At 72.7% G+C, this 55,780-nt stretch carries 47 protein-coding genes and 6 pseudogenes (2 of these 53 only partly in view); 29 read left to right on the top strand and 24 right to left on the bottom strand.

All coding sequences use genetic code 11. The features are described from left to right. The 6 genes and pseudogenes from ACFY9E_RS39245 to ACFY9E_RS39270 form a co-directional block, all read left to right on the top strand. On the top strand, positions 1–1,633 hold the 3' portion of the coding sequence (locus ACFY9E_RS39245; protein ID WP_390993289.1) for an AMP-binding protein. It extends 125 nt beyond the left edge of the window; 1,633 of the gene's 1,758 nt are visible here — the last part of the coding sequence; its start codon lies beyond the left edge, outside the window; the stop codon is at positions 1,631–1,633. Then, positions 1,630–5,598: an acyltransferase domain-containing protein gene (locus ACFY9E_RS39250; protein ID WP_390993291.1), complete on the top strand. Its 3,969-nt coding sequence runs from the start codon at positions 1,630–1,632 to the stop codon at positions 5,596–5,598. Before ACFY9E_RS39245 ends, ACFY9E_RS39250 begins: the two co-directional genes overlap by 4 nt. Positions 5,599–5,620: 22 nt before the next feature. After that, a complete protein-coding gene (locus ACFY9E_RS39255; RefSeq protein ID WP_390993293.1) occupies positions 5,621–6,574 on the top strand; it encodes an alpha/beta hydrolase-fold protein in 954 nt (317 codons plus the stop codon). Positions 6,575–6,696: 122 nt separating this feature from the next. After that, a complete protein-coding gene (locus tag ACFY9E_RS39260) occupies positions 6,697–7,917 on the top strand; it encodes a helix-turn-helix domain-containing protein (RefSeq protein ID WP_390993295.1) in 1,221 nt (406 codons plus the stop codon). A gap of 151 nt (positions 7,918–8,068) precedes the next feature. Next, positions 8,069–8,710: a cutinase family protein gene (locus tag ACFY9E_RS39265; RefSeq protein ID WP_390993297.1), complete on the top strand. Its 642-nt coding sequence runs from the start codon at positions 8,069–8,071 to the stop codon at positions 8,708–8,710. A gap of 190 nt (positions 8,711–8,900) precedes the next feature. After that, positions 8,901–9,202, top strand: a pseudogene (locus ACFY9E_RS39270) (IS630 family transposase); the annotation flags it as partial. 7 nt (positions 9,203–9,209) lie between these two features. On the opposite strand, the gene ACFY9E_RS39275 reads toward ACFY9E_RS39270, so the two are convergent. After that, the gene (locus tag ACFY9E_RS39275; protein ID WP_390993299.1) at positions 9,210–10,931 is read right to left on the bottom strand and encodes a hypothetical protein; all 1,722 of its coding nucleotides are present in this window, start codon (positions 10,929–10,931) and stop codon (positions 9,210–9,212) included. 183 nt (positions 10,932–11,114) lie between these two features. Here ACFY9E_RS39275 and ACFY9E_RS39280 point away from each other — a divergent pair, with 183 nt between their 5' ends. Beyond that, a complete protein-coding gene (locus tag ACFY9E_RS39280) occupies positions 11,115–11,345 on the top strand; it encodes a hypothetical protein (RefSeq protein WP_390993300.1) in 231 nt (76 codons plus the stop codon). Between the two features lie 146 nt (positions 11,346–11,491). Here ACFY9E_RS39280 and ACFY9E_RS39285 read toward each other — a convergent pair. Continuing rightward, positions 11,492–11,710 (bottom strand): annotated as a pseudogene (locus ACFY9E_RS39285) (aldo/keto reductase); the annotation flags it as partial. Positions 11,711–11,793: 83 nt separating this feature from the next. Further along, positions 11,794–12,399, bottom strand: a pseudogene (locus tag ACFY9E_RS39290) (aldo/keto reductase); the annotation flags it as partial. On the opposite strand from ACFY9E_RS39290, the gene ACFY9E_RS39295 reads away from it, so the two are divergent. The 3 genes and pseudogenes from ACFY9E_RS39295 to ACFY9E_RS39305 form a co-directional block, all read left to right on the top strand. Then, positions 12,398–12,808: a VOC family protein gene (locus ACFY9E_RS39295; RefSeq protein ID WP_390993302.1), complete on the top strand. Its 411-nt coding sequence runs from the start codon at positions 12,398–12,400 to the stop codon at positions 12,806–12,808. The pseudogene ACFY9E_RS39290 and the gene ACFY9E_RS39295 overlap by 2 nt on opposite strands. A gap of 209 nt (positions 12,809–13,017) precedes the next feature. Further along, a pseudogene (locus tag ACFY9E_RS39300) lies at positions 13,018–13,338 on the top strand (substrate-binding domain-containing protein); the annotation flags it as partial. A gap of 143 nt (positions 13,339–13,481) precedes the next feature. Next, positions 13,482–14,259, top strand: a pseudogene (locus tag ACFY9E_RS39305) (sugar phosphate isomerase/epimerase family protein); the annotation flags it as partial. Here ACFY9E_RS39305 and helR read toward each other — a convergent pair. Beyond that, positions 14,205–16,364 carry an RNA polymerase recycling motor ATPase HelR gene (gene helR, locus ACFY9E_RS39310; protein ID WP_390993304.1) on the bottom strand — a complete coding sequence of 720 codons (2,160 nt, stop codon included), beginning with the start codon at positions 16,362–16,364 and terminating at the stop codon, positions 14,205–14,207. The pseudogene ACFY9E_RS39305 and the gene helR sit on opposite strands and share 55 nt — an antisense overlap. A gap of 191 nt (positions 16,365–16,555) precedes the next feature. On the opposite strand from helR, the gene ACFY9E_RS39315 reads away from it, so the two are divergent. Beyond that, the gene (locus tag ACFY9E_RS39315; protein ID WP_390993306.1) at positions 16,556–17,488 is read left to right on the top strand and encodes a Gfo/Idh/MocA family oxidoreductase; all 933 of its coding nucleotides are present in this window, start codon (positions 16,556–16,558) and stop codon (positions 17,486–17,488) included. Here the strand turns inward: ACFY9E_RS39315 and ACFY9E_RS39320 are convergent. Continuing rightward, on the bottom strand, positions 17,466–18,356 hold the full coding sequence (locus ACFY9E_RS39320; protein ID WP_390993308.1) for a GNAT family N-acetyltransferase: 891 nt from the start codon (positions 18,354–18,356) through the stop codon (positions 17,466–17,468). The two genes, ACFY9E_RS39315 and ACFY9E_RS39320, sit on opposite strands and share 23 nt — an antisense overlap. A 260-nt stretch (positions 18,357–18,616) precedes the next feature. On the opposite strand from ACFY9E_RS39320, the pseudogene ACFY9E_RS39325 reads away from it, so the two are divergent. Then, positions 18,617–18,994 (top strand): annotated as a pseudogene (locus tag ACFY9E_RS39325) (beta-1,3-glucanase family protein); the annotation flags it as partial. Between the two features lie 71 nt (positions 18,995–19,065). Beyond that, positions 19,066–20,175, top strand: a complete 1,110-nt coding sequence (locus ACFY9E_RS39330; protein ID WP_390993310.1) for a SpoIIE family protein phosphatase — start codon at positions 19,066–19,068, stop codon at positions 20,173–20,175. Positions 20,176–20,202: 27 nt separating this feature from the next. Here the strand turns inward: ACFY9E_RS39330 and ACFY9E_RS39335 are convergent, their stop codons facing one another. Beyond that, a complete protein-coding gene (locus ACFY9E_RS39335; RefSeq protein ID WP_390993312.1) occupies positions 20,203–20,439 on the bottom strand; it encodes a chaplin family protein in 237 nt (78 codons plus the stop codon). Between the two features lie 219 nt (positions 20,440–20,658). On the opposite strand from ACFY9E_RS39335, the gene ACFY9E_RS39340 reads away from it, so the two are divergent. Then, a complete protein-coding gene (locus tag ACFY9E_RS39340) occupies positions 20,659–20,865 on the top strand; it encodes a hypothetical protein (RefSeq protein ID WP_283972647.1) in 207 nt (68 codons plus the stop codon). A 77-nt stretch (positions 20,866–20,942) separates the two neighbouring features. On the opposite strand, the gene ACFY9E_RS39345 is transcribed toward ACFY9E_RS39340, so the two are convergent. Next, the gene (locus ACFY9E_RS39345) at positions 20,943–21,434 is read right to left on the bottom strand and encodes a DUF5709 domain-containing protein (RefSeq protein ID WP_390993407.1); all 492 of its coding nucleotides are present in this window, start codon (positions 21,432–21,434) and stop codon (positions 20,943–20,945) included. 409 nt (positions 21,435–21,843) lie between these two features. Here ACFY9E_RS39345 and ACFY9E_RS39350 point away from each other — a divergent pair, with 409 nt between their 5' ends. The 3 genes from ACFY9E_RS39350 to ACFY9E_RS39360 are packed head-to-tail and all read left to right on the top strand — an operon-like array spanning position 21,844 to position 24,514. Next, entirely contained in the window at positions 21,844–23,313 is a 1,470-nt protein-coding gene (locus ACFY9E_RS39350) for an amino acid permease (RefSeq protein ID WP_390993314.1), read from the top strand. 11 nt (positions 23,314–23,324) lie between these two features. Then, on the top strand, positions 23,325–24,296 hold the full coding sequence (locus tag ACFY9E_RS39355; protein WP_390993316.1) for a hypothetical protein: 972 nt from the start codon (positions 23,325–23,327) through the stop codon (positions 24,294–24,296). Positions 24,297–24,331: 35 nt separating this feature from the next. Beyond that, on the top strand, positions 24,332–24,514 hold the full coding sequence (locus ACFY9E_RS39360) for a hypothetical protein (protein ID WP_390993318.1): 183 nt from the start codon (positions 24,332–24,334) through the stop codon (positions 24,512–24,514). Here ACFY9E_RS39360 and ACFY9E_RS39365 read toward each other — a convergent pair. From ACFY9E_RS39365 to ACFY9E_RS39385, 5 genes are all read right to left on the bottom strand, one after another. Next, the gene (locus ACFY9E_RS39365) at positions 24,504–25,664 is read right to left on the bottom strand and encodes a HoxN/HupN/NixA family nickel/cobalt transporter (RefSeq protein WP_390993319.1); all 1,161 of its coding nucleotides are present in this window, start codon (positions 25,662–25,664) and stop codon (positions 24,504–24,506) included. The two genes, ACFY9E_RS39360 and ACFY9E_RS39365, sit on opposite strands and share 11 nt — an antisense overlap. Positions 25,665–25,814: 150 nt before the next feature. Continuing rightward, positions 25,815–26,663 (bottom strand): proteasome subunit beta, encoded by an 849-nt coding sequence (gene prcB / locus ACFY9E_RS39370; RefSeq protein WP_390993321.1) that lies wholly within the window; start codon positions 26,661–26,663, stop codon positions 25,815–25,817. 75 nt (positions 26,664–26,738) lie between these two features. Continuing rightward, the gene (locus ACFY9E_RS39375) at positions 26,739–28,217 is read right to left on the bottom strand and encodes a hypothetical protein (RefSeq protein ID WP_390993323.1); all 1,479 of its coding nucleotides are present in this window, start codon (positions 28,215–28,217) and stop codon (positions 26,739–26,741) included. A gap of 102 nt (positions 28,218–28,319) precedes the next feature. Continuing rightward, entirely contained in the window at positions 28,320–30,674 is a 2,355-nt protein-coding gene (locus ACFY9E_RS39380) for a glycosyl hydrolase family 65 protein (RefSeq protein ID WP_390993325.1), read from the bottom strand. Beyond that, positions 30,671–31,408, bottom strand: a complete 738-nt coding sequence (locus ACFY9E_RS39385) for a beta-phosphoglucomutase family hydrolase (RefSeq protein ID WP_390993327.1) — start codon at positions 31,406–31,408, stop codon at positions 30,671–30,673. The genes ACFY9E_RS39380 and ACFY9E_RS39385 overlap by 4 nt, the downstream gene beginning before the upstream one ends. A 118-nt stretch (positions 31,409–31,526) precedes the next feature. Between ACFY9E_RS39385 and ACFY9E_RS39390 the strand changes: the two genes are divergently transcribed. Continuing rightward, complete coding sequence (locus tag ACFY9E_RS39390; protein ID WP_390993329.1) at positions 31,527–32,201, top strand: nucleoside/nucleotide kinase family protein; 675 nt, start codon at positions 31,527–31,529, stop codon at positions 32,199–32,201. A 7-nt stretch (positions 32,202–32,208) separates the two neighbouring features. Then, on the top strand, positions 32,209–32,718 hold the full coding sequence (locus tag ACFY9E_RS39395) for a GNAT family N-acetyltransferase (protein WP_390993331.1): 510 nt from the start codon (positions 32,209–32,211) through the stop codon (positions 32,716–32,718). Between the two features lie 119 nt (positions 32,719–32,837). On the opposite strand, the gene ACFY9E_RS39400 is transcribed toward ACFY9E_RS39395, so the two are convergent. The 5 genes from ACFY9E_RS39400 to ACFY9E_RS39420 all read right to left on the bottom strand — a co-directional run bounded on the left by ACFY9E_RS39400 (position 32,838) and on the right by ACFY9E_RS39420 (position 39,210). Next, positions 32,838–34,556, bottom strand: a complete 1,719-nt coding sequence (locus tag ACFY9E_RS39400) for a hypothetical protein (protein WP_390993333.1) — start codon at positions 34,554–34,556, stop codon at positions 32,838–32,840. Positions 34,557–34,558: 2 nt separating this feature from the next. Continuing rightward, entirely contained in the window at positions 34,559–35,461 is a 903-nt protein-coding gene (locus ACFY9E_RS39405; protein ID WP_390993335.1) for an ABC transporter permease subunit, read from the bottom strand. Then, on the bottom strand, positions 35,458–36,369 hold the full coding sequence (locus tag ACFY9E_RS39410) for an ABC transporter permease subunit (protein ID WP_390993337.1): 912 nt from the start codon (positions 36,367–36,369) through the stop codon (positions 35,458–35,460). Before ACFY9E_RS39410 ends, ACFY9E_RS39405 begins: the two co-directional genes overlap by 4 nt. A 122-nt stretch (positions 36,370–36,491) precedes the next feature. Then, entirely contained in the window at positions 36,492–37,814 is a 1,323-nt protein-coding gene (locus ACFY9E_RS39415; RefSeq protein WP_390993339.1) for an extracellular solute-binding protein, read from the bottom strand. A gap of 274 nt (positions 37,815–38,088) precedes the next feature. After that, positions 38,089–39,210, bottom strand: coding sequence for an ROK family protein (locus ACFY9E_RS39420; protein ID WP_390993341.1), 1,122 nt, complete (start codon positions 39,208–39,210; stop codon positions 38,089–38,091). A gap of 241 nt (positions 39,211–39,451) precedes the next feature. Between ACFY9E_RS39420 and ACFY9E_RS39425 the strand changes: the two genes are divergently transcribed. From ACFY9E_RS39425 to ACFY9E_RS39435, 3 genes are all read left to right on the top strand, one after another. Continuing rightward, on the top strand, positions 39,452–40,351 hold the full coding sequence (locus ACFY9E_RS39425; RefSeq protein WP_390993343.1) for a BadF/BadG/BcrA/BcrD ATPase family protein: 900 nt from the start codon (positions 39,452–39,454) through the stop codon (positions 40,349–40,351). Positions 40,352–40,565: 214 nt separating this feature from the next. Then, entirely contained in the window at positions 40,566–42,482 is a 1,917-nt protein-coding gene (locus ACFY9E_RS39430; protein WP_390993345.1) for a phosphatase PAP2 family protein, read from the top strand. 36 nt (positions 42,483–42,518) lie between these two features. Then, positions 42,519–44,183 (top strand): phospholipid carrier-dependent glycosyltransferase, encoded by a 1,665-nt coding sequence (locus ACFY9E_RS39435; protein ID WP_390993347.1) that lies wholly within the window; start codon positions 42,519–42,521, stop codon positions 44,181–44,183. 19 nt (positions 44,184–44,202) lie between these two features. Here the strand turns inward: ACFY9E_RS39435 and ACFY9E_RS39440 are convergent, their stop codons facing one another. Both ACFY9E_RS39440 and ACFY9E_RS39445 read right to left on the bottom strand, forming a co-directional pair. Next, positions 44,203–44,604 carry an FhaA domain-containing protein gene (locus ACFY9E_RS39440; protein WP_390993349.1) on the bottom strand — a complete coding sequence of 134 codons (402 nt, stop codon included), beginning with the start codon at positions 44,602–44,604 and terminating at the stop codon, positions 44,203–44,205. Between the two features lie 55 nt (positions 44,605–44,659). Continuing rightward, on the bottom strand, positions 44,660–44,821 hold the full coding sequence (locus ACFY9E_RS39445; RefSeq protein WP_390993351.1) for a hypothetical protein: 162 nt from the start codon (positions 44,819–44,821) through the stop codon (positions 44,660–44,662). A 154-nt stretch (positions 44,822–44,975) separates the two neighbouring features. On the opposite strand from ACFY9E_RS39445, the gene ACFY9E_RS39450 reads away from it, so the two are divergent. The 4 genes from ACFY9E_RS39450 to ACFY9E_RS39465 all read left to right on the top strand — a co-directional run bounded on the left by ACFY9E_RS39450 (position 44,976) and on the right by ACFY9E_RS39465 (position 49,643). After that, the gene (locus ACFY9E_RS39450; RefSeq protein WP_390993352.1) at positions 44,976–45,893 is read left to right on the top strand and encodes an SIS domain-containing protein; all 918 of its coding nucleotides are present in this window, start codon (positions 44,976–44,978) and stop codon (positions 45,891–45,893) included. A 257-nt stretch (positions 45,894–46,150) separates the two neighbouring features. Beyond that, the gene (locus ACFY9E_RS39455) at positions 46,151–46,531 is read left to right on the top strand and encodes a hypothetical protein (protein ID WP_390993354.1); all 381 of its coding nucleotides are present in this window, start codon (positions 46,151–46,153) and stop codon (positions 46,529–46,531) included. 43 nt (positions 46,532–46,574) lie between these two features. Then, the gene (locus ACFY9E_RS39460; protein ID WP_390993356.1) at positions 46,575–47,141 is read left to right on the top strand and encodes an antibiotic biosynthesis monooxygenase; all 567 of its coding nucleotides are present in this window, start codon (positions 46,575–46,577) and stop codon (positions 47,139–47,141) included. Between the two features lie 105 nt (positions 47,142–47,246). Then, the gene (locus ACFY9E_RS39465; protein ID WP_390993358.1) at positions 47,247–49,643 is read left to right on the top strand and encodes a SpoIIE family protein phosphatase; all 2,397 of its coding nucleotides are present in this window, start codon (positions 47,247–47,249) and stop codon (positions 49,641–49,643) included. Positions 49,644–49,889: 246 nt separating this feature from the next. Here ACFY9E_RS39465 and ACFY9E_RS39470 read toward each other — a convergent pair whose 3' ends face one another. Continuing rightward, positions 49,890–50,378, bottom strand: a complete 489-nt coding sequence (locus tag ACFY9E_RS39470; protein WP_390993360.1) for a flavin reductase — start codon at positions 50,376–50,378, stop codon at positions 49,890–49,892. 2 nt (positions 50,379–50,380) lie between these two features. Further along, positions 50,381–51,070 carry a peptidoglycan-binding protein gene (locus ACFY9E_RS39475; protein ID WP_390993362.1) on the bottom strand — a complete coding sequence of 230 codons (690 nt, stop codon included), beginning with the start codon at positions 51,068–51,070 and terminating at the stop codon, positions 50,381–50,383. Between the two features lie 220 nt (positions 51,071–51,290). Between ACFY9E_RS39475 and ACFY9E_RS39480 the strand changes: the two genes are divergently transcribed. Both ACFY9E_RS39480 and ACFY9E_RS39485 read left to right on the top strand, forming a co-directional pair. Beyond that, on the top strand, positions 51,291–51,974 hold the full coding sequence (locus tag ACFY9E_RS39480) for a TetR family transcriptional regulator (protein WP_390993409.1): 684 nt from the start codon (positions 51,291–51,293) through the stop codon (positions 51,972–51,974). Between the two features lie 136 nt (positions 51,975–52,110). Next, the gene (locus ACFY9E_RS39485) at positions 52,111–52,521 is read left to right on the top strand and encodes a zinc ribbon domain-containing protein (protein ID WP_390993364.1); all 411 of its coding nucleotides are present in this window, start codon (positions 52,111–52,113) and stop codon (positions 52,519–52,521) included. Between the two features lie 7 nt (positions 52,522–52,528). Here ACFY9E_RS39485 and ACFY9E_RS39490 read toward each other — a convergent pair whose 3' ends face one another. From ACFY9E_RS39490 to ACFY9E_RS39500, 3 genes are all read right to left on the bottom strand, one after another. Further along, the gene (locus tag ACFY9E_RS39490) at positions 52,529–53,866 is read right to left on the bottom strand and encodes a Gfo/Idh/MocA family oxidoreductase (RefSeq protein WP_390993366.1); all 1,338 of its coding nucleotides are present in this window, start codon (positions 53,864–53,866) and stop codon (positions 52,529–52,531) included. A 63-nt stretch (positions 53,867–53,929) separates the two neighbouring features. Beyond that, the gene (locus ACFY9E_RS39495; protein ID WP_390993368.1) at positions 53,930–54,310 is read right to left on the bottom strand and encodes a PPOX class F420-dependent oxidoreductase; all 381 of its coding nucleotides are present in this window, start codon (positions 54,308–54,310) and stop codon (positions 53,930–53,932) included. Between the two features lie 30 nt (positions 54,311–54,340). Continuing rightward, positions 54,341–55,519: an aminotransferase class I/II-fold pyridoxal phosphate-dependent enzyme gene (locus ACFY9E_RS39500; RefSeq protein ID WP_390993370.1), complete on the bottom strand. Its 1,179-nt coding sequence runs from the start codon at positions 55,517–55,519 to the stop codon at positions 54,341–54,343. Between the two features lie 24 nt (positions 55,520–55,543). On the opposite strand from ACFY9E_RS39500, the gene ACFY9E_RS39505 reads away from it, so the two are divergent. Further along, positions 55,544–55,780, top strand: the 5' portion of a protein-coding gene (locus tag ACFY9E_RS39505; protein WP_390993372.1) for a hypothetical protein. The gene runs 780 nt beyond the window's last position; 237 of the gene's 1,017 nt are visible here — the first part of the coding sequence; its start codon is at positions 55,544–55,546; its stop codon lies beyond the right edge, outside the window.

Raw genomic sequence — 55,780 nt, forward strand, 5'->3', positions numbered from 1 at the left:
GCGCGGCGTCCACCGCACCCTGACCTGGCGCCGCCTGGACGTCCGGGTCCGGGCGCTCGCCGCCCGACTCGCGGACCAGGCGGGCCCAGGAGAGCGGGTCGCGCTGCTGTGCCCGCAGGGCACGGAGTACGTGACCGCCTTCCTCGCGGCCCTGGCCGCCGGGCTGGTCGCCGTGCCCCTGTACACGCCGGGTCTGCCCGGGCACGCGGACCGGCTCGCGGGCGTCCTGGCCGACGCGCGCCCCTCGGTCGTGGTGACCACGAGCCGGGCCAGGGACGAGGTGCGGGACTTCCTCGGGTCCGGCGGGCCGCGGATCGTCGTTGCGGACGAGGTGCCCGACGACGAAGGGCGGGACTGGCAGCCCCTCGCCCCGGACGCCGGGGCCCCCGCCTACCTCCAGTACACCTCCGGTTCGACCCGGGCCCCGGCCGGCGTGGAGATCAGCCACGGCAACGTCGTCGCCAACGCCCGCCAGGCGCTGGGCGCCTACGGCCTCGACAGCCGCCCGGTGACCTGCGTGGGCTGGCTGCCGCTCTACCACGACATGGGGCTGGTGCTCAGCATCGCGGCCCCGGTGGTGCGCGGGGAGCTGTCGGTGCTGATGGACCCGGCGGCGTTCCTGCACGAGCCGGTGCGCTGGCTGCGGCTGCTCACCGCACATCCGAACGCCGTGAGCGCCGCGCCCAACTTCGCCTACGACTACTGCGTCGCGACCGTCACCGCCGACCAGAAGGAGGGACTGCGGCTGGACAAGGTGACCGCGCTGATCAACGGCAGTGAGCCGGTCCGCCCGGGTACGGCCGACCGTTTCCACGCGGCGTTCGCGGGCCAGGGCCTGGCGCCCGGGACGCACTGTCCGTCGTACGGGCTGGCCGAGGCCACGGTGTTCGTCTGCGCGGCCCGGCCGGGTGAGCCGCTGAGCCGGTTCGCGCTCGACCGCGACGCCCTGGCGGCCGGAAAGGCCCTGCCCGCCCCTCCCGGTGATCCCCGGGCGGTGCTGCTGGCGGGCTGTGGCACCCCGGCGGGTCAGCGGGTCCGGATCGCCGACCCGGTGACGCGGGTGCAGCTGTCGGAGGGCGAGGTCGGGGAGATCTGGGTGCAGGGGCCGAACGTGGGCCGCGGCTACTGGAACCGGGACTCGAAGGAGGTCTTCGGCGCGGAGTTCGCGGACACCGCGGCCGGTCCCGGCCCCTGGCTGCGCACGGGCGACCTGGGGACGGTGCTGGAAGGGCAGCTGGTCGTCACGGGACGGCTGAAGGACCTGATCATCGTCGACGGGCGCAATCACTACCCGCAGGACGTCGAGGCGACGGCCCAGGAGGCGCACGAGGCGGTGCGCCGGGACCGGCTGGCCGCCTTCGCCGTGCCGGGCGGCGCCGGGGGCGAGCGTGCGGTCGTGGTGGCGGAGCACGCCCGGACCGTGCGGCTCGCCGAGCTGGATGTGACGGCTCTGCTGCGTAGCGTGCGCGGTGCCGTCTCCGCCCGGCACGGGCTGCGGCTGGCCGATGTCGTCCTGGTGCCGCCGGGCACGGTGCCACGGACCTCCAGCGGCAAGGTGTCACGGGCGCTGACCCGTGCCCGGTACCTGGAGGGCGCCTACGGCGGGCAGGACCGGGCGGGTGCCGCGGGATGAGGCACGTCGACGAGACCGCGCTGCGCCGGCTGATCGCCGAGCGAGTGGCCGCCTGGACCGGCACGTCCCCGCAGGACGTCCCGATGGACCGGCCGCTCACGGACCTCGGCATGGCCTCCCGCGACGCCGTCGCCCTGGCCGGTGAGCTGTCCCGCGCCACGGGCCGTGAGCTGCCGACGACGCTGCTGTGGGAGACGCCCACCGGGGACGCCCTGGTGGCGCGGCTGTGCGAACCGGAGGTTGTGGGGACCGGGGCGGCGCCGGTGTCGCGTCCCGCGGTGCCGGGCACCGCGGCCGAGCCGGTCGCGGTCATCGGGGTCGGCTGCCGCCTGCCCGGCGGGGCGCACGGCCCGGACGGTTACTGGCGTCTGCTCACCGGGGGCGTCGACGCGATCCGGCGCGTCCCGGAGGACCGCTGGCGCGACTTCACCGCGTTCCCGCCCGCCGACGCGCACCCCTACGGCGGCTATCTCGACGACATCGCCGGGTTCGACGCGGACTTCTTCCGCGTCACCCCGCGCGAGGCCGCGGTGATGGATCCCCAGCAGCGGATCCTGCTGGAGGTCGTCCACGAGGCGCTCGACCACGCCGCCGTGCCGGCCGCGTCCCTGGCGGGCACCGCCACCGGCGTGTTCGTGGGCATCTCCGCACCGGAGTACGGGCAGCTGACGGGCGCCGACCCGGCCGCCGTCGATCCCTGGGCGCCCGCCGGCGGTGCTCTCAGCGTCGCCGCCGGACGGCTCGCCTACGTCCTGGACACCCGGGGGCCGAGCCTGGCCGTCGACACGGCCTGCTCCTCCTCGCTGGTCGCCGTGCACCACGCCTGCGTCAGCCTGCGCACGGGCGAGAGCGACACGGCGATCGCCGCGGGCGTCAACCTGCTGCTGTCACCCGCCGTCACCGTCGCCTTCCGCAGGGCGGGCGCCCTCGCGCCGGACGGGCGCTGCAAGCCGTTCTCGGCGGCGGCCGACGGCATCGGGCGCGGCGAGGGCTGCGCGGCCGTGATCCTGAAGCGGCTGTCCGACGCCGAGCGGGACGGCGACCGTGTGCTGGCCGTCATCCGGGCCAGCGCCGTCAACTCCGACGGCCGCTCGAACGGCCTCATGGCGCCCAACCCGGCCGCCCAGCGGGCGCTGCTGGAGAGGGCGTACGCGCAGGCCGGGCTCGCCACCGAGCACGTCGACTACGTGGAGGCCCACGGCACCGGCACCCCGCTGGGCGACCCGATCGAGGCCGGTGCGCTCGGCGCGGTGCTGGGCACGGGCCGCGACCCCGATCAGCCGCTGCTGCTGGGGTCCGCCAAGGGCAACCTCGGTCATCTGGAGTCCGCGGCGGGTGTCGCCGGCCTGGTGAAGACCGTGCTGGCCCTGCACCACGACGCCATCCCGCCGTCCCTGCACTGCGAGCAGGGCAGTTCGCTCGCCGATGCCCGGCTGCGGGTGGTGACCGAGCCGGAGCCCTGGCCCCGCTACGGCGGCACGGCCGTCGCGGGCGTCTCCGGGTTCGGGTTCGGCGGCACCAACGCCCATGTGGTGCTGGAGGAAGGGCCGCCCGGCCTGGCTCCCGTCCGGCCGGCCGAGGAACCGGCCGCCCGCCTGCATCTGCTCTCCGACGTCGACACCGAGCGCCTCCGCGACACGGCGGGCCGGCTCGCCGCCCGGCTGCGTGACAGCGCCGCGCACCCCGCCGACGTGGCCCGGACCCTGGCCGGGCGCACGGGCCGCGGCCCGGTGCGCGCCGCCGTGGTCGCCCGCGACCGCGCCGAACTGGCCGACGCCCTGGACGCGTTGGCGGCCGGAGACACCGACGCACGGGTGACGGCCGGGGACCGCGACCGCGTCGGGCGGGGCACGGTGTGGGTCTTCTCCGGCTACGGCAGCCAGTGGCCCGGCATGGGGCGCCGGCTGCTGGCCGAGGAGCCCGCCTTCGCCGCCGCCGTCGAGAAACTCGACCCGCAGCTCGCCCCGGAGTGCGGCTTGTCCCTCTACGACCATCTGGCCTCGGGTGAGGGTCTCGACCGTCTGGAGGTCGCCCAACCGGTGCTGTTCGGGGTGCAGTTGGCGCTCGCCGAACTGTGGCGGTCCCACGGGGTCGAGCCCGCCGCCGTGATCGGCCACTCCATGGGCGAGGTGGCGGCGGCGGTGTGCGCGGGCGCGCTGGACGTGGCGGACGGGGCGCGTGTCATCGCCGTACGGGCCCGGCTGCTGAGCGGTCTGCGCGGCGGCGCGATGGCCGTGGTGGACCTGGACGACGCCGAACTGGACGCGCTGGAGCGGGACTTCCCGCAGGTGCATGTGGCCGTGCACTCCTCCCCCCGGCAGAAGGTCGTCACCGGTGAGGAGGCGGCGGTGGCCGCTCTCGTGCGCCGGCTGGAGGGGCAGGGCCGGGCGGCCCGGGCCATGCGGGTCGTCGGCGCCGGGCACTCGCCGCAGGTGGACGGACTGCTGCCGGAGCTGGTGGACGCGCTGTCGGGCATCCGGGGACGGCGGCCACGCGTCCCGGTCCACTCCACGGTCCTCGACGACCCGCGCGGAGACTGCCGCTTCGACGCCGCGCACTGGGCGGCCAACCTGCGTCGGCCGGTGCGGCTGGACCGGGCCCTCGCCTCGGCCGCGGCCGACGGTCACACGGCCTTCGTCGAGATCTCCCCCCACCCGGTGCTGACCGGCGCCGTCGCCGACACCGTGCCCGGCGCCCTCGCCCTGGCCACCCTGCGCCGGGACGCCGACGGATCACAGGCGTTCGCGGGGCAGTTGGGCGCCCTGTACGCGGCGGGACAGCGGCTGCCCGTGCCCCCGGGGCGGGTCATCGACCTGCCGCTGCCCCGGTGGCGGCACGTACGGCACTGGTGGACCGACGGCCGGGCTGCGGGCGCGGAGCCGCTGACCGAGGAACCTCCTGCCGCTGCGCCGGAATCCTCCTCGGTGCTGGCCCGTCTGATCCACCACGCGGCGGCCGTCACCGGCCACTCCCCCGCCCGCATCGCCCCGGACACCGCGTGGACCGACCTCGGGCTGGACTCGCTGATGGCCGTGCGGATCCGCACGGCGGTGGAGCGCGAGTTCGGCGTCGAACTGCCCCTGCGCGACCTGTTCGCCGCCGTCACCGTCGAGGACGCCGCCACCCGCATCCAGCGCGCCCTCCCGGGTGAGGACACGCCGGTGCGGCCCCTGCGCACCGGCGGCACGCGGCCCCCGCTGTTCCTCGTCCACGCCGCCGGCGGCCCGGTCACCGTCTACCGGGCGCTCGCCGAACGCCTCGGCGCCGACCAGCCGGTGTACGGGCTGGAGCGGATCGAGGAGGCCCGGACGGTGCCCGAGAAGGCGCGGCGCTACGCCGAGGCGATCAACGCCGCCCACCCGGACGGGCCGTGCCTGCTGGGCGGCTGGTCCTTCGGCGGGTTCGTCGCCCAGGAGACCGCGCGGCACCTGACCGCCGCCGGGCGGGAGGTGCGGCTGGTCGTGCTCATCGACTCCGTACGGCCCCTCCCCCGCCCGGGCCTGACGCGGGCCGACCGGATCCGGGCGCACTTCGAGGGCTTCGCCCGCCATGTCGCCGACGCCTACGGCGTGCGGCTGGAGTTGCCGTACGACGAGCTCGTGGCCATGGACGACGACGCGGCCCGGATCGACACCGTGCTGCGGGCCCTGCGCGAGGCCGCCGACGTGCCGCCCGCCGCGCTGGAGCACCAGCGGGCCTCCTACCTGGACATGGGCATCGGCGAGGCTCACCGGCCCGGCGGCCACGGCGGGCCGGTCGTCCTCTACCGGGCCACCGAACCCGCGCCGCACACCGTGCGCGACCCGGCGTACGAGCGGGACGACCCGGCGCTGGGCTGGGACGAGGTGTGCCCCCGTCTGGAGGTGGTGCCGGTGCCCGGTCACCATCTGTCGTTGCTCGATCCGCCGCACGTCGACGCGATCGCCGCCCATCTGAGCCGCCTGCTCGCCGAGCCGGCCCCCTGACCCTGGAACCCGAGGAGCCGTCATGCCCGACCTGCCGCACCAGCCCGCTGCCGGAGTGTCCCGCCGCACCGTCGCCAGAGCGACGGCCGCCGCCGGTCTCGCCGCCCTGTTCGGGGCCGCGGCCGGCACGGACCCTGCCCGGGCGGCCGGGCGGCTCGGACCGCGCACGCTGGACGTGTCCGTGCCCTCCGCCGCCCTCGGCCGCAGCGCGCCGGTCCGGTTGATCCTGCCGTCGGACTTCGGTACGCGCCCGGAGAAGAAGTACCCCGTGCTGTACCTGCTGCACGGCGCCCATGACGACTACACGTCCTGGACCCGCGAGACGGACATCGAGGCGTTCACCGCGGGCCGCGACCTGATCGTGGCGATGCCGGACGCGGGCCCCACCGGCATCCCGAGCGTCTGGCGCGGCGGCCCCGACTACGAGACGTTCCAGGTGAAGGAGGTGCCGGCGCTGCTCGCCCGGGACTACCGGGCCTCCGGCGTCCGGGCGGTCGCCGGAGTCTCCACCGGCGGCTACGGGGCGATGGCCCACGCGGCCCGCCACCCCGGGGCGTTCGCCGCGGCGGCCTCCTACAGCGGCATCCTGGACACCACGGCCCCCGGTGTTCCCGCCATCATGGACGCGATCGTGGCCCGCGAGAACCTGCCGGCCGCGTCCCTGTGGGGCAATCCACTGCTCAACCTTCTGACCTGGCGGGACTTCAACCCGCGCGCCCGCGCCACCGGGTTGCGCGGCACCGCCCTGTACGTCTCGCAGGGCAGCGGGGTGGGCGGCGTCGGCGATCCGCTGCCCGGAATCCTGGAAAGCGCCCTGTGGCCCTCGGCCCAGGGTTTCGCCCGCACGCTGGCCCTCATGGGAGTACCGGCCACCACGCACTTCTACGGGGGAGGCGGGCACGACTGGGCGCACTGGAAGCCGGAGTTCACGGCCTCGTGGCCTATCCTCGCCCGTGCACTGGGTGTGCCCGAGTGACGGGGGTGCCGTCGGGGCACGGAACGGAGCGGAGGGGTCGTCCGTCCAACACAGGACTTCCCACTCGTCCCACAGGCGACAGCCCGCGGGTGAGCCGCTTCCGGTCGAAAGGAGTGTCCGTGATGGCTGTGCCCACTCCGCACGGCGTGCCGGACCGTCCCGCCGCGCCGCAGGTTCCGCCCGAGCTGGCGGATCTGCTGCGCGCCAATCTGGCGGCCGTCGCCGACGAGGTGGAGGAGGAGGTCCGCCGCCAGGTCCCCGAGTACGCGCGGCCCGCCGACGGCACCTACCGCCAGAACCTGCGGTCCGGGGTGGTGCAGGCACTGACCCTGTTCGTCGACCACATCGCCGACCCGCGCGACGACGGGGGCGCGATCGCGGCGACGTACTACGAACTCGGGCGGGGTGAGGCCCTGGAGGGCCGCAGCCTGGACGCGCTGCAGTCCGCGCTGCGGGTCGGCGGCATGCGCGCCTGGCGGCTGATGGGCCGTACGGCGGAGGAACTGGGGCTGGACTCGGCGGTCGTGGCCGGACTGGGGGAACTGGCGTTCCGGACCGTGCACGAGGTCGCCCAGGCGGCCGCGTCCGGGTACGCGGAGGCCCAGCTGCGCAGCACCGACGAGTTGGAGCGCCGCCGCAAGCGCCTGCTCGACCTGCTCCTGGAGGACGGGCCGGTGGCGCTGGAGGCCGTGCAGGACCTGGCGCACAGCGCGCGCTGGCCGGTGCCCCGGACGGTCGCCGTCGTGGCGCTCGCGGCGGCGCCGGACCGGCGGGAGGAGGACCGGCCGCTGGCGGCGTCGGGCGCCCTGGTGGACATGGGGTCCCGTCCGCCGCGCATGCTGGTGCCCGAACCGGACGGCCCGGGCGGCATCGGCGGCCGGGCGTTCACGCTCGCGCTGCGCGGCCGGCCCGCCGCGGTCGGGCCGACGGTCGCGGTCACCGAGGCCGCGCAGTCGCTGCGCCTGGCCACCCGGGCGCTCGGGCTGATGGGCCGTGGGGTGCTCCCCCGGCAGGGCGTGGTGCGCTGCTCGGAGCATCTGTCGACGCTGCTGCTGTACGGCGACGAGCCGCTGCTGGAGCGGCTGGGGGCACGGGTCCTCACGCCCCTCGACACCGTGTCGGCGGGGCAGCGCGACCGGCTCGCCGAGACACTGCTGGCCTGGCTGCTCAGCGGCAGCAACGTGCCGGACGTCGCCGTGCGGCTGCACATCCACCCGCAGACGGTCCGCTACCGTCTGCGCCAGCTGGAGAAGCTCTTCGGTGACTCCCTGCACGATCCGGCGACCCGCCTCGACCTCATTCTGGCGTTGCGCGCGGAATCACTGCGCCCGCCACAGGACTGATGGCCTGAATTCAGGCGGCGTACTCAATCGGCGACAAAAACCGGCGGCGTTTCCATAATCCCGTCCATAACAGGAGGCGGAAGAAAGCGAATACGTTCGGGGCGTCCTTTTTCGCAGGCGCTTTACGCGCCTCCCACGCGGAGGATCCCCCATGCGTATCCGTATGTGTCTCGCGGCGCTCTCCCTGGCCGGCGGGGCCGGACTTGCCACCCTCACGGCTCCCCCGGCCATGGCCGCGGCCTGCTCGGACGTCGAGGTCGTCGCGGCTCGCGGCACCTTCGAGCCGGGCACCCTCGGCTTCATCGTCGGCGACCCGGTGTATTCCGCGCTGCAGAAGAAGGCAGCGGGCAAGAACCTGTCCAGCTACAAGGTGAACTACCCCGCCGACCTCTCCCCCACATCCGCGGCGCAGGGCAATCTGGACCTGGTGAACCATGTGAAGAGCCAGGCCGCTGCCTGCCCGAATCAGAAATTCGTTCTCGTCGGCTATTCGCAGGGCGCGAACGTCGTCGACAACTCGATCGGCATCAGCAGCGCGGGTGCGGTGGTCGGCAGCCCCATCGTGGCCACGCTGCCCGCGGCCCTCGAGCCGAAGGTCGCCGCGGTGCTGCTGTTCGGCAACCCCATCCGGGCGCTCGGCAAGAGCGTCACCGGCACGTACCAGGGCCGCACGCTCGACCTCTGCGCCAAGGGCGACCCCGTCTGCGAGAACGGCGGGGGCGACGTCGGGGCGCACCTGAGCTACCGGGACGACGCCGAGGAGGCGGCCACGTTCGCAGCGGGCAGGCTCTGAGCCCCGCCCGTACACGAAGGGGCCCGGGAGGACATCCTCCCGGGCCCCGGGCGTGCGCGCGGGCAAGGACCAGTGCCGCATCAGGCAACGTTCGCCCTGTTCACGACCTCGCGGGAGGCGTTGGTCGGCGGCGTGCTTGTTTCACCCCCCGTGCGGGCGGGTGCAGGTCGCCCGCCGGCGGGGCCTCGGCAAGGTTCGTATCGCGATCGTCCGCGACAACTTCTCCCCGCACCCGACCACGAAGAAGTGCCAGCGGGTCGGCACCTGGGCCGCGGCGAACAACGTCGAGATCGCCCGCACCCCGACGAACTCCTCCTGGCTCAACCGCATCGAGGCCCATTCACCGCCCTGCGCTACTTCACCCTCGACGGCACCGACCACTCCACCCACAAAGAGAAGGGCAGCAGGATCCGCCGCTACGTCATCTGGCGAAACCGCCCTGCCGACGACCGGCTTCTACGCGCCGTCGTCGACAGGGCGAACGTTGCCTGATGCGGCACTAGCGCGGTGCCCGCGCGAAGCCGGCGAGGTTGGTGGAGACGGGCTCCGGCCGGCCGTTGTTCTGCACGGGGGCGGCGGTCAGGACGTCGAGGTGCTGGTAACCGTCGGCGACCACGGGGTGCAGCTCGGCCGGGACCCGGCCGGCCAGCAGTCCCTCACCGGCGAGCACGGTGAGCACCGGATTGGCCTTGAGCCCCTCGGGATGGACGACGAGCTTCTTCACCTGCGGGGAGGTGGCCAGCTGGATGTCCGTGACCAGCTTGGTCGGGAAGTACTGCTCGGTGAAGTCCAGCGGCTGCTCGGCGAGGCTGCGGGCCAGTTGCCGCACGTCGGTGACCTCCTCGCCGGCACCGGTGAACGGGGTGCCGTCGGCCGACCGGTACCCCGGGTCGTCGGCATCGCCGACCCGGTCGTAGTTGCGCCAGGTGTAGAGCGGGCCCTTCGGCTTGTCGGGGATGGCCTTGTACGCGGTGCCGTACAGCCCGGCCTGGCGGTCACCGCCGTTGGCGACGGGGAAGCTCTTGTCGGCGATCGGTCCGCCGTCGAAGAAGCCCACGCTGGTCTGCAGGAACGCCAGCGGTACGGAGTTGTCGTCCAGCAGCGCACCGAGCACGGCCCCGTTGGTGAGGCGGAAGTCCTTCACCGCGGGCTTGCCGCTGAGGAAGGCCGCGGTGTCCTTGGCGAACAGGAAACGGTGGGTCGCCTCGATGTTGAGGTTGGAGGGCAGGTAGCGGGGCAGGTCGGCCTCGCCCTCCAGGTCGTTCAGGGCGCCGAGACCGGCGATGCCGAGCAGGGTCATGGTCTCGGGGTTGAGCAGCACCGGCGCGGACAGCGTGCGCGGCAGCACCCCGCTGTCGAGCCCGGCCTGCACGACGCCGTGACCGAGACCGATGTCGGGCAGGTTGGTGTCGGCGGGGATGCTCCCGCTGAGGTCGGCCAGCGAGGTGGAGACGGTCGTGTCGAGAGCGAAGTAGCCGGCGCACTGGTTGTACCCGGCGTCCGCCGTGGTGGCGCGGTCGCCGTCGAAGTCGGCGGCGGCGAAGTAGCCGGTGATCACACCGCCCAGCGAGTGCCCGCCGCACAGCACCTTCCGCTTGCGGAGCGCCTGGGAGGGCAACTCGGCGGCGAGGAGGTCGTACTGGTCGCGTACGGTCTGCTCGATGCCGAGCTTCGCCATCCAGCCCAGTTGGGCGTTGCCGGCGTAGCCGCCGAAGGTCCGGCCGCCGACCTGCGTGCCGCGGTAGTAGTAGTCGACCGCGGTGTGCTGGTCGCCGGAGGCGATGCCGGTGCGGTCCTCCAGGCAGTTGGAGCGCCGGTCCAGCGCCCAGAACTCGATGTGCAGCCCCTGCTCCGCGGCTTTCGTGACGGTGTTGCGGGCGACGCTGTCGAAGGCGCCGGCTCCTTCGAGGATGCCGGGCTGGGCGATGAGGACGCGGTCCGCGTCGGCCGAGGCGGCGGGCCCGCCGGCGGAGCGGTAGCGCAGGTACGACAGCCAGTCGCACGCCGCCGGACGGGCCCCGGCCGACTCCGGCAGCGGCACCTTCACCCGCACCATGGACTCGGTCACTCCGGTGACCGGCGAGGTCGATGTCACCGGCGTCTCGGTGCGCGTCCCGTCGGCTTGGGCGCCGGGGGCGGCGGCCGTGAGTGTCCCGGTGGTCAGCAGCACCGCCAGCACGGCGCCGCACCACTTCCCTCTACGCATACGGTTCATGTTCATGCCACGGACGCTAGGGTGGCGCCGCCACCGCTCTCAGCCACTGCTGATGAGAACTCAGCTTCCGGATCGCGCCTTGTCACCGGCGCACAGCGCGCCCCGGCGCCGGAACCCCCGGCACGGGTGCGTCACGCTTCCGGACGCCACCGAGCTGCGAACCGGCCGTTTCGGGAGCATGGTGGGGCTATGGACGGTCAACCCCCTGTGGTCGTGCAGCCGCCCGCGACGGACGGCGGACGGCTGGTGACCATCCACGGCGAGCGCATGGGCGTCGCCTACAGCCTCTTCGACGTGCTGGACCTGCTGCACCGCGAGGGCCTGCCCACCACCGACACGGCCGTCGACGACACCCAGCTGATCGAGTGGCAGGGCGGCGGCCCGTACGACTGGAACAACGGGGCGTCCGAGGAGGCGTGAGCCCCGTACAGCGTGCCCGGATGTTCCGTGCGCTCCGGCCCGTGCGGCCCCTTTCGCCAACCGGTGCAGGCGGTCGCGCCGGGCGGGCGCAGCTTCAGGTCGGCCGCGGCGAGGTTCTCCTCCGGATGCACGATCCGGACGGTGCCGGGGATCGGCAGGCCGACCGGCGCACGGTCGAGGAGCCAGGCCGGCGCGACCTGCGTGGGCGTGACCCCGAGCTCGGCCGGCGACGGCGGTGATCTCCCCCTCGGTCCCCGCCTTCCCCAGGCCACGGGCCGCCACCGCTGGAAGGCGATCCCGACCACCGCGCACACGTCCAGCACCGGCTCGTGCTCCCGGCCGAGCAGGTTGTAGCGGTTCTGCACGCTCGCGACGTCATGAGCTCCCGGGCCCGCCGCAGCTCGTCGGCGGTGACCTCCGATGGCCCGATCCGGCCGACCAGGCCTTCGGTCTGGAGCTCCCGCAGGGTGCCGAGCTGGTCGGCGAGCGGGGCGTCGGGGTCGATGCGGTGCAACCGGAACAGTTCGTCCGCCCGGTCCGCAGCCGCCACAGCGCCTTCCGGACCTGGTCGCGCAGGATCTCGGGCCGCCCGTCGAGCTTCCAGTCGCCGCCAGGGCCGGTCCACGCGACACCGACCTTGGTGGTGATCAGCAGGCCCTCCGGACAGGGGTGCGGGGGCCTCGGCCAGGAGCTCCTCATTGGCTCCGCCGCCGTACGGATGCGCCGTGCCGCTCAGTGTGACGCCCAGCTCGACGGCCCGCCGGGCGATCGCGAGGGCGTTCTCCCGGCCGGGGCCCGGTCCGGTCGGCAGGTGCATCGCGCCGAAGCCGAGCCGGCGTACCTCCGGATCTCCGCCGATGCGGACCGTGGATGCCATGGGCCGGCCGCCTCCCCCTCCGCTCAAGAGGTCACGCTGGCAGGGCAGTTGGCGACGACACCGGCGGCTGCGGCACGTCGCACCGATCCGGGCGCGGCACGTTCGACGAGCCGTTGCCGGTACCCGGCGATACGCTGCGCGAAAACGACCCTTTGCCCCATTCTGGGAGGTTCTCATGGCCTCGCGTCTCAATCCGTACCTCAGCTTCAACGGCGACGCCCGGCAGGCGATGGAGTTCTACAAGGAGGTCTTCGGCGGCACGCTCACCCTCAACAGCTACGGAGACTTCGGGCAGGCGGACGCCCCGAACGCCGACAAGATCATGCACGGCATGCTGGAAACCACCGGCGGCTTCACCCTGATGGGCGCCGACAACCCGCCGGGCATGGAGTCCGAGCAGGGCAGCTCCTACTCCGTGAGCCTGAGCGGCGACGACGACGCCGAGCTGCGCGGCTACTGGGAGAAGCTGTCCGAGGGCGGCTCGGTGTCGGTGCCGCTGGAGAAGCAGATGTGGGGCGACGTGTTCGGCATGTGCACCGACCGCTTCGGCGTCCCCTGGATGGTCAACATCAGCTCGGAGAGCTGAGCACCGAAAAGCCCGACGATCCGGGAACGCCCACCCGCCCGAGGCCGCCCGTACGCACGGTTCACCGCCGGTGCGTACGGGCGGCCCTCTTTTATTGGTACGTCCTGACAAAGCGGTTGACATCACTCGGGAGTGCCCGCCTAGCACCTGCCACTAGAGCGCGCTAGTGGCGCGCTCCAGTCACCGAGTACGCGGGGTCCGCACCCGGGAAGGACTCCTCCATCGACCAGGTGGTCACGCTCGGCGCCCCGATCGCCCTGACCGCCGTGCAGTCGGTGAAGGACGCGGGCAGCAAGGCGAAGGTCGCCACGTTCGACCTCAACAAGGACCTCGTCGGCGCCATCCAGGGCGGCGGCATCGCATTCGCCGTCGACCAGCAGCCCTATCTCCAGGGCTACCTGGCCGTGGACGCACTGTGGCTGTACAGGACCAACGGCAACGTCAGCGGCGGCGACACCGCTCCCGTGCTCACCGGACCGGCGTTCGTCACCAAGGACAACGTCGACAGCGTCGCCGAGTTCGCCGAGAGGGCACGCGCTAGCGGAACCGGGCAGCGGGGCACCGTGTCAGGCCGGCTCCGGCTCCCCCGGGGCCGGCCCGCTCGTCCCGCGCACCACCAGTGCGATCGAGCGGCTGCTGAACGAGTCCGACAGCCGCCGCACCAACCTGTGCCTCGTCACTGCGCACCCACGGCGTCCGGCTGTCCTCCGTACTGCCGCTGTACAAGTGGTCCTCGCCGGACGAGACCGAGCGGCGGGCCGCCGTCCGCTACTGGAAACGGATGATCGAGATCACCGCCGACCTCGAATGCCCCCTGATGAACTCGGAGTTCGACGGCCGCCCGGAGCGCGCCGCCGAGAGCGAGGCCGCTTTCTGGCGGTCGCTGGAGGAACTGCTGCCGGTGTTGGAGCCCGAAGGCATCGCTCTGAACCTGGAGGCCCACCCCGACGACTTCTGCGAGGAGAACACCCCGGCCGTCGACCTCGTCCGGGCGATCGACAAGCCCTGGGTGAACTACCTGTACTGCGCACCGCACACCTTCCACCTGTCCGGTGCCGACCCCGGCGCCGACATCGCGGCGATGATGCGCTACGCCGGTGACAAGCTCCGGCACGTGCACATCGCGGACTCCTCCGACCACAAGGGCTCCAGCGCCTGCGCTACATCCTCAACCCGCCGGGCACCCCGGCCCGCATCCACCAGCACCTCGACATCGGCCAGGGCGAGGTCGACCGGGACGCCTTCTTCGGCACCCTGCGCGAGCGGGGCTTCGACGGGGTGCCACCGCCTGCGCCTTCGCCTGGGAGGAGCGGGCCCGGGAGTCGTCGGCGTTCATGCCGGTCCGCATCCGCAAGGAGCCGGCCGGTGAGGAGGGCTGCCCGGGCCCGGCGGAGCGTCAGGAGCTCGTGAGGATCACGAGCTCCTGCGTCGCCCGGGTCATCGCGACATAGCGGTCGACCGCCCCCTCGATGCCCGTGCCGAAGTCCTGCGGGTCGACGAGGACGACCAGGTCGAACTCCAGCCCCTTCGACAGCTCCGGCGTCAGCGACCGGACGCGGGACGACGCCGGCCGGAACGCGGGATCGCCGATGACGCACGCGATCCCCTCCTCGTGGGCGGCGAGCCAGGTGCCGAGAACCGAGTCCAGCTCCGCCGTGGAGCCGTGCCGGACCGGGACGCCGCCGCTGCGGATCGAGGTCGGCACGTTGGCGTCCGGCAGCACGGCCCGGATGACCGGCTCGGCCTCCGCCATGATCTCCTCGGGCGTGCGGTAGTTGACGGTCAGGGACGCCATCTCGACCCGGTCAAGCCCGACCCGCTCCAGCCGTTCCCGCCACGACTCCGTGAACCCGTGCCGGGCCTGGGCACGGTCCCCGACGATCGTGAAGCTCCGGGAGGGGCAGCGCAGCAGCAGCATCTGCCACTCCGCGTCGGTCAGTTCCTGCGCCTCGTCCACGACGATGTGCACGAACGGCCCGGCGAGCCGGTCCGGGTCCGCAGTGGGCAGGGCGCTCTCATCGACCAGGGAGTTACGCATGTCCTGTCCGTGCAGCATGACCAGCACGCCTTCGCCGTCGTCGTAGCCGTGGGCCTCCAGCAGGTTGTCGATGACGTCGGCCATGCCCTCCCGCTGGGCGGCGACAGCGGCTTCCTGCCGACGCCTGCGCCGTGACGCCTCCGGGTCGCCGAGCCGCTGGCGTGCCGCGTCCAGCAGCGGCAGGTCGGACACCGTCCAGGCCTGGGGTTCCTCGCGTTGCAGCATGCGCACCTCCTCGCGGCCGAGCCAGGGCGCGCACATCCGCAGGTAGGCGGGTACCGACCATAGGTCCCCGACGAGGTCGGCCGCTTCGAGGACCGGCCAGGCGCGGTGGAAGGCCGTGAGCAGCTCCCGGTCCTGGGACAGCGCCTTGCGGAGCAGGTCCTCGGGGGCCTCGCCCTCGTGTCTGTCCACGAGGATGGTGAGCAGTTCCTCCCAGACCTGCTCGCGTGCCTCGTTGTGCGGCGTGCCGGGCTCCGCCGCCTCGAACGCCGCGGCCCAGTCGGCGGCGCTCAGGCGGATGTCGGACCAGTGGGTCGTGACCGTCATCGCCCCGGTGGGCGGCTCCTCGTAGAACCGGACGGCCTTCTCGATCGCCCGCACCATGTCCGCGGACGACTTCAGGCGCGCCACCTCCGGGTCGGTCTCGGCCCCGGCGGTGGCGCCCTCGTCGACGAGGTCGCGCAGGATGCAGGTCTGCACGCCGTCCTCGCCGAGGCCGGGCAGGACGTCGGAGACGTAGGACAGGTAGGGCCGGTGCGGGCCGACGAACAGCACGCCGCCCCGGCGGTGTTGCCCGAGACGCGGGTCGGAGTAGAGGAGGTAGGCGGAGCGGTGCAGGGCCACGACGGTCTTGCCGGTGCCCGGGCCGCCGTCGACGACGAGGGCGTCGCGGGAACCGGCGCGGATGATGGCGTCCTGGTCGGCCTGGATGGTGCCGAGGACGTCCCGCATCCGGGGCGAGCGGTCGGTGCCGAGGCTGGCGATGAAGGCGGACTGGTCGTCGAGCGCGGCGTGTCCGTCGAACCCGTCGGCGGTGAACACCTCGTCCCAGTAGTCGCCGACCCGGCCATCGGTCCAGCGGTACCTGCGGCGGCTTGCCAGGCCCATCGGGTTGGCGTGGGTGGCCCCGAAGAACGGCTCGGCCGCCGGAGAACGCCAGTCGACCAGCAGCCTGCGCCCCTCCCTGTCCGTGAGGCCGAGCCGTCCCACGTACACGGGCTCGGAGCCGTCCGCGCCGACCATGTGCCCGAGGCACAGGTCGAGTCCGAAGCGGCGCAGCGCGCGCAGCCGGGCGGTCAGCCGGTGGATCTCGGCGTCCCGGTCCATCGCCTGCCGTCCCTTGCCGCCGGGTGCCCTGCGCTCGGCTTCGAGGCGGCCGGAGAGTTCGGCGATCGACTGCTCCAGGCAGTCGGCGACGGCGGCGAAGTGCTGTTCGTCCCCGGCGATCAGCGCCGGGGCGGCCTTGTGTGCGAGGCGGTCGGGAAGGTCGAACGCGCTCGTGGTCAGAGGGGTCACGTCATGCTCCCGTTTCCGCAGGTCCTGGGCCTAGGCCGGACATTCTGCGGGAGACGGGGGGCCTTGCCGCAAGGCCCCCCGTGGGCTATAACTTGAGACAGGCAAGGAGAGCGCTCCTTGCCTTTCTTGTTGCCCGCCCGCCGTTTTCGTGTGGCACGCTCTTCGTCCTGGCAGCGTGGAGAGGCGGCGGCATGCGGATAGGACTGCTCGGCACCGGACCCTGGGCGCGGATGGCCCACGCACCCGCGTTGAGCGGGCACGACGGGCTGGACTTCGCCGGGGTGTGGGGCCGCCGTCCGGAGGCCGCCGAGGAACTGGCCGAGCGGCACGACGTGCGGGCGTACGACGACGTCGACGAGTTGTTCGCCGACGTGGACGCCGTGGCCGTGGCGCTGCCGCCGGAGGTGCAGGCCGAACTCGCCACTCGGGCGGCGCGGGCCGGATGCCATCTGCTGCTGGACAAGCCGCTCGCGCCGACAGTGGAGCAGGGGCGGGCGGTGCTCGCGGCGGCCGAGGAGGCCGGTGTCGCATCGGTCGTGTTCTTCACGACGCGCTTCCAGCCGGAGCCGGCGGCGTGGATCGCCGAACAGGCCGCGGTGCCGGGCTGGTTCACGGGGCGGGCCGAGTGGCTCGGGGCGGTGTTCACCGGTGAGAGTCCCTTCGCGACGCCGTGGCGGCGGGAGAAGGGCGCCCTGTGGGACGTCGGCCCGCACGCCCTGTCCGTGCTGCTGCCGGTCCTCGGCGACGTGCGGCGTGTGACGGCGGCGGCGTACGGGCCCGGCGACACGTCCCATCTCGTCCTCGACCACTGCGGTGGCGCGTCGAGCACCCTCACCCTGAGCCTCACGGCACCGGCCGCCGCTGCCGGTGCCGCCGTGGAGCTGCGGGGAGAGGTGGGAGTCGCGGTGCTCCCCGACAGCGCCGACGGAGCGGTGCCCGCGCTGATGCGGGCCGCGGACGCCCTGCTCGACGCCGCCCGGACCGGCCACCCGCACGCCTGTGACGCGGCGTTCGGGCTGCGGGTGACGGAGATCCTCACGGCGGCCCAGGACCTGCTGAACAACGGGTCCTGGCCGGGCGATGTCCCCGGCGCCGGCCCGCTTACCGCGCCGGGTCGAAGTTGAGCCGCTCCTTCACCACCGGGAAGCCGGCCTTGGCGAAGTTCGCCGCCATGGGGAAGTTGCCCCGGTCCGTGGCCGCGGCGACGAACTCAGCCCCCTGCTCGACGAGGAAGTGGGTGCACTCGGCCAGGAGGTCGTAGGCGTAGCCGTGGCCGCGCTGGCCGGGCAGGACGCCGATGAAGCCGATGCAGGGGCCGGTCGGATTGTGGGCCGGGATGTGGATGCCGACCGTCTCGCCCTGCGGGGTGCAGGCCACCTGCCACCACGCGCGGGGCGAGGGGCACCAGTGGAAGAAGTCGAGTTCCTCCTGCGCCGCCTGGTCGAGTCCGCCCTGCTCGATGGCCTTGAGGGCGTGGGCGTCCAGGGTGGCGGAGTGGATGCGGCGCAGCGCGTCGAAGAACACGGCGTCGTCCGGTTCGGCGCGGAACTCCAGGCGCCCGGGCCGCTCGGGCAGGCCGCGCTCCGGGGTCCAGCGGTACAGGAGGCGCTCGACCAGGAGGGCGTACCCGGCCTTCCGGGCGGCGGTGAGGCGGGTCTCGGCGGCGGCGCGCAGTTCCGGGTCGTCGCGCCAGCCGGCGGGCAGGTTCAGCTCCAGTTCGACCTGCCAGGGGGCGGAGCGCAGGAGTGCGGCGCCCGCTTCCTCCTCGCCTTCGGCCACGTCGAACCAGTTGAGGTTGAGGGGCTCGGTGTCGTCGGGCCCGCCCCACCAGGCGCCGCGGGCGACGACGCGGCCGTCGCGCAGGGCCACCCGCTTCCAGTCGGGGCGGTGCCGGGTCAGCCGGTGGCCCTCACGGGCGCCCAGCGGGTCGGGCAGGGTGTCGAAGAGTTCGGCGTCGCTCGTGCCGAGCGCGCGGATGACCGGGTCGGTCATGGGATGTCCTCCGGGACGCAAGCTGCTCAGAGCGCTCCCGGTCGGTCAGTCGAGGCACGCCGGGACGACGGGGAGGGAGCGCGGGTACGGGGTGAACTGCACGGCTCTGCCCTCCTTCGGCCGGTCTCAGGGCGTGGCGCGCCACACGCTACGGGATCCCCGGCGGGCCGTCCATCGCTTTCCCGGCACGGCTCAACTGCTCCTCAAGAGGTGGTTAAGCGGTCCATGGGGTCTCAAGTGACCTCGGTAAAGGAGAACCGTTCACCGGCCGGGTGCGCGGCGAACGGTTCTCCTTCACCGGGCCCGCCGAGGTCTCCTTCGCCAAGCCGTCCACCCGGGACGTGCTGTTCTGCGACGGTGCCCTCGCCGCGCCCAACGACGGCACGACCGGGCCGGTCGCCGCCGTTCTGGGCGCGGGCTTCAACCGCTCCACACTGCTGAGCTCCTCCGCCCAGCCGGCGGCCGACGCGGCGTCCTTCTACCGGGCCGGCCTCACCAACCACTAAGCCAAGGCCATGCACGCGGCCGCCCAGGACGGCACGGCGTACGGCTTCGCCTTCGACGACATGGCCGACTTCGCCTCGTACATCCAGGACACGGCTCCCACAGGCATCAGGCTGACGCTCACGCCGTTCTGACCGGACCGCGGCTGCCCGCGGCGGCGCGGGCCCGGCGTGCGGCGGCCGGTCGGGCGTAGCAGCGTGGTGGTGTGAACAGTGTGCGCGGCCGGCTTGCGCGCCGGGACCCGGACCGGCGGGGCTGGCTGCGCGGCGCTCCGCCGCCCGGCTGGGCCCGGGTGCTGCCGTCGGCGCTGCTGGCGGGCGTGTGCGCGGCGGAGCTGATCAGTCCGGAGCCCCTCGACATCGGCTTCCTGCTGGGTGCCATCCCGCCGCTGGCCGTGCTGGCGCACGGACCGGTGACGACGGCCGTGCTCGGCGCGCTGGTGGTGGTCGTGCTGACCGTGCCCGTCTTCGACCTCGACGATCCCGGCAGCACCGATCTGCTGACCGTGTGCTTCGTCTCGGTGCTGAGCGTGCTGCTGTCGTACGTCCGCACCAGGCGGGACGCGCAGCTGGTCACCGAGCGGGCCGTCGCCGAGGCCGCGCAGCGGGCCGTCGTGCCGCCTCTGCCGGAGCGGGTCGGGCCGGTGCGGTGTGCGGGTCTGTACCGGGCCGCGCAGAGCGGGACGCTGGTCGGCGGCGACTTCTTCGACGTACGGGCGGGTCCCTACGGTGTGCGGGCCGTCATGGGCGATGTGCAGGGGCACGGGCTGTCGGCCGTCGCGACGGTCGCGTCGCTGCTGGGTGCCTTCCGGGAGGCGGTGCTGGACCAGCCGGACCCGGAGGCCGTGGCGGCCCGGCTCGACCGGAGGCTGGCGGTGGACTCGGCGGGCGAGCCGCACGCCGAGCTGTTCGCCACGGCGGTGCTGCTCGACTTCTCCGCCGACGCCCGGCTGGTGCGGATCGTGGCGTGCGGGCAGGCCGGACCGCTGCTGCTGCGGGACGGGCGGGTCGTGGAGCTGGACGTCGAGCCGTGTACGCCCCTCGGTCTCGGCCTAGCCGAGGCCGCCCCGCCCCGGATTGTCTCGGTGCCGCTGAGGGCCGGTGACCGGCTCTTCCTTGCCTCCGACGGTGTCACCGAGGCCAGGGACGCCGGCGGGGTCTTCTATCCGCTGGCCGAGCGGCTGCCGGGCCTCGCCGCCGAGGACCCGCGCACGCTGGCCGAGCGGGTCTGGACCGACCTCGTGGGGCACTGCCCGGATGTGCGGGACGATGTCACGATGCTGGTGCTCGCGCCCCGCCCGCGCGGAGGGCCCTGACAACGGCGGGGCCGTACGACCGGTACGTCAGTCCTTGATCTCGCACTCGTTGCCGAACGCGGGGTTCAGAAGACCGATCACGTTGATCGAGTTCCCGCAGACATTGGCGTTGATGTCGATCGGGATCTGGATGACGTTGCCGGAGAGGAAGCCGGGGCTGTCGGCGGCGATACCGACGGGGCCGTCGTCCGCGCTCGCCGTACCGGCGAAGGCCAGCAGGGCGGCGCAGGCCAGGCCGGCCGCGGCAGTCACACGTGTGCGCATGGGTAAAGCTCCTGTCATTCGCAGGGACACGTGTCTCCACCGTGACCCGGGGTGCGCCGCCGCGACATCGGTGAGCGGCCGAACGGGGTGCACGGGGTCCGGCGGGGCCGGGCCCGCCCTCTCCGGATGCACGCCGCGCCCGCGCGGGGAATGGTGATAGCGGACCCGTTTTTCAGCACCGGGGCCGCACCAGCGATCCGGACCCTAGGAGCAGAGAACATGTCGACTTCACAGCCCGCCGCGTCCCAGCAGCCCGAGGACCGCGCCACCCCGGACCGCCTGCTCCACGCCCGCACCGGCACCGACGTGTCGCCGGAGGACCTGGTCCTCGCCTCGGGCAAGGACCTCACCCCGCACACCATCGAGTGGGCCAAGCGCAAGCTGGCGGCGGAGGGACCTGCCGCCCTGGAGAAGCTGCTGCCCTAGCCGGGCCCGGCCGCCCATAGGGGAGCCGCCGCACCCGGACAGATCCGGGCACGGCGGCTCCCCTATGGGCGGGCGGTTCACCCTCTGCCGTCGTCCTCGGGCAGGATGCCGTCCTCCTCGACCACGTGCATGGCGGCCTCTTCCGCACCCGCCGCACCGCCGTCGATGCCGACGTCGGCCGCGACGCTCTCCTTCGTGGTGTCGGCGTGCGCCCCCTCGTCCGGGGCGACCAGGCGTCCGGCGCGTGCGGTGCCCGCCTCGGGGTCCACCGGTTCGCCGTCGCTGTCGGGGCTGTCGCCCACACCGTCCCCCACGGGCTCGGCGGACACGTCCGGGACCTCCTGGGCGAGCCGCTCGTCCAGGGTCTCGCCCTCCTGCTGCTCGGCGGCGGTGGTGCCGCGCTTGGTGACGCCCAGGGGCTTCTCCGGCGGGGAGTAGCCCTCGTCGAGGGTGTCGTCGTAGGTCCGTTCGTCGACGGCGTCCTGCAGGTCCAGCGGCGCGGCGTCCTCCTGCTCCTCGTTGGTCCCGGTGGGCTGGTACACGTCGTCCGCCATCGGTTCGGGGCGCATCGGTTCCGTGCCCATCGCTCCTGCCTCCTTGTCGCTGCGTCGACTCGTTCGTCTCTGCTGTCCGTTCCGCGTTTCCCGTAACGCGGGCTCTAACCTCGACGGATCGCCCCGGCCGGGAGGGCGGCCCAACGTGCGGCGGATCGGCGGGAGTCGAAACCCGAGGCGGCCCCGGACATTACCCACCAGTCAAGCTTGAAACATCAAAGACTGGGGCTATCATCACTCGCACACACGGTGTGACCGACTGCCGACGCGGCGGCAGCACGGTATCCACCACCCCTTTTTCATCGCCCCCGGGCCCCGAGGCCACCCTCCTCCGTCCGGCGGCGAGTACCACCCCCACCCCCCGACGCCGTCAGGACGGCATGCCCGCCTCCGGTCGGCGTGCACAAGCGAAAGCAGCGCATCCATGAGCAACAGCAGGGGCAGAGGGCTGCAGGCCAACGTCCTCGGCACGTTCGACACCGTGGTGATGGCGGTCGCGGGCAGCGCCCCCGCGTACTCGCTGGCCGCGACCACCGCCGTCCTGGTCGGTGCGGTCGGGCCGGCCAGCCCGGCCGCCCTGCTGTACTGCGCGATACCCATGCTGGGCATCGCGCTGGCCTTCAGTTACCTCGGCCGGATCGACGTCAACGCGGGCGCCAGCTACTCGTGGGTCGGGCGCACGCTCCACCCCTTCCTGGGCTTCATCAGCGGCTGGGCGCTGGTGATCTCGGCGACGATCTTCATGGTGGCCGGTTCGCTGCCCGCCGGGTCCATGACCCTCGCGCTCTTCGACGACACGCTCGCCGACAACACCGCGCTGGCCACGGTGGTCGGCGCGGCCTGGTTCCTCGTCATGCTGGGCGTGGTGCTCGGCGGCGCCCGGCTCACCGTCCGGGCGCAGCTGATCATGTCCGGCGTGGAGCTGGTCATCCTGGCGCTCTTCGCGGTGCTCGCGTTCTTCCACACGGGCAACGCCCGTGCCTTCGACTGGTCCTGGCTCGGCTTCTCCCACTTCGACGGCATGGCCGGCTTCGCGTCGGGCGCGCTCATCGCGGCGTTCTACTACTGGGGCTGGGACGTCACCAGCAACCTCAGCGAGGAGACCCGCAACAGCCGCCGGACCACGGGCCTCGCGGGCCTGATCGGCGTGGGCATCGTCTTCCTGCTGTTCGAGGTGTTCACGATCGCGGTGAACGTGATCCTGTCCTCGAAGCAGATCGAGGAGAACGACGCGAACGTGCTGGCGGTGCTCGGGGAGGAGGTCTGGCCGGGCTGGGGCGGCAAGCTGCTGATCGTGGCCGTGATGCTGTCCACCATCGCCACGCTGGAGACGACCCTCATCCAGGTCACGCGCTCGCTCTTCGCGATGGGCCGGGACCGTACGATGCCGTCCGCCCTGGGCCGGGTGCACCGCCGGTGGAACACGCCCTGGGTGGCGATCGTGGTGGTCGGGGCGGTGGCGCTGGTGATGTTCATCGCCTCCAACGCCCTGGGCTCGGTGGGCGACATCCTCTCCGACGCCATCTCGGCGATCGGCCTGCAGATCGCGGTCTACTACGGGCTCGCGGGGCTCGCGGTGGTCGTCGCGTACCGCAAGATGCTGCTGAAGTCCCCGGCCAACTTCCTCTTCGGTGGCCTGTGGCCGCTGTGCGGTGCCCTGTTCATGTTCTGGGTGTTCGTGGAGTCGCTGGGCGAGCTGAACAGCGCCTCGGTCGCCATCGGCATCGGCGGTCTCGCGGTCGGGCTGATCCCGATGCTCTGGTACTGGCGGCAGGGCAGCGACTACTACCGGCCCGCGAAACTGGACGCCTCGCGCGCGGTCGAGGCGGACTACGTGCCCGACGAACAGGACGCCCACGCCCGCGTCCACGAAGGCCTCTCCACCGACTTCTGAGGGGAACCCCGATGGCGCGAGGCAGTCTCAGACGTGGCTTCACCCCCGACTTCGACCCCGACTGCGGGGACACCGACCTCACCTCCGCCCGCCAGGACCTGGTGATCGGCCGCTGGCAGGGGCTGCGCGACCTCCTGGGCGCCACCGGCCGCGACTGGGCGGCCCGGGGACACCGGATCCGCCGGCTCGCGCAGGCCTGCGCGGGCAGTTCGACCGTGGAGTCCTGGCTCTCGGCGGACGCCCACAGCCCCGACGCGCTGGTGCTGCGGGCGGCGACGGAGACGGCCCGGACCTTCAACGTGGCCATCGCGGCGGGGCGGGGCGTACCGATCGACCAGCACCGCGTGGACGCCGCAGTGATGGCCTGCCTGACGGCGGCGGAGGCCTACCCGGAGGATCCGACGCCGTGGGTGTCGCTGATCTCGGTGGCGCGCCTGTACCCGTCGGGGGTGCGCCGGCAGGAACTGGGGCGCTGGTGGGACGAGTTGCACGCCCGTGATCCGTACAGCGTCGAGGGGCACCTGCAGGTGCTGCACTACTACTCGGCGCGCTGGCACGGCACGCACGGCCTCATGTACGACTTCGCCCGGGACGCGGCCGGGGTGGCACCGCCCGGCTGCCCGCTGCCGGTGCTGGTGCAGTACGCCCGGGTCGAGGAGTACCGCTTCGCCCTCGACGCGGCCCACGGCAGGCACTCCGCCGTGGGACTCTCGCAGCACTGGAACCACGACGGCGCGGTGAACGACGTACGGCGGACCTGGCAGCGCTGGGTCATGAGCCGGACGGAGACCGCGATCGCGCCCGCCGAGCTGCGCGACCTCGGCTACCTGGCCCACGCGGCCTGCTCCGCCGGCGTCACGGACGTCGCGGGCGTCCTGCTGGGGATGCTGGGGACCCGCGCGACCCGCACGCCCTGGTCGTACACGGGCGATGCGGAGAAGCAGATCGTCAAGTGGCGCAAGGAGCTGCGTCCGGGGACGTGAGCGCCCGCCGGTAGGCTCCGCTCCGGGAGGGTGGCATGGACGAGGGCGGCTGGTACGAGGACGGCGACATGGTCCGGGAGGCCGAACGCGCGCGCCGGGTCGCCTGGATCGGGATGTCCGTGGCGGCGGGGCTGTTCGGTGCGGTTGCGCTCGCGGCGGCCGTCGTCGTGCTCGCGGTGGTCCTTGCGCTCGGCTACGCCGTGGCCGTCATGGACTGACGCCGCGCTCCGGCCCGGCCAGGCCCCCCGACCACTTCTCCTCGATGCGCCCGACCCTCCACACCACCAGGGCCACCACCCAGGTGGCGAAGAACAGGGCGACGACCACATAGCCGAGGACGTTCAGGTCGAGGCCGGCGACGCGGTCCCAGAAGGGGCCGTGCAGGCCGAACCGCCCGGCGAGGAGGCCGAGGAGTTCCACCGTGCCGATGAGGAGGGCCACGGCGACCGACAGGCCGGTGATGGTGAGGTTGTAGTAGACCTTGCGGACGGGCTTGGAGAAGGCCCAGCCGTAGGCGAAGTTCATGAACGAGCCGTCGATGGTGTCGAGGAGGCACATGCCCGCGGCGAACAGGACGGGCAGGCACAGGATCGCGTACCAGGGCAGGCCGGAGGCGGCGCCGGAGCCGGCCAGGACGAGCAGGGCGATCTCGGTGGCGGTGTCGAAGCCGAGGCCGAACAGCAGGCCCAGCGGGTACATGTGCCAGGGCTTGGACACCGACTTGGTGACGCGGCCGAGCAGTCGGTTCATGAGCCCGCGCTTGTTCAGCTGCTCCTCCAGGGCGGCCTCGTCGTAGCGGCCCGAGCGCATGGCCCGGAACACCTTCCAGATGCCGGCCAGGATGACGAGGTTGACGCCCGCGATGAGGTAGAGGAACGTCCCGGAGACGGTCGTGCCGATCAGGCCGGTGACGTCGTGCAGCGCGGAGCCGTCGTCGCGCACCGGCCCGGCCAGGGTCTTCACGCCGAGGGTGAGCAGGAAGGCCAGGACGAAGACGACGCTGGAGTGGCCGAGCGAGAACCAGAAGCCGACCGACAGCGGCCGCTGCCCCTCCCCCATCAGCTTGCGGGTGGTGTTGTCGATGGCGGCGATGTGGTCGGCGTCGAAGGCGTGCCGCATGCCGAGTGTGTACGCCGTGACACCGATGCCGACGCCGAAGGTCTGCGTCCCGATGGCGCGGTGCTCGGGGGCGACGATCGCGACGAGGGTGAACCAGCCGATCACATGCAGGGCCAGGACGAAGGCCGCCATCCCCCCGGCCCTGGTCCACTCCCGCCGCGTCATGGAGGTGCGGACGCGGTGCCAGGCCGTGCGCTGGGCGGGGGCCGGGGCGGGGAGGGGCGGAGTGGACTCAGGGGCGGCCGTCATCGGGGGGAAGGTCTTTCTGTCGTACGGACGGCTGCGGTGAACAGCCTCGTGCCATCCTCCGGTAGCTGCAAGTCATGTGCAGTAAAGCCCGTGACAGGTCTTGTCCATGGAACCGAAAACTCCGCCCGGCCAGGGGGTGCCGGACGGGTGTCAGACCTCGGCGTTCGGTCCGTCCGGCCGGGTGTGACGCTGCTCGACCATCTGGCGGCTGAGCTCTTCCGTCTCCGCCTCGGCCAGCCGCTCGAAGCCGTCCTCGGTGATGACCGAGAGGATCGGGTAGATGCGGCGGGTGAGGTCCGGGCCGCCGGTCGCGGAGTCGTCGTCCGCCGCGTCGTACAGCGCCTGCAGGGCGGCAAGGGCCGCCTCACGGCGGGACATGCCCGGGCGGTAGAGCTTCTTCAACGCACCCCGGGCGTACGGCGATCCGGAGCCTTCGGCATGGAAGCCGAACTTCTCGTAGCGGCCCCCGGCCACGTCGTAGGAGAAGATGCGGCCGTGTTCGCCCCGGGGAGCGGCGGGGTCGTAGCCGGCGAGCAGCGGGACGACCGCGAGGCCCTGCATGGCCTGGCCCAGGTTGTCGCGGATCATGGTGCCCAGCCGGGTCGCCTTCGCGGCGAGGGTCATGGGGATGCCCTCGATCTTCTCGAAGTGCGCCAGCTCGACCTGGTACAGCTTCACCATGTCCACAGCGAGCCCGACCGTGCCCGCGAAGGCGACCGCGCAGTGGTCGTCGGCGGGGTGCACCTTCTCCAGGTCACGCTGGGCGATCAGGTTGCCCATCGTCGCCCGGCGGTCGCCCGCGATCAGCACGCCGTCCCGGTAGGTGAGGGCCAGCACGGTCGTACCGTGCGGGACGCCCTCGGCGCGGACGCCGTCCGCAAGGACGCGCCGGGTGCTCAGCAGCTCGGGGCGGTGGGCCGCCAGGAACTCCGTGAAGGACGAGGAGCCCGGAGTGAAGAACTCCTCCCCCAGCCTGCCCTCGTGCTCGCTCGCCGCCATGCCGCTGCCCCCTCGATCGTGACCGACAGCCGACTCCTACCTGAGCCGGGCGGGTGGGAAACGCGTCCCGGGATGTCAGGGACCCGGTGCGACACGGACGTCCAGGTCCGAGATCCGGTGCACGGGCCAGGAGCGGGCGTAGCGGGGCGGGGTGGCGCCGGCGGGTGCGAGGTGGGCGACCGGGAGGTGGTCCGCGGTGCGCAGGATGCCGGCCACGGTGATGTTCTCGTTGTTGCCGGACGTCGCCCCCGAGGAGCAGCCGGTGTAGTAGCCGATCGGGATGGCCTCGTGGCCGGTGAGCAGGCAGGGCGGGTGGACGCCGAGACGGTGCAGGGCGTCGGCGGTGCGGCCCCAGTCGCGGCGGCTCTCGGTGTTGCGGGCCACGGCGCCGTCCAGTACGGCGAGCTGCGCCGCGACGTGCCCGGCCAGGCCGAGCGCGACGAGCGTGACGGCCACCGGACGCCATGAGCCGCCCGGGGTTTTGACCAGGTGCCACAGGGCGTCCGCGACCGGGATAGCGAGCAGCGCGTAGGCCGGCTGGAGGAAGCGCGGCGCCGCGTAGCCGATCATGAAGAGGTACGGCAGGGCGGCCGTGGTGGCGCAGGCCAGGGGGACCGCGGTCCGTTCCGGGCGCCGGGCCCGGGCCGCGACGACCAGTGCGAGGCCGGCCAGGACGGGCAGGGCGAACCACCAGACGGTGACCAGGGGGCTGGGCATCACCCCGGTGCACGGCCGGCACAGGGCCCGTCCGCCCAGGCTGCGCAGTTGGTCGTCGACGGCGATCTGCCAGCCCAGTCCGCCCTGGATGCGGGAGGCCTCCGCCAGCCGCTCCCCCAGACCGCCGTATCCGACGTACGCCTCGATCACCCAGGGCACGGCGCCCGCGGCGAGTCCCGCCGCGAGCACGAGAAGGAGCCGCCAGTGGCGGCGCGCCAGGGCGAGGACGAGCAGCGGCACGGCCACGTGGACCGCGTCGGTGGGCCGCATCCACGCCATGAGCGCGGCGCCCGCCGCCAGGCTCCACAGGACCGCCGGGGCGGGACGTTCCGCCCCGGCGCGCAGGAAGCAGCCGACGCCGATCAGGGCGCCGATCGCGACCCAGTAGTTGGGCATGGCCTGCGGGCCGTAGAAGAGGGTCAGCCACAGGGAGGCGAACAGGGCCCCGCCGACGACCAGGACGCGGGTCGGGAACAGGCCCCGCCAGGCGCGCAGGGCCAGGTAGAGGGCGAGTCCGGAGAGCAGGGCGAGGTAGACGCGCAGCAGCGGGACGGACGACGACCAGGACGCGACCGGCGCCACGAGCAACGAGACCCCGCGCGAGCGGGGGGCGCTGAAGAAGGCCGCCGGGTGGTGGGTGGTGACCTGGCTGACGTAGACGATCTCGTCCCAGCCGAGGCCCAGGACGGGCCGGACGAGGGCGAGCTGCGCCAGGGTGAAGACGACGGCCAGGGCGGCGAGCGGCCGGTTGCCGCGCGCCATGCGGGTGATGCGCGGCCCGGCCGGCCGTTCGCGTCCTCGCCTTCTGACGAGGATGGCACTCGCACCGTCAGGCATGTTCCGCCCCTTACCCCGATGATCGGAAAACACGATCAAGCTAACCCGCGGGGCGGGGGTGTGCAGGGCGGAACTCGGCCAAGTGCCTGACCGGGGGCAGGCTCAGCGGGTGTGCGGGGCGCGGTGCGGTGGCTGGCTGGGGGCCGGGCGGTGGGTCAGCTCGGGAATGGGCCGGGAGACGGGTGCCTCCTCGCTCACCGTCAGTTCGCTCCCGTGGTGGTGGATGGTCAGGGGCTGGCCGGAGGTCAGGGTGTACGTGGCCTGATCCGCTGTCAGTTCCACGCGCAGACACCGGCCGAGGAAACCCACCCTGAAGGCGAGCCGGCTGTAGCGCTCGGGCAGGCGGGGCGCGAACCGCAGTGCGCCGTCGCTGCACCGCAGGCCGCCGAACCCGGCGACCAGGGCCATCCAGGTACCGGCGAGCGAGGCGATGTGCAGTCCGTCGCGGGTGTTGTGCTCCAGGTCGCCGAGGTCCATCAGCGCGGCCTCGGCCGTGTAGTCGCCGGCCAGGTCGAGATGGCCGGCCCGGGCGGCCATGACGGCCTGGACGCAGGCGGACAGGGAGGAGTCCCGGACCGTCAGCGGCTCGTAGTAGGCGAAGTTCCGGGCGATCTGCTCCTCGTCGAAGTACTCCTCGAAGAAGCTGCCGCAGGTGTACATCGCCAGCACCAGGTCCGCCTGCTTGATGACCTGCTTGCGGTACAGGTCGAAGTAGGGGAAGTGGAGCATCAGGGGGTACCGGTCCGGGCCGGTGCGGTCGAAGTCCCAGCGCTGGTAGCGGGTGAACCCGGCGTGCTGTTCGTGCACCCGCAGTTCCTCGTTGTACGGGACGTGCATGGCCTCGGCGGCGTCCCGCCAGGCGGCCCGCTCCTCCTCGTCGGCGCCGAGCCGCGCGGCCTCGTCCGGGTGGCGCTTGCAGGCGTCGGCGGCGGCGAGCAGGTTCGCCCGGGCCATGAGGTTGGTGTACGTGTTGTCGTCGGCGATGGCGCTGTACTCGTCCGGCCCGGTGACGCCGTCGATGTGGAAGGCGCCCCGGTCGTCGTGATGGCCGAGGGAGCGCCACAGACGGGCGGTCTCCACCAGCAGCTCCACACCGACCTCGCGTTCGAAGGTCTCGTCGCCGGTGACGGCCACGTACCGCACGACGGCGTCGGCGATGTCGGCACCCACGTGGAAGGCCGCCGTGCCGGCCGGCCAGTACGCGGAGCCCTCCGAGCCCTCGATGGTGCGCCAGGGGAACGCGGCGCCGCGCAGGCCCAGTTGGGCGGCGCGTTCCCGGGCGGCAGGCAGGGTGTCCAGGCGCCAGCGCAGGGCCTCGGCAGCCGACTTCGGCGCGGTGTACGTCAGCAGCGGCAGCACGAACGCCTCGGTGTCCCAGAAGGCGTGGCCGTCGTAGCCGGAGCCGGTGAGTCCCTTGGCCGGGATGGCGCGCTGTTCGGCGCGGGCCCCGGCCTGCAGGACGTGGAACAGGGCGAAGCGGACGGCCTGCTGGATCTCCTCGTCGCCGTCGATCTCGACGTCGGCGCGCTCCCAGAAGTCGTCGAGGTAGGCCCGCTGGTCCTCCAGCAGCCCCTGCCAGCCGCTGTGCCCGGCCGCTGCCAGGGCCGCCTCGACCTGGTCGCTCATCGCGGGCCGGGAGCGGGCACCGGACCAGCCGTGCGCGACCAGCTTCTCCACGCGCAGCCGCTCCCCCGGCTCCAGGACGGAGGTGATGGTCAGCCGGGCCACGTCCACGTTGGACTCGCTGCTCGTGGTGGTCCGTTCGGGGCCGGTGACGGTGTGGTCGGCGGCCACGGCGACCCTGAGGCCGCTGCGGCGCGTGCGGTGGACCAGGCGCAGCCGGCTGCCCGTGGCGAGGTCCTCCTCCGGTTCCAGCGGCGACTTCAGCGCCTTGGCGGCGCGCGGGTCGCCGTCCGGCTCGGGCAGGCTCTCGTTGGTGACGAGTTCCGACTGGACGACCACGCGGGTGCGGCTGTCGACGGGCTCCACCTCGTAGGCCACGGCGGCTATCGCGCGCTGGGTGAGAGACACCAGGCGTGTGGAGCGCACCCGGACGGTGGAGCCGGCCGGGGAGGTCCATTCGCAGACCCGCTCCAGGACGCCCCGCCGCAGGTCGAGGGTCCGCTCGTGGGTGACGAGCCGCCCGTAGCGCAGGTCGAACGGCTCGTCGTCGACCAGGAGCCGCAGCACCTTGCCGTTGGTGACGTTGATGGACGTCTGGCCGGACTCCGGGTAGCCGTAGCCGGCCTCGGCGTACGGCAGCGGGTGCAGTTCGTGGACGCCGTTGAGGTAGGAGCCGGGCAGGCCGTGCGGTTCGCCCTCGTCGAGGTTGCCGCGCCAGCCGATGTGGCCGTTGGACAGGGCGAACACCGACTCGCTCTGCGCCAGGACGTCCAGGTTGAGTTCCGACTCGCGGACGGTCCAGGGCTCGACGCTGTACGCCCGCTGTGTGATCACTGCGTGTCCCCCAGTTCGGCGAGGTCCTTCACCACGATGTCGGCGCCGTGCCGGTACAGCGCGTCGGTCTGCCCGACCCGGTCGACTCCGACGACATACCCGAAACGGCCCGCGCGGCCCGCGTCCATACCGGCCAGGGCGTCCTCGAAGACGGCCGCGGCGGAGGGCTCGACACCGAGGTCCGCGGCGGCGGCGAGGAACGTGTCCGGGTGCGGCTTGCCGGGCAGCTTGCGCTCGGCGGCGACCACGCCGTCGATGCGTACGTCGAAGAAGTGCTCGGCGCCGATCGAGCGCAGCACGTCACGGCAGTTGGCGCTGGAGGAGACGATCGCGGTACGGAGGCCGTGCGCGCGGACGGCCTCCAGATAGCGCAGGGTGCCGTCGTAGGCCTCGACGCCGTCGGTACGGATCTTCTCGAGGACCAGGTCGTTCTTGCGGTTGCCCAGTCCGTGCACGGTCTCGGCGCCCGGTGGGTCGTCCGGGTCGCCGTCGGGCAGGTCGATGCCGCGGGAGGCGAGGAAGGTGCGCACACCGTCGGCGCGTGGTCGCCCGTCGACGTACTCGTCGTAGTCCGCCGCGTCGAACGGCCGGAAGTCCGCGCCGTCACGCTCGCGCAGGAAGGCGTCGAACATCTCCTTCCAGGCGGCGGCGTGCACGACGGCCGTCTTGGTGACGACGCCGTCGAGGTCGAAGAGACAGGCGTGGATGTCTTCGGGGAGACCGAGCTGCGTCATACAGGTCCGGTTCCCCGCCCGGAGATGTTCCAGTGAGTGGCGCACGCCACACGCCGGGGGCGCGAGGGTGCGGGGGCACCCGGTGCTCCGGTCCGGACCCGGGTGACAGACTCTCCCTGTGCCGCTCACCTTCGACGACCTCGTTCACCGCGCCCGGGCCCTCCCGCAGGGCGGCCGGCGCGCGATCCTCGGTATCGCGGGCAGCCCCGGCTCGGGCAAGTCGACGCTCGCCGAACACCTGGTGCGGGAGTTGAACGGCACCGGTGAGCCCTGGGTCGCGCACGTCCCCATGGACGGCTTCCACCTCGCCGACGCCGAACTGGAGCGCCTCGGCCGCCGGGACCGCAAGGGCGCCCCCGACACGTTCGACGCGGCCGGCTACGCGGCCCTGCTGCGGCGGCTGCGCGACGAGCCCGACGACGTCGTCTACGCCCCGGCCTTCGAACGCGTCCTGGAACAGCCGGTCGCGGGCGCGATCCCGGTGCCTGCTACGGCCCGTCTGGTCATCACCGAGGGCAACTACCTTCTCCTGGACACCGGTGCCTGGCGCCGTGTCCGCCCCCTCCTCGACGAGGTGTGGTTCTGCGAGCCGCCCGAGCGCGAGCGCGTCCGCCGGCTGGTCGCCCGGCACGAGCGGTTCGGCAAGACGCACGAGGAGGCGGTGGCCTGGGTGTCCCGCTCGGACGAGCGCAACGCCGAGCTGGTGGCGGCGACCCGGGGCCGGGCGGATCTGATCGTCCCGGAGCCGGCACTGCCTGGCGTGCAGGCGTGGCCGGGACGGGGCGAGGCATGATCTGCGCATGATCAGACACGCCACCCTGGACGACATCCCCGAGATCCGGGCGATGATCCGTGAACTCGCCGCCTACGAAAGGGCCGTCGAGCAGGCCCGGGCGACCGAGGAGCAGCTGCGCGAGGCCCTGTTCGGTGCGTATCCGGCCGCCCACGCGCTGATGGCCGAGGACGACGACACGGGTGAGGCCGTGGGCTTCGCCCTGTGGTTCCCGCGCTTCTCGACCTGGACGGGCACGCGCGGCATGCACCTGGAGGACCTCTACGTACGGCCGCAGGCGCGCGGCTCGGGGCACGGCAAGGCCCTCCTCGCGGCCCTCGCCGCGACCTGCCGGCGCAACGGCTACGACCGCTTCGAGTGGTGGGTCCTGGCCTGGAACACGCCGACCGTCGACTTCTACACGTCGCTCGGGGTGGAACTCCTGGACGAGTGGAAGGTGTGCCGGCTCAGCGGCGAGCCCCTCGGGGAACTCGCCGCTCGGACGCCGGAGGTCGTGGACCCGGCCTGCGAGGGGTGAGCCGTCCTCAGGCGGACAGCGTCGGTTCCGGTTCCCCGCTCGCGTCGCCCGCCGGGCCGCGGCGAACCGAAGACGTGCACTTCATCCCTGAGGTGGCCACGGCGCGGGGTCGTCGGGGGTCACACGACGGGTGCGGGCCGGCGGGCGCGCAGTGCGACGGTCAGCGTGTGCGGGCCGTGGCCACCGATGTAGACGCGGTTTCCGGTCGTCGCATCGGTGCCGCCCACCACGGTGTAGTCCTGCCCCGGGTCGTACCGCAGGACGTCGCTCCGGTCCGGCGCGGCCAGCGGCTCGCCTGCCTCGACGTCGGCCTCGACCCGGATCTCGTCCTCACCGGCTCGGTAGGTCATCGGTCCGGTCGTCAGGCACCAGCGCCCGTCGCCGATCGGTACGGCGCCCTCCGGTACACCGCCCGGGCGGAAGGTCAGTTCGAGGGCCCAGGGCACCCGTGGTCCGCTGATGTCGATCCGCAGGTCGGCACCGTCCTCCCGCAGGTCCACCTCTACGCGGGTCGTGTGTGAGACCTCGTCCCGAGGCCGGTCCGGGAAGGCCATCGCAGCCGAGAAGCGCCCCTCGTCCGCCAAACGGTAGACGCCGTCGTCCCGGCGCCGGTCCGACGGCAGCGGCTGGTAGTAGGCGGCCGTGAGGGTTTCGGTGAGCCGGTACCGGTGGTCGGCGGGCTGTTGCACGGCGGCGGCGCGGAACGGGCCCAGGTCGAAGAATCCCCGTGAGAGGCGGACCGCGTCGAGGACCGCGTCGCCGGCGAACAGACGCAGGAAGGTGGGATTGCAGGCGAGGCCCGAGCGGATGCGCCGGTGCTGGGGGACGTCGGAGCCGCCATACACCACCGTGTGCGCGGTGGCCGAGCCGCGTGCGGCGAGGCGCGCGGTGGTGATGTACCGGCCCCGCGCAAGCTCCTCGGCAGCCGGCGCCGGCAGGGCGCGGCTCAGGTCCGGGGTGAGGAGGGTCTCGGCGAGCAGGTCGGGGTCGTCGATGCCGCCGGCGGCCGCCAGCCGCGCCGCCCGGCTGAAGTCGCCCCGGCCGGTGCGGATCGCGAGCAGGCGGTAGTGCGCCAGGTAGGGCGCCAGCGGGAACGGGTGGTTCTGGTCCTGCCGTCGTGAGTGGACGGTCTCGACCGTGCCGTCCGGCCTGATGAGGTCCAGGGTCGTGGCGAGATTGCGTTCGACGACGTCCCGCAGGTCGGCGCGGCCGAGCACGTCGGCCAGCAGCAGCAGCGACGGGTTGGACACGTGGGCCGCGTAGTTGGCACTCCGTTCCGAGTACAGGCCCTCCGCGTCGATGTCGACGCCCTCGGACAGCCACTCCTCGATGCGGTCGAGGAGCCGGTCGTCGGGGAACGACCGGTGCAGCCGGGCCAGCGCCGCGCACAGCTCCCAGCGGTGGTTCGGGGTGTGCACCCCACCGGTCAGGAGACTGCCGGAGGCGGCGCGGGCGATCTCGGCGAGCGTGGCCGTGACGTCGCGCAGTTCGGGCCCCGCGGCGGCGGCGAGGACGTGCGCGTCGCACACGTCGTTGACGGTGAATCCGGAGTCCGGCGGTGACTGCACGTTGTCGCCACCGGCGAAGAGGCCGGTGGTCGTCTGCGCGGCACGCAGGACGCGGAGGTGGGTCGTCGCGGCGGCGACGGCCTGCCTGCTGCCGTGCAGTGCCGAGTCCGGGGACCGGTACGCGGCGACCAGGGTCTTCACCCGGCGTGCCAGAGCGCGGTGGGGCACACCGGAGGGTTCCTCGTCGGGGCCGGCTGCCAGCGGGGCGGCCAGCCGGTCGGCGGCGCGGGCCACCGCGCGGACGAACTCGTGGTCGAGCGGCGTGGGCACGGTCAGTCCTTCAGTCCGGCGTTGATGTCGGCGCCCATGACGTAGCGCTGGAAGACCAGGAAGATGACGATCAGCGGGATCATGGAGATGACCGACGCGCCGAGCAGGACCGACCAGTTGATGTTCTGCGCGCCGACGATGCTCTGGATGCCGATCTGCACGGTGAACTTGTTGGGGTCGTTGAGCATCAGGAGCGGCCAGATGTAGTCGTTCCACCGCCACTGGAAGGACAGGATGGCGAGGGTCAGCATGATGGGCCGGGAGAGCGGCACCATGATCCGCACGAAGATCGACAGTTCGCGGGCGCCGTCGATGCGTGCGGCCTCCACGAGTTCGTCGGGAACCGTCAGGAAGAACTGGCGGAACATGAAGCATCCGGTCGCGGTGAGCACGGCCGGGAGGATGATGCCGCTGAACGAGTTGTAGAGGCCGAGGTTGCGGACCACCAGGAACTCAGGGGCGAGCATGACCTCGGACGGCAGCATCGTGGTGGCCAGGATGCAGATGAAGAACACCTTGAGCCACTTGTTGTCGTACTTGGCCAGCGCGTATCCGGTGCAGCAGCTGGCTCCCACCGTGAGGATCGTCGTGATCACGCACACGATGGCCGTGTTGATGAAGTACTGGGAGAAGTTGGCACTGCGCCAGGCCGTCAGGTAACCCGACAGGGTGGGGTCGTGCGGAACCAGCGTCAGCGGATAGGAGAACAGATCCGAGGCCGGCTTGAGGGAGCTGAGGATGAACCACAGCACCGGCAGCCCGTAGAGGCAGGCCAGAATCCACAGCAGTGTCGTCGCGGGCACCGCCCGCCGGAGCCCACCGCCGCCCGCCCCGCGGGACCGCTTCTTGGAGACGGCCCGTCCGGGACCGGCGTCGACCGGGCGTGGCATGTCTGTGGTTGTCATCGGTTCTCCATCCGCCGGTTGGCGATCAGCTGGATGATCGCGACGGCCATCAGGATGATCATGAGCACGAACGACGCGGCGCTCGCGTAGCCGATCTGACCCCGTTTGAAGCCGGTCTCGTAGATGTACTGGACGAGCAGGTTGTTCGACGTTCCGGGTCCGCCGTTGTTGAGGGCGACGAACACCGGGTACTCCTTCATCGCGTTGATCGTGTTGAGCAGGATGACGATGAACGAGGTGGGCGCGATGCTCGGCAGCGTGATGCTGATGAACTGACGCCACGGGCCGGCGCCGTCCAGCGAGGCGGCCTCGTAGTACGACACCGGCACGTTCTTGATCGCCGCGATGAACAGCAGCATCGAGAAGCCCGTCCAGGCCCAGGACGCCGCCATCACCACCACCAGCAGCGACAGGTCCGCGTTCGACTGCCACGGAACGGCGTGCCCGCCGAGCTCGTGGATGAGGTAGTTGACCAGTCCGAAGTTCTCACCGAACAGCCACCGCCACAGGACACCCACGACGATGGGCGACAGCAGCCACGGGATGAAGAAGATGACGCGGGCGAGCGACGCGCCCTTGGCGTGCTTGCTCACCACCACGTTGGCGATGAGCAGCGAGAACACGAAGTTCATCGGCACGAAGAGCACGGCGTACAGCAGCGTCCGGGTCAGCGCGTCGTAGAAGGTGGAGTCCCCGAACAGGTGCTGGTAGTTGTCCAGCCCGACGAACTGGAACGCCCCTACGCCCGTGTAGTTCGTGAAGGAGTAGACGAGCCCGATCACCGCCGGCCAGACGAAGAACAGCGCGAAGAGCACGACATTGGCCGCGATGAGGACGAGCGGCGCAAGGGTGTAGCTACTGCGTCTCCTGGGCGGGCTCGCGGACACGTCCGAGGCGCGTTTTGTCATCTTCCTGACTCCGTGCTGGTGAAGTGGGTTCCTGTGGGCTCAGGTCATGAACCCGGCATCACGTCGGCCCCGAGGCCGGGCGGCGGTGTGACGACCCCGCCGCCCGGGCTGCCGGACTGCGCTCAGCCGCCGACCTGCTGGTTGTAGCCGTCCACGATGTTCTGCAGGGCCTTGTCGGCAGACTGCTGGCCGTTGATCGCCTTGCCCAGCTCCGTCTTGGTCGGGTCCTCGGTGAGGCTCTTGCCCTTCAGCACCCACTTCGTCTGCGCGGTGTTGAAGTAGCCGGAGATCGGGGCGTAGAGCGGGATCGACTCGTTGTACAGCTTGAACGCCGCCTGCGCCGCCTCGGACTTGAACGGGTACTTCGGGTTCAGACCGCTCTCGACCGGCAGGAACCCGGACGCCTCGCACAGCGCCTGGTAGTGGGCCGGCTCGTACAGCCAGGACAGGAACTTCGTCGCGGCGGTGGCCGCGGCGCCGTTGTTGTTGAAGCCCACCGTCATGCCGCCGCTGTTGACGTCGCTGGCCTGCACCGGCTGGGCGGGAGTCGGAACGCTCGCCCACTCGAACTTCTTGATGCTGTCCGCGAAGGCGGGAACCTGCCACACGCCGGACCAGTAGGCGACCACGTCACCGCTCTGGAACATGGCCGACGGGTCGGCGCCGCTGGTCCACACCGACTTCGGCATGGTCTTGTCGTCGTTCAGACCGACGAAGTACTTCACGGCCTTCTTGGTCGCCGCGTCCACCGAGAACTTGCCGGAGGAGTCCGCGTGGACGTACTTCCCGCCCATCTCGTACACCATGGCGCGAAGCCGGGACGGCGACTGGTCGAACGTCAGGGAGTACTTGGCGCCGGTCTTCTCCCGTACCTTGTCCGCCGCCTTGATGAAGTCGGTCCAGGTCCAGGTCTTCTGGGGCGAGGCCGGGAAGGAGACGCCGGCCTTCTCGAACAGCGTCTTGTTGATGAACAGGCCGGACGCGGTGACGTCCGAGGGGATGGACAGCACCTTCCCGGACGAGTCCTTGGCCAGGAAATTCTGGTTGATCTTGTTGCTCTTCTTGTTGGCGATGGAGCTGAGGTCGATCAGCTTGTTCGCCCAGATCGGGTCCAGCGCCGGCACCGCCGCGACGTCGGGCAGGGAGTTCGCCTGCGCGGCGTTGTGCAGCTTCGTCGGGTAGCCGTCGTAGGGGATGTTGACGAGCTTGACGTCGACGCCGGTTTCCTTCTTGTACTGCGCCACCATCTTCTTCCAGCCCGCGTCCTGCCCCGGAACCGTGGAGATCCAGAACGTCAGCGACTTAGCGTTCCCGCCCGAGTCGGACCCCGACCCGCAGGCGGAGAGCAGAAGGGCACCTGCCGTGGCCACGGCAGCGAGGGGAACAACGCGGCGTATGCCGCCACGGCCGAGTCGGCGGGAGCGCCGCACACCCACACTGGTCATCTTCAATCCCTTTTCGTCGTAGCGGAAGAAGCACGGCGCCAGCCGAGGCGGCACGGGTGCATTTTGCAGGAAATTTCGCTTTCCGGGGGCACGGCCTCGCCCGGCCGTATCGCCTTGACGGGTGGGGTCCCCGGCCATGACGGCCGGCGTCGCACAAGCACGCCCTCGTGCGGCTGCCGTACTTCGCGTACGGGCGGGAGGCTCACCCGGAGTCGGCGTCCCGGCCGACTCAGAAAGCGCTTGTCCGGACATTGGCAGACCGATGGCGCAGCCGTCAATGCTTCGCCCGCACAGCTCCGGTCACGGTTTGAATTCCATGGGCGACCGCGAGCCTGCTGGCGCCCGCCACGGTGCCGGTGTCGCCCACCACGCTGCTGACCACCTCGGTGGGCCAGCTCAGCCGGGCCAGCTCGGCCCGCACTCCCGGCAGGAGCTGCGGGTCCGCGCCGGTGCCGCCACCGAGGACGATCAGGCCGGGGTCCAGCACGGCGGCGACGGCGGCGGCCAGCCGGCCCACGTCGGCGGCGTGCGCGTCGATCACCGACCGGGCCGTGGCGTGCCCCTGCCCGGCCAGCGTGAGGAGCCGCTCGGCGGTGCGCGGGAGGGGGCCGTCGGCCTCCTGCCAGGCGTCCGCCGCCCGGCGCAGCAGCGTGCGCGAGCCCATGCGCTGCTCCAGGCCCTCGTGGCGCGGGGCGCGGCTCTCGTCCCAGGGGTAGGGCAGGCGGGCCACCTCACCGGCGGCGCCGTTCGCGCCCCGCAGCACCCGGCCGCCGATGACGACGGCGAGACCGATGCCGACGCCGATGCGCAGGTAGCCGAAGGTGTCACGGCCGACGGCGGCACCTTCGTGCAGTTCGGCGAGGGCGGCGCAGTTGACGTTGTTCTCCAGGTGGACGGGCACACCCTCGGGCAGCGCGACGGCCATGGCATCGAAGACCGGGCCGGCCTTGGCGGTCGCGGGGCGCTCCCCGGCACCCTGCCCGTCCCGGGTGGGGACGTCGCCGACGGCGACGACGACGGCCCGCAGCGGGGCCCCGGCGGGCAGCGCGTCGAGCACCTCGGCGACGGTGCCGGCCGCCTCGGATCTGGATCCGGTGCCCTCGGCGAGCATCGTGCCGTCCAGCGCGCATCCGCGTACCCGCGTCTTGGCGGGCCCCAGATCGACCGCGAGCACGGCTCCGGCGGCCGGGCCGAGCCGGTAGACGGCGGCGCTGCGGCCGGTGCCGCCGGAGGCCCGCCCGGAGTGGGCGGCGAGCTCCGCGGCCTCGAGCTCGGCCACGGCGGTGGAGACGGTCGGCTTGGAAAGGCCCGCACCGGCCGCCAGCTGGGGGCGGGTGGCCGTTCCCGTCTCCGCCAGTACGTCGAACACCACACGGGCACTCTCACTCAGGTGCATGGTCTCCCCAGGTCGTGCTGCGGCCGAGCAGGCGGTCGCGAAGGTCGCGCGGCACCGGGAATTCCGTGCCTCTTGACGCGCACCCTACTTCGTTAGTTAACTTCCTAACGAACTTCACGGTACTCGCCTGCCGTGTTCGACAGAAGCCCGTCCCGGGGCTTCCTGACCTCTTCAACTGCCGTGGTCCGGCGCGCGGTTCGCCTGCCGTTCGCCGTGTCCGCGCAACGACGAAAGAGGACCCGTGCAGGACTCCACGCCTTACGCGGTCGGTATCGACGTGGGCGGCACCAAGACGCATCTGCGCGCCTTTGCGGACGGCGAGGATCTCGTCGACCGCGTCCGCAGCAGTAGCGGATGGCGGCCGCACGACTCCGGGGCCGCCGCCGACTGGCTGGCCGCACTGATCGCCGACGCCCTGCCTCCCGGTGTACGGCCGTCCGCGCTCGCCGTGGGCGGCCACGCCTGTGAGACACCACGCCAGTGCGCGGGGATCCGGGCCGCGCTTCAGGAGCGGCTGGGGGTCCCCGCCCTGGTCGTGGGCGACGCCGAGCTGCTCGTCCCCGCCGCGGGGCTGGACAAGGGCGTCGGTCTGGTCGCCGGCACCGGTTCGGTCGCCGTGGGGCGGCTGCCCGACGGTGCTCCGGTCCAGGTCGGCGGCTGGGGTGCGGTCCTCGGCGACGAGGGCGGCGCGGCCGGCCTCGTCCGTGAGGCGGCACGGGCCGTCTGGGCCGCGCACGACCGCGGTGAGGAGCCCGACGCCCTGGCGACCGGGCTGGTCGCCGCGTTCGGGGTGGCCGAGGTGCCCGCGCTGGGAGCCGCCCTGGAGGCCGCCACGGACGTCTCCGCGGAGTGGGGCCGTCGCTCCCCCGCCGTGTTCGCCGCCGCCGCGGCGGGCTCGCCGCTCGCCCGGGCCGTGATCGCCGAGGGCGGGCGGGCGCTCGCCGGGCTGGTCGTACGGCTCGCCGCACGCGGCGTCCCGGTGGACGACGTGGTGGTGGCGGGCGGCACCGTGCTCGCCCAGCCCGCCCTGTACGAGGCGTTCACCGCCGCGCTCGCCGAGTCCCTGCCCGGGGCCCGGCCGCAGCCGTTGCGGGTGCCGCCGGTCGAGGGCGCGCTGGTCCTGGCCCGTTCGCTTCTGTGAGCCCGGCCGCCGTTCACCTTCCGGACACGACCTGGTGGCCGGACCCTCGCCGAAGGGTCACCACACGGCCGTAGATCTTCGCTCGTACGCAACAGGTGCCACAGAAGTCATCAGAGGCACCAGAAGCAGCACACGCACCCCCCGGCCGCACGGCCGAAGCACCGTCGCGCAACGCCATGACACCTTCCTCGCAGAATTCCAGAGAGGCGCACCCATGCCGTCATCAGCCGGGCACCGCTCCCCCGCCACCGTCGACAGGCGGGGCTTTCTCAGGACCTCCCTCGGTGCCTCGGCGGGCCTGCTCGCCGCACCCACCGTCGTGTCGTGGCTCGGCGCAGCGGACGCCAAGGCCGCCACGGGCTTCGCCGCGTTCGTCGACGACTACACGTCGAACGTCGTCACGAACCAGACCCCGGAGACCAACGCCGTCGTCCGGATCCTGGGCGGCATGTCGAAGGTGTGGAAGACCGGCGACGCCTGGGACACCGGCCTGGTCCTGGACCGCGAGGTGCTGCGCGCCAACATGCGCTACTGCGCCCTCATCACGCAGGCCCGCACCGAGGCGCAGGCGAAGGAGGCCTTCCTCTACGACCGTCAGCACCAGAGCTACGCCATGATCGCCGGTCTCGGCCCGCTCGCCGGGCTGTACAAGGCGGGCGCCAAGGCGGTCACGTCGATCACCACCGCCCCGGACGGCACTCCCCCCGGGAAGATCAACGACACCCTGCCCGCCGACGCCCCGGCCGGGTCCGCGCTCGGGGCCGGCTCGTACGACTCGGACCTCGGCCGGGTGGCCAGGCTGGTGGACACCGTGCGCGGGCCGTTCGCCTCGGGAAACCCGGCCAAGTTCACCTTCCAGTACCCGCGCCCGTGGCGGATGAACGAGGACAGCGAGGTCGTCGACACCGGGGAGAAGGACGCCCTCGGCTACCCGGTGTACGACTCGGACGTGGTCGTCGCCCCGCAGCTGCTGCGCCAGCGCTCCGAGAACGCGGCGGAGGACGGCGGTTTCCCCAGCGGCCACACCAACGCCTTCCACCTGGCAGGCCTGGCCCTGGCGTACGCGGTGCCCGAGCGGTTCCAGGAGCTCGTGACGCGGGCGTTCGAGCTCAGCCACACTCGGATCATGTCGGGCATGCACTCCACCGTCGACGTCATCGGCGGCCGGATCATGGCCACCGCCCTGACCGCCGCGACGCTGGCGGACCCGGCGAACGCGGAGCTCAAGACCGCGGCCCGCGCCCAGGCCCTCGCCTACTTCACGCAGCGGGCCGGCACGACGGCGGACACGCTGTACGACTACGCCCACCCGGGCGCCGGGGACGCCTACGCCGACCGCGAGGCCAACGCCCGTGCGGTCGGGCACCGGTTGACGTACGTCCTGCCGCGCCGCGGCCGCAAGGACCCGCTCACCGTGCCCAAGGGCGCGGAGGTGCTGCTGGAGACGAGGCTGCCGTACCTGACCGCGGCCCAGCGGCGCGAGGTGCTGCGGACGACCGCACTGCCCTCCGGGTACGTCCTGCTGGACGGCTTCGAGCAGTGGGGCCGGCTCAACCTGTTCGCCGCGGCGGACGGTTACGGCGCCTTCGACCGGGACGTCATCGTGACGCTGGACGCGGCGGCCGGGGGCTTCCACGCGGCCGACAGCTGGCGCAACGACATCGAGGGAGACGGCGGGCTGACCAAGCGCGGCACGGGCACGCTCACGCTCACGGGCCACAACCGCTACCGCGGCGGGACCGTCGTCGAGGCCGGCACGCTGGTCGCCGCCTCGGCGAACGCCCTGGGAGAGGGCGACGTCCGGGTCACGGGCGGCACGCTGCGCGCGGACAAGGTGCTGCGGGTGCGCGGCTCGTACGTCCAGGAGTGCGAGTCCACGCTGGAGTTGCCGCTGCGCGGGAACCACGGCCCGGCGCTCACGGTGGGCCGCCGGGTCCTGCTGGGCCGGGGCAGTGTGCTGTCGCTGCGGCTGGACGCCGAGCGGTCGCCGGTGGCGGGGACGACCGTACCGGTGCTGTCCGCTTCCCGGCTGCGCGGCCGGTTCGACCGTGTCGAGCTGGACTCGGAGACGCTGCGGGCCGTGCCCGTCCACACCGCTGGCGGTCTGTCGGTGCGACTCGTGAGGCGGTAGCGCTTTCCACGGCGGGGGCTGATGCAGAGTGGGTCCATGAGGGACCTCCGGATCGCTCCCGCCGTTCCCCGGCCCGTGTCGCTCTCGCCTCCCGCCCACCGCGCGCACCGGCCCGCCGGATGGTGGCCGGTGCCGCTCCTGGTGGGCGTGCTGCTCGCCCAGATGGCCTTCTCGATGGTCACGACCGCCGTGCGGCAGACCCCGACGATCGACGAACCGGTGTACGTGGGCGCCGCCGCGGAATACGTGCGCGAACACCGGCTGCGGCACAACCCCGAGCATCCCCCGCTGGGCAAGCTGGTCATCGGTGTGGGCGTCGCCCTCGCGAATCCGAAGGTCGACCTTGATGTGACGGCAGACCAGGGGGAGTCGGGCCGGCATCTGCTGTACGAGTCCGGCAACGACCCCTGGCGGCTGATGCTGTGGGCCCGCCTTCCGGTGATCGCGCTGACCCTGTCGTTCGGGCTGGTGGTGTTCGCCTTCGCCCGTGAACTGGCCGGGCCCGCCGCGGGGTTGGCCGCGCTCGCGCTGTACTGCTTCTCCCCCGACGTCATCGCCCACGGCTCGCTCGCCACGCTGGACGTGCCGGCGGCCGGGTTCGTCCTGACGTCGGCGTGGCTGCTGTGGCGGGCGCGCCGGAGGCCACGGCTGTACGTGCCGCTCGCGGGAGTGGCGCTGGGCGCCGCACTGGCCACGAAGATGAGTGTGTTGCCCGCTGTGCCGGTGCTCATGGTGCTGGCCGGGGTGTCGGTGTGGCAGGCGTCCGCGGGAGACCGGCGTCTTCGGCGGGCGCTCGCCGGTGTCGGCCTGGTGGCCCTGGCCGCGATCGCGCTCGTGTGGGCCACGTATCTGATGGTCGATCCGCGGTTGCGCTGGACCCCGGAGCAGCATGTGCCGGTGGTGCGCGGACTGCGGGGGCTGCTGGTCGGGACGATGCCGTTTCCGGAGGCCTATCGCGACGGGATGCGTGTGCAGTTCGGTCTGGAGAACCGGCCCTGGCAGGGCTTTCTGTTCGGGCGACGGTACGACGGCTCGCTCTGGTACTACCTGCCGGCCGCGCTGCTGGTGAAGACCCCGCTGGGGGCGCTTGCGCTGTGGGCCGGGGGCGTCGGGGCCGTCGTCGCGGCCCGGCGGCTGCGGCCGGCCGCACCGTATGTGCTGGCGGCTCCGCTGGTGCTGCTGGTGGCGGCCATGCAGGCGGCGCGGGACCTCGGGACCCGGTACGCCGTGTTCCTGCCGCTGTTCCTGGCGGTCGGGGCGGGCTGCGCGCTCGTGGTGCGGCGGCGGTGGGTGTCCCTGGGAGTGGCCGTGCTGGTGGCGTTCGCCGCCGTCAGTTCGGTGCGGGCGTACCCCTACTATCTGCCGTACTCCAACGAGGCGTTCGGGGGGCCGGGCAGGACCCGGGAGTGGCTGCACGACTCGAACGTGGACTGGGGGCAGGATCTGGGGCGGCTCGCGGAACGGCTCCGCGACCGGTACCCGGGTGAGCGGGTCTGGCTCGTCTACAAGGGCAGCGGGGTGCCGTCCTTCTACGGCATCCGCGCCTCGGACCCCCTGCGGGTGCCGGCCCGTGAGGTGCGCGGAGTGCTCGCCGTGTCCGATTCCGCCGCCGCGAAGGCCACGGGGCGGCTGGCCGGGTTGCTCCGCGGCAGCCGCCCCGTCGACGACGTCGGGCACTCGATCACGGTGTATCGCCGGTGAGTGCTCCGGAACGCGTGGGTCAGTGGGTCGCGTAGAAGAACCCGTCCGCGCTCACATGCCGCATGACCCGGCCCGCCACCCGGTAACGGCCGTTGGGCACGTCGGCGCACCTCGCCACGTGGACCGCCAGCGGGCCGGCGAATTCGTACCCGCGGCGTTCGGCGTGGCGGGACAGGCTGTCGGTGAGGGCCTGGCCCACGTCCGTGCCGGTGCGGGTCAGGTGGTCGTGCACGTCGTCGGGCAGTTCCACGTCGTAGGCGTTGGGGACCATGACGCGGCCCTCACGGCACACGACGGCGTTGTCGTCGCACTCGCGTCGCAGCGCGTCGAGGATCTCGACCGGTTCCTTGTCCAGGAGCCGCGCCCACAGCGCGTCCCATCGGTTTTCCAGGGTCTGTTCCAGCGCACTCAGCGCGCCCATGCCGTCTCTCCTGCCGGAAGCGTCGTCGGTCGGGTCGGGGATGCCGGGGGAAGCCCTACCGGTCGTCGTAGTCGTCGGGGCGGACCTCGGCCTCCTCCAGGGCCTCGCGCATCGTGCGGCCGGTTCCGCCCGGCGCCCGGGAGCGGTCCTCGTCGTGGTGTCCCAGCAGCTCGTCGGTGGTCTCCGTCTTGGGACGGTTCTCCTCGGGGACGGTCATTCGGTGGCTCCTCTCGGGATCGTGTGCGGCGGCGGGTTCCCGCCCGGCGTACGGGTAACCCCGTGCGGGGCAGCTCATGCTCCCGGAAGAAGCCCTGGTCACCACGGTGGGTGAGCTATGTTGAACGTCCGTGGGAGACGAAGGAGGCGCACCGTTGCCATCGCCGCAGCAGGCACGCGCACAGGCATCCGCGATCACCTCGGGGAAGGCCGCCCCCGAAGCGGAGGTCTCCCCGTCCGCCCAGCTCCGGGCACTCTTCGACCGGCCCCGGCTGTCCCCCGGGCAGCGGCGCATCGCGCAGTACCTGATCGAGCACATCACCGAGGCGGCGTTCCTGTCGATCACGGATCTCGCGGACCGGGTCGGCGTCAGCCAGCCCTCGGTGACGCGGTTCGCCTCGGCGGTCGGCTTCAGCGGATACCCGGCGCTGCGAGAGAAGCTCCAGTCGATCGCGCTCGGCACCCTCGCCGTCGGTGCGGCCGACGAGAACCGGGGCAACGAACTGCAGGCGGCGGTCGACACCGAGATCGAGAACCTGGAGAACCTGCGGCGCGACCTCGCCGACCCGGACGTGGTCATCGACGTCGGCCGCAAGCTCTCCTCGTCGGCCCCCCTGACGGTCCTCGGCCTGCGCATCTCCGTTTCGCTGGCGGAGTACTTCGCCTACGCCGCCCGCCGGATCCATCCGGACGTCCGGCTGGTGACGCGGGGCGGCAGCGTCGCCTACGACGCGCTGCTGCAGTCGCGTGAGGCGGGTGGCACGTGGGTGCTGGCGTTCTCCATGCCCCGGCACGCCCAGGAGACCCTGACGGCCGTGCGGGTCGCCCGGGGCGCCGGGCTCAAGGTCGCCCTGATCACCGACCTGGCGCTCGGGCCGCTCGCGGACGAGGCGGACGTCGTCTTCGCCCTGGGGACCGGTTCGCGACTGGTCTTCGACTCCTACGCGGCTCCGGGCGTGATGTGCTCGGCGCTGCTGCAGGCCATGACGGACGCGGATCCGGAGCGGACGCAGGCCCGGCTGGAGGAGTACGAGCAGGTCGCCGACCAGCACCAGTTCTTCCTCCGGGACTGAGGGGCACGCGGCCGATCCCACAGGGACCATTCACAACAAAGCGAGCATGAATGTTTTCATGCTCCTTGCAAACCGGTTGGCATATATAAATACTGCTCACGGATCGCGACCCGGTTGTCCCGGATCCGTTCCGCACCCGTGGAGCCGGGTCCTACCCACTCCGGCGTCCCGGGTGTTCGTGGCGGCCCCGGTCATCCCCTAGGCCGGGGCCGCCCCGACTCGTCGTCCACCCTCACGACGCCGCACACCCGAGAGCGATGATCATGCCCCTGACGACCACGCGCATCAGCCCGGACTGGCCCTGCCAGGTCAAGATGCCAGGCAGCTACGACTGGGAGCGCTCGGCGGCCAAGTGGCTGCGCGAGCTGGTGCCCACGCGCTACGCCGGATACCCGGTGTTCATCCGGCACCCCGTCCTCCTCGCACGGCATGCCCAGATCCAGGTCCAGAACGAGATTCGGGTCGCCCGCACCGCCCTCCAGACCGCCCGCGCCGACCTGCCCGGGCTCGGCCTGCACGAGGGCGTCATCGAGCACACGATCAAGCTGTACGCGGCCGAGGTCATGCAGCTCCAGCACATCGCGCGCAGCGTCCGGGCGGTCACCCAGGCCCTGGTGGAGGCGAACCGCCAGCCGTGAGCGGGCGGGCATGACCAGGCCGTCGCGTGGCACCCGTGGGTGAATGAGCACCACGGAAGTCCGGCGCGGCGAACCGGTGACCACCGTCCTCACCTGGCAGGTGCGCCCCGGCCAGGAGCAGCGCTTCGAGGAATGGACGCACGGCATCACCCGCTGCGCCAGACAATTCCCCGGCAACGAGGGCGTCTCCTGGCTGGCACCCGAGGACGGCCACCGCTACCACGCGGTGCTGCGCTGGTCCGACCAGCACCGGCTGGCCGCCTGGCTGGAGTCCGAGGAGCGAGCGAACTGGCACCGGCGGATCGGGGACATCGCCACCGAAGTCAGCAGCGAACGCCAGTCGACGAGCGGGATGGAGACCTGGTTCGATCTGCCCGGCACCACCGTGCAGGCCCCGCCCCGGTGGAAGATGGTCCTCACGACCTTCCTCGGCGCGTACCCCTTCACCCTGCTCGTCCAGTGGCTGGTGACGCCCCACACCACCGGCTGGCCCCTGCCCCTGCGGGCCGCCGTCTTCCCGCTGGTCCTGCTGCCGCTCCTGACCTACCTGGTGATGCCACGGCTCAGCCGGCTGCTGCGGTTGTGGCTGTATCCGCACGACGGCCGCTGACCGTGCCCGCGAGGCCGGTGTGACCGACGGGGTGCCCGAGGCGGGGGATCAAGAGGTGCGCACAAGGCGTTCTTCCCCTCGGGCCAGGTGTGCAATGCTCAACGCGTGACGAGCGAGCCCGTGACGCCGGCGCAGCCCGGTGCCGCACCGGACCTGGCCGAACTGGCCAAGATCGTCGCCCGGCAGCGCGCCGAACTGGACCGGCTGCGCGACCAGGCGGCCACCTCGGCTGTCGTGGAACGGGCCAAGGGCGCGGTGATGGCGCTGACCGGGTGTACCGCCGACGCGGCGGGCGAGCAGCTGCTCCAGCGGGCCAAGGCCGCCCGTCACACCCTGCTGGAGGAGTGCTGGATCACGCTGGGCGGCCTCGCTCCGGCGTCGGCCGGCCCGAGCGGGGCGAGCGAGGCCGCCGGCATCGGGAGCCCCGCTTCCGAGGCGGCCGCCCTGGAGCAGTCGGCCGTGCCGGACGACGTCACCGCCGCCCTGGCCCGCCTCGGCAAAGCCCTCGTTCGGGTGATGACACCGCACGACCTCGCCCGGTGTCTGCTGGAGCATCTCGGACCCGACATGTCGGCGGACGCGGTCCTGATCTACGCACGCAGGCCCGACGACGGCCTCGGACTGATCGGCCACGCGGGCGTCGACGACGAACTGGCGGCCCAGTGGCGCCAGGTACCGCCGCTGAGCGGAACGGCCGCGCTGGACGCGCTGCAAGCGGGCGAGCCGCGCTGGCTGGAGGACTTCGCCGAGGACGAGCGGCAGTACCTGCTCATCGGCGACCCTCCGGGCCGGTGGCGCTCGCGTGCCTGGCTGCCGGTGCTCACCGCGGGCCGGACCGAGGTCTGCATCGGCGTGCTGCGCGGCCGTGCCGGGGCGTTCACCGCGCGCGACCGCGCCCACCTGCGGGGCCTCACCAGGCTGTGCGCCGGCCGGTTGCGCGCCTTCGACACCCCGCCCGAGCGGAGCGCCGACGCCGCCACCGACGCGGTGCAGGCGCTGTTCGAGGCGCTGCCGGTCGCGGCGATGCTGCTCACGCCGCTGCGGGCGGCGACGGGTGGCATCGAGGACTTCCGGGTGGAGGCCGCGACCGCCCAGGTGGGCGACCTGCTGGGCCGGACCGGTGAGGAACCGGCCGGGCGGCGGCTGCTGGAATTGCGCCCGGCCCTCGCTGCCGAGCCGCTGTGGCGGGGCTGCCTGCAGGTGCTGACCACCGGGAAGGCGTACGAGGGCGAGCCGTTCGCGCACGAAGAGGTCGTGGCGGGCGTCGCCGAGCTGTCGCTGTACACGAGCCGGGTCGCGCCGCTGGGCGACGCCCTCGTGGTGTCGTGGATCCGGCACGGTTCCTCCGACCGGCAGGAGCAGCGGCTGGCGGACCTGCAGCGGCTGGGCAATCTCGGCTGGGCGAACTGGAACCTGGTCACACAGGAGGCCTCCTGGTCGAGCCAGGTGTTCTCGCTCGTCGGCCGGGACCCCGCGCACGGTCCGGTGGGCCTGACCGAGGTGCCGGAGCTCGCGCTGCCGGAGGACACACCCGCGCTGACCCGCGCAGTCGACGAGCTCCTCCAGGAGGGGCGTCCGTTCGACGTGCCGTTCCGGATCCGGACGAGCGGCGTCGTCCGGCATCTGCGGCTGGTGGCCGAGGCGGTGTCCGACCGGCACGGCACGCCCGTCGAGGTGCACGGCTTCGTCCAGGACATGACCGCCCGGCGGCGGGCGGAGCTGGCGCTGGTCGAGAGCGAGCGGGCGATCCTGACCCAGCACGACGTGCTCCAGGCCGAGCGGACCCTGGCCTCCCGGCTCCAGCACGCGCTGCTGCCGATGGCCAACCGGCCCGTGCACCTGGCCGGGCTGCGCGTCGAGGTCGCCTACCTCCCGGCCCAGTCGGGGGTGCACGTCGGCGGCGACTGGTTCAGTGCCATCGAACTGCCCGACGGGGACGCGCTGCTGGTGGTCGGCGACGTCGCCGGGCACGGGGTCGACGCCGTGGCCACGATGGCCCAGCTCCGGTTCACCGCGAAGGGCATGGTCATCACGGGCTCGTCGCTGACCGGCGCGCTCGCCCGGCTGAACACGCTGCTGCTGCACTCGCGCGACTCCCACGCCAGCGCCACGATGGTGCTGGCCCGCTACAACCCCCGCCGCAGGCGCCTGGTCTGGGCCCAGGCGGGGCATCCCCCGCCGCTGCTGCTGCGCGACGGCGAGGCGCGGTACCTGCGGCGCCCCGGCGGCATGCTGCTCGGGGCGACCGCCACGTCGGTCTACCAGGAGGCGGAGTGCCGTCTCGACCCGGGCGACCGGCTCATCCTGTACACCGACGGCCTGGTCGAGCACCCCCCGGACAGCATCGACCGGGGTCTGGAGCAGCTCGCCGAGGCCGTGGCGGCCCCGCACGGCGACGGGCCCGGGTCGCTGGGGCCGCTGCTCGCGCGGATGCTGCCGGACGAGCGGCGGGACGACGTGTGCGTGGTGGACGTCCGGGTTCCCGGGGGCCGGGACCGATAGGGGCGGGGCCGCCTCACGAGTCCCCGCGGTGCCTCCAGTACCACCACAGGCCCACGAGCAGGGCCAGCAGGAACAGGGTGGGCAGCACCAGGCCCGGGATGCGGGAGCCGTTCATGCGCGTGGCCTTCGGTTCGCGGCGGTTCGGGCGCCTCGTGCGTCGCCCCGGCCCAGGGTGACGCCGGGTGGCCCCGCCCTTGCGCTGCTTTCCCCAGCCCTTGCCCTGCGTTCGAGGAACGGGCAGCGGCGTCAGTCGACCGGGTGACCGGGGTCGATGGTGAGGGCGTCGGAAAGGCGCAGCAACGGCCCGTCACAGCCCTCGTGTCCGCCCCACTCGACCGGGTCGAGGACGAAGCCGATGTGGTCGCCGCCACCGGCGCGCGTCACTATGCGGCCGACGAACCAGGCCGGGGCGTCCTCCAGGACGAGGGCCCCGCCGTACGCCTCCCGCAGGCGGACGTCCTGGAACTTGTCGGTCCGGTCGCCGGTGTGCCCGCCGAACAGCTCGGCGAGGCCGTGCTGTTCGCGGCCGAGCAGGTGCACGGCGAGGACTTCGGCGTTCCGGGCCACCCGGAAGGTGTGGTTGAGCTCGGACAGCCACACGACGAACCGCACGGGCCGCAGCGAGCACTGCGAGGCGAACCCGACGAGGCAGCCCGCCCGCTCACCGCCCGCGGCGGCCGTGACCACGTACATGTCGGGGTTCAGCCGGTCGATGAACTCGTCCATGCCGGCCATGGTCACACATCGGTGCGGGACTCCAGCGCGGCCCGGGTGTCGTCGCCGTAGACGCCGGTCTCGTCGCCGCGGATGCCGTACCAGAGCTGGAAGCGGGCGACCGCCGCGGTGAGGGTGGGGTCGTAGCTGCCGCTGGTGGAGCCGTCCCGGTAGACGTCCGGGATACGCAGGAGACGCTGCTGGAGTTCGGTCACCTCGGGGCCGCTCGCCCCCTCGCGCAGGGTGCCTGTGCCGTCGGGATCCACGGCTGCCGTAGCGGGCGGTGTGGGGGTGGGGGTGGGGGTGGGGTCAGGTGTGGGGGCGGCGGACCGGGGCGGGTGGGGCGCGGGCGCCGCGCCGGCGTCCCCGGGCTCGCCGCGGAGCAGGAGCGCGCCGCCGAAGCCGATCACGGCGGCGGCGAGGACGGCCACCGCGACGGCGGCGCGGCGCAGCCCGGCCCCCGGGGGTACGGCGTCCGCACGCGGGCGGGTCGCGCGGGCGACGGGCGGGAGTTCCTGGGTCAGGGCCTCGGAGGCGGCAGGCTGCCTCCCCGGGAGCGCGGCGGACTCGTAGCCGCTGTCCTCCTGGCCGGTGTCCTGGCGGAACTCCCGCATCAGTTCCGCGAGGGCGTCGGTGCGGCGGGGCCGCAGGACGCGGATGGGTTCGAGGGCCGGGCCGTCGTGCGGCGGCCGGGGCTCGGACGGTGTCGACACGCTGCTCTCCTTCGTCCGGGCCCGGGGCGCCCGGCTTCGAGGATCGTCCTGCCGCTAGATACGCGGCTGCCGCGCCCCCGGTTCAGAGGCCGAGCGGTCCGGTTGGCAGAGCACTCAGTACCTCCCCAGGAGTGCACTGAGTGCCATGAAGGGTCTTATGGGTGCTACGTTCCCGCTCATGAGCTCCGAGAAGGCCGAGGCCGGCGCCGCAAAGCCACCCATGCGGGACGCCCTGGTGGCGGCGGCCTTCCAGCTGTTCCTGGAGCGGGGGTACGAGCAGACCACCGTCGACGACATCGTGGCGCTCGCCGGTGTCGGGCGGCGCTCGTTCTTCCGCTACTTCCCCTCCAAGGAGGACGTGGTCTTCCCGGACCACGAGCGGTGCCTGGCCGACATGACGGCCTTCCTGGCCGACGGCTCCGACGACGACGAACCCGTGGGGCGGGTCTGCGACGCGGCCCGGCTGGTCCTGCGGATGTACGCCGAGAACCCGACGTTCTCGGTGCAGCGCTACCGCCTCACCAAGCGGGTGCCCGGGCTGCGCGCCTATGAGCTGTCGGTGGTGTGGCGCTACGAGCGGGCCCTCGCCGAGTACCTGCGCCGGCGTTTCGCCGCCCGCCGGGACGGCACCCTGCAGGCCGACGTGATCGCGGCGGCGGTGGTCGCGGCGCACAACAACGCGCTGCGCTCCTGGCTGCGTTCGGACGGGCAGGGCGAGGCGAGCACGGCGGTCGACCACGCGATGGCCTACGTGCAGACGGTGTTCGGGGGCGGGCCGGTGCCGCCGGCCGTGGAGCAGCCGGAGGACGTGGTGGTCGTCGTGTCACGGCGCGGGGCGCCCCTGTGGCGGGTCGTGCAGGAGATCGAGACGACGCTGGGGCGGGGCTGGGACCCCGCACATTGAGGGTACGGAGTGCCTTTACGAGTGGCACTGAGTGCCATACTCTGTGCTGCGTGCACGGTGGCACGGCGAACCGCGCACACGTGTGCGCGGGTGATCGCGTGCGCGGATTCCGGCCGAGTGCAGGGAGTTGACCAGCGTGTACCACTCAGGAAGCGTCGCTCAGCAGGCAGCCGGCTCCGCGACGGGTCTGCTCGACCCGAGGGGCCAGAACGCGGAGGCCATCCTCTTCCAGCGCTGCACCTGGTGCGGCACCGCCATGTACCACCGGCTGCTGTGTCCGGTCTGCCGGGGCAGTGAACTGCGCACGGAGCGCGCCGAGGGCACGGGCACCGTCCGCCACTCCACGGTGGTGCACCGCAACACCCCGGCGGCACGGAACGTGTCGCAGATCGAGATGGCCGAGGGGTTCGTGGTGCGCGGCCGGGTGATGGGACCGCCGATCGGCATCCACAGCGGGGACCGGGTACGGCTGTCCACGGCCAAGGACCCGGTGCGGGGCGAGCCGGTCTTCCAGCTGCTGGACGAGCCGTACCGGGCCTGGAGCTGACCTTCCCTCAGCCGGCGAGCAGCTCGTCGGTGCGCACCGGCCGGCCCGTCTCGAAGCTCCGGTTGGCCGCCAGCCCGACCGCGAGGGCGAGTGCTCCGTCGCGTTCGGTGGGCGCAGGGCGGGTGCCGGCGGCGATGTCCGCCGGACGGGTGGGGCCGGCGGGGCCGAACAGGGCGTCCAGCATGCGCGGATCGCCGCCGCCGTGGGCCTCGTGGGCGACCGCGAGCGGCACCTCCACCGGGGGCCGCCACAGCGGGCGCAGGGTCAGACGGGCGCCGCCCGCGTGCTCGGCCGCCGTGTCCCCGTGCACCGCGACGGCCGCCGGGGTGAGCCGGGTCCGCGGCGACTGCCAGCGGCTTTCCTCGACCTCCAGCTCCAGCCGGCCCGCGCTGCCGTTGAACATCACCCGGTAGCCCTCCCACGGGGAGTAGGCGGTCAGGTGGTACGTCATGGTCGCGCCGCGCGCGTAGCGCACGAGGACGGACATGTCGTCCTCGATGGTGACCGGCCCGTCGAAGACATTGCGGTCCCGCAGATAGCCGTCCTCGTGTTCGGCGTCGAGGTAGAGGGCGCGCAGGGTGTCGTCGGACGTGAGGTCCAGGGCGAAGGGGTCGTCGGCGGCCGGCTCGGCTCCGTGGGCGCGGTCGTAGTCCCGGCGCAGTCCGTGCCGCTCCCCCGCCTCGCGGCCGTAGAAGCCGAGCCGCCCGTAGCCGAAGGCTTCCCGGGGCTCGTCGGCGAGCCACCAGTTCACCAGGTCGAAGTGGTGCGAGGACTTGTGCACCATCAGGCCGCCGCTGTGTCGCTTCTCGCGGTGCCAGCGGCGGAAGTAGTCGGCGCCGTGCCGTACGTCGAGCAGCCACTCGAAGTGAACGGACAGCACCTCACCGACCGCGCCATCCGCGAGCAGGGCGCGGACCTTCTCGTGCACGGGGTTGAAGCGGTAGTTGAAGGCGACCGTCAGGGAGTTGCCGGTCTCGCGGACGGTGTCGAGGATGCGGGCGCAGCGCCCGGCGTCGACGGTCATCGGCTTCTCGGTGACGACCCGGCAGCCCGCCTTCAGGGCGGGGACGATGTAGCGGTCGTGCTCGGCGTCGACGGTGGTGACGACGACCTCGTCGATGCCCTCCTCGGTGAGCATGCCGGTGAAGTGGTCCGGCTCCCACGGGGTGGCGGCCGGTGCGCCGGTCGCGGCCAGCAGCCGGTTGTGGAAGGCCATCCGGGTCGGGCTGGGGTCGCACAGCGCGGCCACGACGTGGCCGGGGCGTTCGGCGAGACCGCGGGTGAACAGCTGGGCCCGGTGGCCGGTGCCGACGACGGCTGCGCGCAGGACGGGAGTTCGGCTCATGGCAGATGCCCTTTCCCGCGCACGGGGCGTCCACTCCCCCGCGGCCGAAAGCGCTTGCCGGGGTCAGAGGGTGACGCGGATGCCCACGGTGCCGTCCAGGCCCCGGCGCAGCCGGCTGCCGAGCAGGGTCAGCCGGCCCGTCAGGCCGTACTTGCGGGCGATCAGTTTCCGGTAGCGGGCGGTGGTGGCCGGGTCGCAGATCTCCGCCGTCGCGGGCACCTGGTCGCCGGTGGGGTTGCCGCGCAGGTCGCAGGGGCCGACCAGCACGTCGGCGCGGTTGCGGATCCGCTTCACCTTCCAGGACTCGGCCGACGTCCACGCACCGAGCGCGTCCCCGTCGCGTACCACCCAGACGGGGGTGGCGACCGGCGTACCGTTCTTGCGGTAGCTGGTGATGAGCAGGTACTTGCCCGCGCCGAGTTCGTCCAATGTCCCGTCGTCCATGGCGGGAAGTGTACGAGCGGGTCCCCGGCGTCAGCGCAGCGCCGCCGTCATTCTGCCCACCGCCTCCGTGAGCACCTCCGTCGAGGCCGCGAGGTTGAGGCGGACGTGGCCGGTGCCGCCGGCGCCGAAGGGGAGGCCGGAGTTGAGGGCGACGCGGCCGCGGCGCAGGAAGACGTCGGCCGGGTCGTCGCCGAGCCCGAGGGCGCGGCAGTCGAGCCAGGCCAGGTAGGTGGCGTCGCCGGGCCGGTAGCGGATCGCGGGCAGGTGCTCGGCCAACAGGTCCGCGAGCAGCCGCCGGTTGCCGTCGAGGCCGGCCAGCAGGGCGTCCAGCCAGGTGACGCCGTCACGCAGGGCGGCGGTGTGGGCGATGACGGCGACGTGACTGGGGCCGTGTCCCACCTCCTCGGGCATCCGGTCCAGGTCGGCGGCGGCCCCCGGCCCGGCGATCGCGAGGGCGGCCTTGAGCCCGGGCAGGTTCCAGCCCTTCGACGCCGACATCAGGGACAGACCGCGCTCGGCGCCCGGCACGCTCAGATACGGCACGAAACCGGCTCCGCCGAGCACGAGCGGGGCGTGGATCTCGTCGGCGACGACGCGCACGCCGTACCGCTCGGCGAGCCCGGCGACGGCGGACAGTTCCTCGGCGGTGTGCACGGTACCGGTCGGGTTGTGGGGGCTGCACAGCAGATGTGCGGCCCGTCGCCCACCCGCCACGGCCTGCCGGAAGGCGTCCTCCAGGACATCGAGGTCGATCCGCCCGTCCGCGCCGAGCGGAGCTTCGGCCACCCGCCGGTCCATGTGCTCCACGAAGGGGTAGAACGGCGGGTACACGGGAGGGTTGACGATCACCGTGTCGCCGGGGCCGGTGACCAGTTTGAGCATCTCGACGACGCCCAGCATGACGTCGGGCACGATCGCGGCGCGCTCCACGGCGAGCCCGTGCCAGCCCCAGCGTTTCCCGGCGAAGGCGGCCATGGCCTCCGCGTAGGCGGTGCCGGCGGGGTAGCCGGTGTCACCGAGGTGCAGCGCGTCGGTGACGGCCCGCACGACGGGCTCGGCGAGCGGAACGTCCATCTCGGCCACCCACAGCGGCAGCACGTCCTCGGGATACGTGCGCCACTTGACGCTGGTGCGCTGCCGGAGGCGGTCCAGCGTGAGGGCCTGCAGGGGATTCGGTTCACCGGACGACTCGTGCGGGATCCTGGTCATGGGCACACGATAGGGGGCTGTGCGGTGAGCGGGAATCTGGCGGACCGGGAGCGGGGCGGGGCGGCGGGCGCGGTCCTGGAGGTCGCCTGCGACGAGTCGGGGTCGGACGGTGAGAACCTCACCGGCGGGAACACCGACGTGTTCGCGCACGCCGGTGTCTCGCTGTCCGTGGCCTCGGCCGCGGCGACGGTGGGAGAGATCCGGGACCGGATCCGCTCACCGGCCGAGGAGTACAAGGCGAACCACCTGTTGCGGGAGAAG

It is taken from the genome of Streptomyces sp. NPDC012466 (assembly GCF_042955215.1).
Taxonomy (GTDB): Bacteria; Actinomycetota; Actinomycetes; order Streptomycetales; family Streptomycetaceae; genus Streptomyces.

What these genes read in the sequence shown, in the direction of transcription:
- ACFY9E_RS39250 (WP_390993291.1), top strand. Translation starts at nt 1,630, where the DNA reads ATGAGGCACGTCGACGAGACCGCGCTGCGCCGGCTGATCGCCGAGCGA.
- ACFY9E_RS39255 (WP_390993293.1), top strand. Translation starts at nt 5,621, where the DNA reads ATGCCCGACCTGCCGCACCAGCCCGCTGCCGGAGTGTCCCGCCGCACC.
- ACFY9E_RS39260 (WP_390993295.1), top strand. Translation starts at nt 6,697, where the DNA reads ATGGCTGTGCCCACTCCGCACGGCGTGCCGGACCGTCCCGCCGCGCCG.
- ACFY9E_RS39265 (WP_390993297.1), top strand. Translation starts at nt 8,069, where the DNA reads ATGCGTATCCGTATGTGTCTCGCGGCGCTCTCCCTGGCCGGCGGGGCC.
- ACFY9E_RS39275 (WP_390993299.1), bottom strand. Translation starts at nt 10,931, where the DNA reads ATGAACATGAACCGTATGCGTAGAGGGAAGTGGTGCGGCGCCGTGCTG.
- ACFY9E_RS39280 (WP_390993300.1), top strand. Translation starts at nt 11,115, where the DNA reads ATGGACGGTCAACCCCCTGTGGTCGTGCAGCCGCCCGCGACGGACGGC.
- ACFY9E_RS39295 (WP_390993302.1), top strand. Translation starts at nt 12,398, where the DNA reads ATGGCCTCGCGTCTCAATCCGTACCTCAGCTTCAACGGCGACGCCCGG.
- ACFY9E_RS39315 (WP_390993306.1), top strand. Translation starts at nt 16,556, where the DNA reads ATGCGGATAGGACTGCTCGGCACCGGACCCTGGGCGCGGATGGCCCAC.
- ACFY9E_RS39320 (WP_390993308.1), bottom strand. Translation starts at nt 18,356, where the DNA reads ATGACCGACCCGGTCATCCGCGCGCTCGGCACGAGCGACGCCGAACTC.
- ACFY9E_RS39335 (WP_390993312.1), bottom strand. Translation starts at nt 20,439, where the DNA reads ATGCGCACACGTGTGACTGCCGCGGCCGGCCTGGCCTGCGCCGCCCTG.
- ACFY9E_RS39340 (WP_283972647.1), top strand. Translation starts at nt 20,659, where the DNA reads ATGTCGACTTCACAGCCCGCCGCGTCCCAGCAGCCCGAGGACCGCGCC.
- ACFY9E_RS39345 (WP_390993407.1), bottom strand. Translation starts at nt 21,434, where the DNA reads ATGCGCCCCGAACCGATGGCGGACGACGTGTACCAGCCCACCGGGACC.
- ACFY9E_RS39350 (WP_390993314.1), top strand. Translation starts at nt 21,844, where the DNA reads ATGAGCAACAGCAGGGGCAGAGGGCTGCAGGCCAACGTCCTCGGCACG.
- ACFY9E_RS39355 (WP_390993316.1), top strand. Translation starts at nt 23,325, where the DNA reads ATGGCGCGAGGCAGTCTCAGACGTGGCTTCACCCCCGACTTCGACCCC.
- ACFY9E_RS39360 (WP_390993318.1), top strand. Translation starts at nt 24,332, where the DNA reads ATGGACGAGGGCGGCTGGTACGAGGACGGCGACATGGTCCGGGAGGCC.
- ACFY9E_RS39365 (WP_390993319.1), bottom strand. Translation starts at nt 25,664, where the DNA reads ATGACGGCCGCCCCTGAGTCCACTCCGCCCCTCCCCGCCCCGGCCCCC.
- prcB (WP_390993321.1), bottom strand. Translation starts at nt 26,663, where the DNA reads ATGGCGGCGAGCGAGCACGAGGGCAGGCTGGGGGAGGAGTTCTTCACT.
- ACFY9E_RS39375 (WP_390993323.1), bottom strand. Translation starts at nt 28,217, where the DNA reads ATGCCTGACGGTGCGAGTGCCATCCTCGTCAGAAGGCGAGGACGCGAA.
- ACFY9E_RS39385 (WP_390993327.1), bottom strand. Translation starts at nt 31,408, where the DNA reads ATGACGCAGCTCGGTCTCCCCGAAGACATCCACGCCTGTCTCTTCGAC.
- ACFY9E_RS39395 (WP_390993331.1), top strand. Translation starts at nt 32,209, where the DNA reads ATGATCAGACACGCCACCCTGGACGACATCCCCGAGATCCGGGCGATG.
- ACFY9E_RS39405 (WP_390993335.1), bottom strand. Translation starts at nt 35,461, where the DNA reads ATGACAACCACAGACATGCCACGCCCGGTCGACGCCGGTCCCGGACGG.
- ACFY9E_RS39410 (WP_390993337.1), bottom strand. Translation starts at nt 36,369, where the DNA reads ATGACAAAACGCGCCTCGGACGTGTCCGCGAGCCCGCCCAGGAGACGC.
- ACFY9E_RS39415 (WP_390993339.1), bottom strand. Translation starts at nt 37,814, where the DNA reads ATGACCAGTGTGGGTGTGCGGCGCTCCCGCCGACTCGGCCGTGGCGGC.
- ACFY9E_RS39420 (WP_390993341.1), bottom strand. Translation starts at nt 39,210, where the DNA reads ATGCACCTGAGTGAGAGTGCCCGTGTGGTGTTCGACGTACTGGCGGAG.
- ACFY9E_RS39430 (WP_390993345.1), top strand. Translation starts at nt 40,566, where the DNA reads ATGCCGTCATCAGCCGGGCACCGCTCCCCCGCCACCGTCGACAGGCGG.
- ACFY9E_RS39435 (WP_390993347.1), top strand. Translation starts at nt 42,519, where the DNA reads ATGAGGGACCTCCGGATCGCTCCCGCCGTTCCCCGGCCCGTGTCGCTC.
- ACFY9E_RS39440 (WP_390993349.1), bottom strand. Translation starts at nt 44,604, where the DNA reads ATGGGCGCGCTGAGTGCGCTGGAACAGACCCTGGAAAACCGATGGGAC.
- ACFY9E_RS39445 (WP_390993351.1), bottom strand. Translation starts at nt 44,821, where the DNA reads ATGACCGTCCCCGAGGAGAACCGTCCCAAGACGGAGACCACCGACGAG.
- ACFY9E_RS39455 (WP_390993354.1), top strand. Translation starts at nt 46,151, where the DNA reads ATGATCATGCCCCTGACGACCACGCGCATCAGCCCGGACTGGCCCTGC.
- ACFY9E_RS39460 (WP_390993356.1), top strand. Translation starts at nt 46,575, where the DNA reads ATGAGCACCACGGAAGTCCGGCGCGGCGAACCGGTGACCACCGTCCTC.
- ACFY9E_RS39470 (WP_390993360.1), bottom strand. Translation starts at nt 50,378, where the DNA reads ATGGCCGGCATGGACGAGTTCATCGACCGGCTGAACCCCGACATGTAC.
- ACFY9E_RS39480 (WP_390993409.1), top strand. Translation starts at nt 51,291, where the DNA reads ATGCGGGACGCCCTGGTGGCGGCGGCCTTCCAGCTGTTCCTGGAGCGG.
- ACFY9E_RS39490 (WP_390993366.1), bottom strand. Translation starts at nt 53,866, where the DNA reads ATGAGCCGAACTCCCGTCCTGCGCGCAGCCGTCGTCGGCACCGGCCAC.
- ACFY9E_RS39495 (WP_390993368.1), bottom strand. Translation starts at nt 54,310, where the DNA reads ATGGACGACGGGACATTGGACGAACTCGGCGCGGGCAAGTACCTGCTC.
- ACFY9E_RS39500 (WP_390993370.1), bottom strand. Translation starts at nt 55,519, where the DNA reads ATGACCAGGATCCCGCACGAGTCGTCCGGTGAACCGAATCCCCTGCAG.